Here is a 56,515-nt window from a genome sequence, read left to right on the forward strand (position 1 = left end):
AGGGGGGGGGCGCCTGCGGCGCCCGACAGCTGGAACCAGGGATTGGGATTGCGCGGCTTGAAGAAGCCGGGCTGGCCCATCGTCATCGTCATCAACGATGAGGTCTGGTTGCGAATATCGCGGTAGATGTCGCCTTCGGGCGTATAGGACCAGATCTTGCGGCCGGAAATCGTCTGCCAGAACTGTTCCAGCCGCTGCAGCCGGCGGCTCGGCTCGTTGCCTGCGATGATCGCGGCATTGATGGCGCCGATGGAGACGCCGGATAGCCAGGTCGGCTCGCAGCCGGCATCGGCCAGCGCCTGATAGACCCCTGCCTGATAGGCGCCGAGCGCGCCGCCGCCCTGAAAGACCAGCGCGATACGGTCATACTGCGCCGTGATTTCCTCGATGGTGGCGGCGGCTGCCTTGTTGCGGTTACGATCAAGCACTGACTTTCTCCAGCTGGGTTGCGCTGGCAGCGGATCGGCTGTGGTCAGCGAGGTAATCATGCACGACTTCGCCCAGGCCGAGCGTCAGATCGGCCTTGAAGTGAACCGCCGACACGATGTCGAGCACGGGCAGCTTCGCCACGTCGGCCATGACATGGGGCCGCAGATCGAGCGCGGCGGGCGCCGTCCATGCTTCCTTCAGCGTGATATCGGTGAGGTAGTAGCGGACCAGCTCGCAGATGCGCGGCGTGCCGTCGACATGGGGGATGATCTTGATCAGGAAATTGGGGGCGGCGAGCGAGGCGAGCACCTGGTCATGATCAGCCTCACGATGCTTGTAGCCCATCGTGCCGGTGGCGCACAGAACGCTGCCATAGTGCAGCGTGCCGACGATCACCTCGCCTTCATGGACGATCTTGGGATTGGCGAGCTTCTTTGGAAACCCCCACAGCTCGCGACCGCCGGCAATCGGCGCGTCATCGTCGAGATACATCGAATGGACGTAGCCGCCATGCTGGCCCTTGTAGCGCACCGGGATGACCTGACCGGTCTCGGTGTAGTCGCCGAAGCCGGTGGAGTCCGGCATGCGGATGAATTCGTACTTGACCAGCGGCTCGTCGATTTCCAGCGGCGCCGGCACGACGGCCTCGAGCGCCTCGCGTGTCGTGCGATAGGTGATGATGATGTATTCGCGGTCGAAGAAGCGATAGGGACCCGGCGGGAATGAGGGATTGGTGAGCGGCATCGCATAGGCGCGCTTCACGACATCGGCGATTTCCATGCTGGTGCCCCAAGGTTCTGTCGGACGAATTCATTCAGGAAGGACCGCGCGAATGCGCAACGGTTATGTTGCACGGCACCATGACAGTGCCGTGTCAGCCTAACGACCATGGTTTCCGAACCGGGCGAGGACAAGCAGGCGTTGTCGTCTGGCTGTAATCGCATCGACATATGGCTCTGCCATTGTCATGCTGCGACGCACAATTATATCGTCATGTTCCCTCCCACCTCGCGCGAGATTTCCCATGGGTTCCCTGTCTTCGAAGAATGCCCTCGTCACCGGCTCGACCAGCGGTATCGGCCTGGCAATCGCCCGCGCCTTTGCCGCCGAGGGCGCCAACGTCACCATCAACGGTCTTGGCGATGCTGCCGCCATCGAGCGGGAGCGCACCGGCATCGAGAAGGATTTCGGCGTCAAGTGCCGCTATTCCGATGCCAACATGATGGATGGCGCCGCGGTCACCGCCATGATCCATGACGCGGAAGAGGCGCTCGGCAGCCTCGACATACTGGTCAACAATGCGGGCATCCAGCATGTGGCGCCGATCGAGGAGTTTCCCGACGACAAATGGGAAGCCATCATCCGCATCAACCTTTTGGCCGCCTTCTACGCCATCAAGGCGGTGGTGCCCGGCATGAAGGCACGCAAATGGGGCCGCATCATCAACACGGCTTCCGCGCACGCGCTGGTCGCCTCGCCGTTCAAGTCGGCCTATGTCTCGGCCAAGCACGGCATATCAGGCCTGACCAAGACGGTGGCGCTGGAAGTCGCGCAGGACGGCATCACCGTGAACGCGATCGCGCCTGGCTATGTCTGGACGCCGCTGGTCGAAAAGCAGATCCCCGACACGATGAAGGCGCGGGGCATGACCGAGGAACAGGTCAAGCACGACGTGCTGCTGGCCGCGCAGCCGACCAAGGAATTCGTTACTGTCGAAGAGCTTGCGGCACTGGCATTGTTCCTGTGCTCGGATGCGGCCAGGCAGATCACCGGCACGACGTTACCGATGGATGGCGGCTGGACGGCACAGTAAAATTGGTCGAAACATGCCGCCTTCAGGCCAACGCCAGGGCGCCGGCGGGAAGGCAGTGCGCGGCCCATGAAAATCATCCAGCTCTCCGATCCGCATCTGATGGCGCTCGGTGGTTATCTCTACGGTTCGGATCCGCTCGCGCGGCTGGAAGCCTGCCTGGCGGATATCGGCAGGAACCATGCCGATGCCGACCTGGTGGTGATATCAGGCGACCTGAGCAATGATGGCGAGCGCGCGGCCTATGCGGCGTTGCGAGAGGCGCTGGCGCGGTTCGTGCCGCCTTGCCGGCTGATGCTCGGCAACCACGACGACAGGGCGCTTTTTCTCGAAATGTTCCCGGAAGCGCCGGCCGAGCGCGGGTTTGTCCAGAGCGTTTTCGATGGCAGCGATGGCCGCCTGATCCTGCTCGACACGCTGGACAGCGGACATGTCGAGGGCAGGCTGTGCGCGGCCCGTCTCGACTGGCTGGACGAGAAGCTGCACGAAGCGCGCGACAGGCCGGTCTTCCTCTTCATGCACCACCCGCCGTTCCGCATTCACATGCCGGTGCTCGACGAGGTCAGGCTCGCCGACGCCGATGCCTTCCATGACATTCTCCGGCGCCACGGCAATGTCGGCCACATCTTTGCCGGCCATGTCCACAGGCTGATCGCCGGCAGCTGGCGCGGCATACCGGTCAGCACGCTGCGCAGCACCAATCATCAGAGCGCCCTCGATTTTTCGGACAGCTGGCGGCTGGGCCACGAGCCGCCCGCCTATGCCGTCATCTTCATCGATGCGGATGGAGTGGTCGTCCATTTTCACGATTTTGAGACGGCCCGGCGCGAGCCGGTCAAGGGTCCTTGACGAGGCGGCTTTCGCCGCCGCCAAGATGGGTCTCCCACACATGATCGGAGATCAGCCGCCGATACTGTGGGGTCATGACCAATTTTCTGTGCGAGGCGCCGCCGACGTGGAAAAAGGCGCCGCCCAGCATCCGATGGTCCGCTTCCATCCCATCAACATCGAGATCGGCTGCCGTCTTTTGCGCATCGGAAACATCGTTCTCGCCAAGTCCGCGATACAGCAGGCTCCAGTTTCCGCCGCCGGTGTCCATTCCGCTGACAAAACGCGGTGTGAAGTCCAGGTCCAGTCCTTGCACGGCGCTGAAGCGGAAGAAGCAGAACCCAGCCCACATGAACCAGGCCTCGGGGTCCGCTTGCGCTGGGCGCTTTGAGCCGTGGACGATTTTTCCCTCCATCGTCGCGGCGATGTCCACGGGGACGGTCGGAAAGCAGTCGTGATCCAGAAATCCGAAAAGCTCCGGCCGCAAAGGCCGAACGATGTTGTGGAAGGTCCAGTTCATGGATATCCCGTGCGACCGGTTGGGATGGCTTTCCCGGTTCCGAGGCAAACCGAAATAAGCGGTTTTTCGCGCCCGGCAGATGTCCGCGATACGCACCCTTGCCGATCGATCGGATGAATTGTCGATGACCACCAGCGTCATCCCCGAGGAATACAATTGCCAGGCTCGGGTGAGCGCATCGATGACCCAGGGCGTGTTGAAGGCTATGACAAAGCAGAAGCGCCGGGAGCCGGTTTGCCGCAGCTCCTCGGCGAATTTCAGGCCTTCGGCAACGCCGCGCCCGCGAAAATCGCGCTCAATCAAGGCGTTGCGAAAAGCCTTGGCCTTTCTGACAGGCCAGTTGTGGTTCAGCAGATCAACAAGGCCCTTGGCCGGCTTCCAGCTCATTACAAACTTCGCCATTGCTCCAAATCGGATGCATGCTCCCATAAGGCGAAGCTCATCTTCCCACAACCCCGGCCTGGAGCCGCGAGAATTTTTGCGACCACCGGCTTGTCGTACACGCATGCTGTATTTCAACCTGATCTGGTCGCGGGCGCTATCAATCGCGACATCGTAGCGCTAAAACGCCATCCGGGTTCTGCACGGGGTTGATATGTTGGTTGCGATCTTCCGCGCATTGCGCGCCATTCCCTTCGTTGCCGCCAGCATTGTCTTTGCCACGGGCGCCCGGGCGCAAGCGGTCGAATTCAAGACAATCACGATCAAGGTCGGCTATGGCCCCGGCGGGGGCTATGACCAGACATCGCGGCTGATCGCCCGCCACTTCGGCCGGTTCCTTCCCGGCAATCCGGATATAGTCGTCCAGAATGTGCCCGGGGGCGGCAGCCTGAAGCTCACCAAGATGGTGTTGCGCAGCGAGCCGGCCGACGGCAGCGTCATCGCTTCCGTCAGCGAAGCCATGTCATATGCGCCGGTGCTCGATCCCCAGAACGCCAATTTTGATCCGCTTGCCCTGCAATGGATTGGCTCGCTCGTCAACGAGCCGGCCTATTGCCTGACGGCCAAGAGTTCCGGCATCGACACGATGGACAAGTTCCTGCAGTCCGATTTCCTGATTGGGGCGACCGGCAAGAGCAGCGTGACCTACATTTTCGCGGCGCTGGTCAAGAACGGCTTGAAGGCAAAGTTCAAGGTCGTCACCGGCTTTGAAGGCACAGCCGATATCGAACTGGCGATGCAGCGAGGCGAGATCGCCGGAATGTGCGGAGTCTCCAGTTACAACATCTCCGAAAACCGCGACGCGCTCAACCTCATTGGTACCTTCGGCCAGGGCATCGTTGCAGGCCAGGAGAAGTTCACTGCTAGGATCGACGACCCGAAGGTCCGGGAAGCGGCCGCGCTGATCGAGACGGCTTTGCAGTTCCATCATCCGTTGGTTGTCCCGCCGGGCACGCCCAAGGAGACGGTCGAAACGCTGCGCAAGGGATATATGGAGATGGTCAGGGATAAGGCGTTCCTGGCCGACATCGGCAAGCTTAGCGAAATGACCGTCAACGCCACCAGCGGCGAAGACATAAGCCGGCTTGTCTCGGAGCAGTTGAAGGTGGATCCGGATGTGTTCGAGACCGCCAGAAATCTGGTGAAGTAGATTCCCGGCGAGGCTCAACGGTGGATCTGATCCTCACCGCCGTCGTCGAGATGGCCCAGCCGTTTCGCATGCTGATGCTGGTGACCGGCGTTTTCGTCGGCCTCGTCGTCGGCGTTGTCCCGGGCATTGGCGGGCTGTTCGCGATGGCCCTGCTCATCCCGATGACCTACAGCATGGACGCCTATGCCGCCTTCGCGCTCCTGCTCGGTATGGGATCGGTCAATACCACCTCCGATACGATCCCGGCCATCCTGTTTGGGGTTCCAGGCTCGGTCGGAGCGGCGGCGACGGTGCTCGACGGCCATGCCATGGCCAAGAAAGGCGAAGCCGCGCGCGCCTTCGGCGCCTCCTATTCGGCGTCGATGATTGGCGGCGTGTTTGGCGCTCTGGTGCTTGCCGCGGCTATTCCCATCATGCGACCGCTTGTCCTCTATCTAAAGACGCCGGACTTCTTCGCCATCTGCGCCTTCGGGCTCTCCATCGTCGCGATGCTGGCCGGGAGCCAGCCGCTGAAGGGGCTGGCCGCGGCCATGTTCGGCATGCTCGCCTCGTTTGTCGGCATCGATAAGATCGCCGGCATCGACCGGTGGACCTTTGGTGAAATCTATCTCTGGGACGGTCTGCCGGTGGCCCTGGTGTTTCTCGGCCTGTTCGGCCTACCGGAGCTGGCTTCGCTCCTGTTGCGAGGTTCCATCCAGGGCAATGCGGAGCGACCGACTTATGCGGGCATGTGGCAAGGCATCAGGGACACGCTACGGGAGTGGCCGCTGGTGCTGCGATGCAGCAGCATCGGTTCGCTGCTGGGCGCAGTTCCCGGTGTCGGCATCGCGGTGCTGGACTGGATCGCCTATGGCCATGCGTCACGGCGGCCTGGCTCGGGACCGAAATTCGGCGAAGGCAATGTCAGGGGCGTCATCGCGCCCGAGAGCGCCAACAATGCCAAGGAAGGCGGCTCGCTCATCCCGACCATCGCCTTCGGCGTGCCGGGTTCGGCCTCGATGAGCATCCTGCTCGGCGCCTTTGTCGTCCATGGGCTCGTTCCCGGCCCCGACATGCTGGGCAAGAATGCCGCGCTCACCATGTCGATGGTGTTCAGCATCGCCGTGGCAAATATCGTAGGCGCGGTGACCTGCCTTGTGCTGACCCGGCCTCTGGCGCGCGTCGCGCAGGTTCCGGCCGCCATACTGGTGCCGCTGGTGGTCACCTTCATCGTGGTTGGTGCATACCAGACCAATATGAGCGCCTTCGATTTCGCGCTGGTCATCGGCGTCGGCGCCGTCGGCATGGCGATGAAGGAACTCAACTGGCCGCGCTCGGCCTTTTCATTGGGATTCGTGCTCGGCCCGAGCCTCGAGAACTATTTCTTTCTCGCCTATCAGATTTCCGGCTGGTCGTGGCTTGCCCAGCCGCTGGTGCTCATCCTGCTTGGACTGGCCGTGGTCGGTCTCGTCAGGCAGACGCTGTCATGGATCAGGGCCAGAAATCCCGGCGGGCCGCTGCCCCCCGCGCTGCCCGACATTGTCGCAGGTGCCACCATGACATTGCTGGCGTTCGCGGCGTTGGTGACGGCTGTGACCGGCTTTCCCTTCGAGGCCGCCATTTTCCCGGTCATCACGGCTGGATTCCTGATGGTGTTTTCGCTGGTGACCACAGTGCAGGCGTCGCTGCGATGGCGCAGGCGGGCCATGCCTGTCCTATCCGCGCCTGCCGCGATACCAGGCGAATGGTCTCCGGTTTCGGAACCCACCATGAAAGGCAATCTCGCGATCATCGGCCTTTGCCTGGCCCTCGCCTTTCTCATCCTGTTGGTCGGTCACCTGGCAGCGACCTTCATCTTCGTTGCCGGCAGCATCACGGTGCTTGGGACGAAGTCGAGGCGGTCATCCCTGGTGATCGCTGCCGCCGCGACGGCCTTCGTCTATACGGTCTTCGACATGCTGGCATCCCAGCCCTGGCCGACTCCGTGGCTCACAGGCATTAGCGGAATTTTCTAAGAACCCTTATGCGGCGCCAGCGTTTCGACCAGTTGGCGGCGTAGCAGCTTGCCGTTGCCGCTGTAAGGCAACGAGGCGACCAGCCTGATCTCGCGCGGCCGCCGGTCGGGCGCGATGTTGGTGCGCATGAAAGCCTGGAATTCCTCGACGGTTCCGCGGTCGGAGACGATGAAGGCGGCGATTTCCTGCCCCATGGTCTCATCTGGAAAGCCGGCCACGGCGACGTCCTGCACCTTGGCATGGGTGCGGATCAGTTTTTCAAGCTCCTGCGGCGCGACACTGACGCCGCCGCGAACGATCATATCGGCCTCCCGATCGACGATCGTGATAAATCCGTCGGCGTCCAGAAATCCGATATCACCGGGGATGCCCCAGTCGGAGCTCATGATCTGCGGATCGACGAACAGGCGGTTGCCGGGCATCAGGACCGCGGATGCCATGGTCGGCGTCCATGCCTTGATCAGCCCGCGCTCACCTTGCGGCAACACGCGGCCATCGGCACCGAGGATTTCGACCTGTGCGCCGGCGACCGGACGGCCGGCGCTTTCGGGCTTTGCCAGAATATCCTCACCCCATAGCGAGGATATGATGCCGGTAAGGCTCGATGAGTAGCTTATCCGGTATCCAGAGGAGAGATAGCGGTAGGCAGCGATCTTGTCTTCGCCTCTGGCCGGTCCGCCTACGCTGTAGAGAACGGAAAGTTGGGGAAGCAGGTGGGTTGCGCGTTCGCCCACCTCCTTGACCATCCGGGCAATGACTGATGGCGCCAGCGCCGTGCCGCTTGCCTGGAACGAGAGCAGCGCCTCGATGAGCTCCGAGGGGGTGAACAAAGGAGGAAAGAACCGAACGATTCCCCCGTAAAGCAGATAGCCGAAGACCTGGTGACGCATTGCCGAGTATGACAGGGCCATCGGCGTCAGGAATCGTTTGGCGGTTCCCTCCACCACGCCGCGGCGCGCCGCGATGCGCCTGGCGAGTGCCTCATGCGACTGGGTGTAGGCCTTTGGATCGCCCGTCGTGCCGGACGAAAAGATCAAAAAGGCCGGGGCGGCATCGCTCGCCGGGGGGCGGATGTCGGATCCCGGCGCCGAAGCCGATTTCCAGCCAGCCTCGAAAAGGGCGTTCGGATAGACCTCATCGCCCGGCATGGCGCGGCTTTCAAAAACCATTCTCAGATCGAAGTCGCGGGCCTGCCTGGCTCGCTGACTCCTAGGCGTTCGAAAGTCGACGACAACAGGGGTCGCGCCGATTTTCCAGCAGGCGAGGATCGAAAGGATCACGTCGATGTTGTCGAGCATGGCGAGGCCGACGCGGTCGCCCGGTCGGATGCCCGATGCGCCGAAATTGGCTGCAAGATGTCCGCTCTGCGTCAGGGCCTGGGAATAGGTGATATCAGACCGGCCGCTGACCATCGCGACCTTGTCGCCATGGGCAGCGAAGGCCTCCAGTATCTGCCAACCAAAACTCATTGACGATGCGGGTTTTCGCGTGGGGCCTCGCTTCGGGCGGAGAGGAACGTCAAGATCTCCGCGTCGATCGCGTCCATGTTGGCCTTGCGGAATTTGTTGTGCGTACCCGGCATGACGACCGTTTTCACGCTGGCCTCGTTAGACGCCCAGCCCTTGTAGTCCTTCACGGTGGTGGCTCCCCATTCGGAACTGGCGAGGATGAGGATGTCGCAGGGGTAGGACGAGGGCACAAAACCGGCTGCGGCCTGCAGCAGCGCGCTCTTGTATGCCTTCTTGCGCAGATGGCGCCCCAGGCGTGTCTGTCCGAGACCGACCGCCTTCAGCGTGTCTCGCAACAGGCGCCAGTAGACCACCTTGCGCACGATATCGCGCCGCCTCCTCTCGGTGAGGCGATCGTCGGGCATCGGCTTCAGCCAGGCCGAACCTGGCGATGGCGGATCAATGAGCACGATTGCCGGCCGCTTGCCCGTTGCCTCATGGCTCAGCCGGCCGACCTCGATCGCGAGCAGGCCACCCACGCATATGCCGCCGATGACTTCGGGGTGCCTGCCTGTTACCGAGGTGAAGGCTTCAAAATAGTTGGTGCCAATTTCGGCCATGGTGGAATAGGGCGTCTCGCCGAGTTCCGTGCCCATGCCGCGCACCGCCATGATCGCGTATTTCTCTTTCAGACGCCTGCTGAAGCGATTGGCGAACAAGGCCGAGCCGGTGATGCCGTGGATCATCGCGATCGGCTCCTGGCCGACGCTGCCGGACACCGGCACGATCAGCTCACGGGCCGGATGCTCCGGCACCAGCGATGCGATCAACCGGCCGAATTCCCGCGGTGTCTGCGCTTCGAGCAGGACGGAAGTCTGCAATCTCACGCCGAACCGCTTCTGCACGGCAAGCACTAGAGTCTCCGCCATCAGCGAATCGCCGCCGAGATCGAAGAAATTGTCGTCGAAGCCGACGGCCGGCACCTTCAATTCCGCGGCGAAGATGCCGGCAATCGCATGGGCCGGTCCATCGCCCGGCGGTGGCACAGGTCTAACCCGTTGTTGGACGTTCATCGGAAAAGCCCCTAACCGACGGATGTTCACTGCTAACGCTTTTACGCAGGGTGAGAGCCCCTAACAAGTGTCCTGTGCGCCGCGCGTCGAGCCGCCGCTGGCGTGCTTGTCTCGCCACGGCAACGCGGAAAGTCGCGATTTGCCGGCTCCGCAACGGCCTTTTGTCCAGTTGTGTAAGTGTTGCAAAAGCACGCAGATTTGGACATTAGTCTTGACAGAAATACAGATGTTCAATACCCGTCAGGCAATTGAACAAGCCTGCATTATGGGAGGAATGAGCGGTATGGCGTCCAATGTTTCGTTGACGGGCCTTGCCCGCGATCTCGAGGAACGCGGCAAATCGGGCAAGCCGATCCGGATCGGGCTGATCGGCTCGGGCGAAATGGGAACCGACATCGTCACCCGCGTCGCCCATATGTCGGGCATAGAGATCGGCGCGATCTCCGAGCTGAACCTGCCCGCCGCCAGCAAGGCGGTGGATATCGCCTTCCAGGAAACCGGCCATGCGCGCGAGGTATCGAACGCCTCGGCGATGACGGCCGCCATGGAAGCCGGCAAGGTGGCGGTGACAAACGACGCCAGCCTGGTCATCAACAACGATCTTATCGACGTCGTCATCGATGCCACCGGCGTTCCCGCCGTCGGCGCCGAAATCGGCTTGCGCGCCATGGAGCACGGCAAGCATCTGGTGATGATGAATGTCGAGGCCGACGTCACCATCGGCGCCTATCTCAAGAGCGAGGCCGACCGGCTCGGCGTCACCTATTCGCTCGGCGCCGGCGACGAGCCGTCCTCCTGCATGGAACTGATCGAGTTCGTCTCGGCGATGGGCCACCCGATCGTCGCCGCCGGCAAGGGCAAGAACAATCCGCTCAACATCGATGCCACGCCGCCCGCCTATGAGGAAGAGGCCATGCGCCGGCACATGAATGTCCGCATGCTGGTGGAGTTCGTCGACGGCTCCAAGACCATGGTCGAGATGGCGGCGATCGCCAACGCCACCGGGCTGGTGCCCGACAAGGCCGGCATGCATGGCCCGGCCGCGACGCTCGGCGAATTGAACAAAGTGCTGGTGCCGCAGAAGGATGGCGGCGTGCTGTCGAGGGTCGGCGTCGTCGACTATTCGATCGGCAAGGGTGTCGCGCCCGGTGTCTTCGTCGTCGCCGACATGTCGCATCCGCGCATTTCGGAGCGCATGGAAGATTTGAAGATGGGCAAGGGCCCGTACTTCACGTTCCATCGTCCCTATCACCTGACCTCGCTCGAAGTGCCGCTGACCTGCGCCCGCGTCGTGCTCTACGGCAAGGCCGACATGGTGCCGCTGGCCAGGCCGGTAGCTGAAGTGGCCGCCGTGGCCAAGAAGGACATGCAGCCCGGCGAGAAGCTCGATGCGATCGGCGAATATTGCTACCGCGCCTGGATCATGACTGCACCGGAAGCGCATGCCGCGAGAGCCATTCCCTGCGGCCTGCTGCAGGGCGGGTCGGTGACGGCGCCGATCAAGAAAGGTGAGCTCCTCACCTACGCCAATGCCGCCCCGGCAGCGGGCTCCAAGATCGCCGAACTGCGCGCCCGTCAGGACAAGCTCGTCTACGAAACCGTGGAGGCGTAACCATGGCCGAAGCCAGCAAAGCCATCGCGGACAGCCGCGCCAACCTGCCCTTCGTCTATCGCCAGTACAGCGCCGAGCAGCTGAAGCAGGTGCTCTACAAGATGTACCTCATCCGCCGCTTCGAGGAGGGCGCGGAGGAAAGCTACACGCGCGGCCTCATCCACGGCACCATGCATCTGTCGATCGGCCAGGAGGCGAGCGCCATGGGCATCTGCATGCCGCTTGGCGAGGACGACCAGATCACCTCGACCCATCGCGGCCACGGCCACTGCATCGCCAAGGGCGCCGAGGTGAAGCGCATGTTCGCGGAATTCTTCGGCAAGACCACCGGCTACTGCAAGGGCCGCGGCGGTTCGATGCACATTGCCGATGTCGCCAAGGGCAATCTCGGCGCCAATGGCATTGTCGGCGGCGGCATTCCGATTGCCGTCGGCGCCGCGCTGTCCGCCAAGATGATGAAGACCGGCAAGGTTGTCGTCTCCTTCTTCGGCGACGGTGCCAACAATGAAGGCGCCTTCCACGAGGCGCTCAACATGGCCGCGGTCTGGAAGCTACCGGTGATTTTCGTGTGCGAGAACAATGGCTACGGCATGTCGACATCGACTGCCCGGTCCACCGCGGTCAAGAACATCGCCGACCGCGCCGCCGCTTATTCGATGCCGGGCGTCATCGTCAACGGCAACATCTTTTCCGAGGTCGCCGAGGCTTCGTACAAGGCGGTCGAGCGGGCACGGGCGGGTGAGGGGCCGACGCTGATCGAGTCCAAGACCTATCGCCATCGCGGCCATTCCAAGAGCGACCGCAACCGCTACCGGACCAAGGAAGAAATAGAGGACTGGATGTCGAACCGCGATCCGATCACGCTGTTCGAGAACGAATTGCGGGAATTCGGATTCATCGACGACACGGGCATCGAAGCCATCCGCGAGGTGGTGGCGCGGGAGATCGCCGACGGCATCGAGTTCGCCAAGGCGAGCCCGTCGCCTGACGTCAGCGAGACCGGCAACTACGTGTATACGGAGCAGGCGTGATGGACGCGATGGTGCGTGAACTAAGCTACGCCCAGGCGATCCAGGAAGCCATGGCGATCGCCATGGACATGGACGAGCGCGTCTTCCTGATGGGCGAGGACATCGGCGTCTATGGCGGCGCCTTCCAAGTGACCGGCGACCTCGTCGATCGTTACGGCGCGGACCGGGTGCTGGACACGCCCATTTCCGAACTGGGCGGCGCGGGGGTCGCTGTCGGCGCCGCGCTGACCGGCATGCGGCCGATCTTCGAATTCCAGTTCTCCGATTTCGCCACGCTGGCGATGGAGCAGATCGTCAACCAGGCTGCCAAGATGCGCTTCATGCTGGGCGGCGAGGTTTCGGTGCCCGTCGTGATGCGCTTTCCCGCCGGCTCCGGTACCGGTGCCGCCGCGCAGCACAGCCAGAGCCTGGAAGCCTGGCTTGGCCATGTGCCGGGCCTGAAAGTTATCCAGCCGTCGACGCCCCATGATGCCAAGGGCATGCTTCTGGCTGCGGTCGCCGATCCCGATCCGGTGATGATCTTCGAGCACAAGCTGCTCTACAAGATGAAGGGCCCGGTGCCCGAAGGCTATTACACCGTGCCGATCGGCAAGGCAGATATCCGCCGCGAGGGCCGTGATCTCACCATCGTCGCCACCTCGATCATGGTGCAGAAGGCGCTCGACGCCGCCGCCGCACTGGAGGCCGAAGGCATCGACGTCGAAGTCGTGGACCTCCGGACCATTCGGCCGATGGACAAGCAGACCGTTATCGACAGCGTCAAGAAGACCTCGCGGCTGATGTGCGTCTATGAGGCGGTCAAGACGTTGGGCATCGGCGCCGAGGTCAGCGCCATGATCGCCGAAAGCGAGGCGTTCGACTATCTCGATGCGCCGATCGTGCGGCTGGGCGGTGCGGAAACGCCGATCCCCTACAATCCGGAGCTGGAAAAAGCGACGGTGCCGCAGGTTCCCGACATCGTCACCGCCGCGCGCGACCTCGTCAAAGGGGTTCGCTGATCCATGCCGACCGAAGTCATTCTTCCCAAGGTCGACATGGATATGGCGACCGGACAGATTTCGCGCTGGTTCGCCGAGGAAGGCGCCACGGTCAAGAAGGGCGACGTGCTGTTCGAGATCGAGACCGACAAGGCCGCGATGGAGATCGACGCTCCGGCCAGCGGTGTGTTGCGCGACGTGACCGGCAAGGAAGGAGTCGATATCGCGGTCGGATCGGCGGTGGCTTGGATTTATGCTGACGGCGAGGCTTATAAGGACAAGGCGCCAATCTCACCCCTTGAGGGGGAGATGTCGACGAAGTCGACAGAGGGGGTTGCCTCAGAAGGCACCGCCCTCGCGCTGAGTCCGGTCGAACCGACCCCACCCGACCGGCGTTTGGCCGACCACCCTCCCCTCGAGGGGGAGGGGAAAACCCGCGCTACACCCTTGGCGCGTCGATTGGCTCGTGAAGCAGGACTGAATCTCTCCGGCATATCAGGCACAGGCCCACATGGCCGCGTCGTAAAGGCGGATATCGATGCGGTACTCTCCTCCCCCCTCGAGGGGGAGGTGTCCGCGAAGCGGACGGAGGGGGTCGCCTCAGGAGGCACCGCTTTTGCGCCGAGCCCCGTCGAAGCGACCCCACCCGACCGGCCTTCGGCCGGCCACCCTCCCCTCAAGGGAGAAGGGGACGTGATGAAACTGTTCGAGGAAGGCTCCTACGAACTCGTTCCGCACGACAATATGCGCAAGACCATCGCGCGGCGCCTGGTCGAAGCAAAAACCACCATCCCGCATTTCTATCTGACGCTCGACTGCGAACTCGACGCGCTGCTGGCTTTACGCACTCAGCTCAATGCCGCGGCACCGGTGAAAAAGACCGACAAGGGTGAGGCGCCCGTCTACAAGCTGTCGGTCAACGACATGGTCATCAAGGCGATGGCGATGGCCTTGAAGGCGGTGCCGGATGCCAATGCCTCATGGACCGAGAGCGCCATGGTCAAGCACAGGCATGCCGATGTCGGCGTCGCCGTTTCGATCCCCGGTGGCCTGATCACGCCGATCATCCGGCATGCCGATGAAAAGACGCTGTCGGTCATCTCCAACGAGATGAAGGACCTGGCCAGCCGCGCCCGCAGCCGCAAGCTGAAGCCGGAAGAATATCAAGGCGGCACGACGGCCGTTTCCAATCTCGGCATGTTCGGCATCAAGGACTTTGCCGCCGTCATCAACCCGCCGCATGCGACGATCCTGGCGGTCGGCGCCGGCGAGGAGCGGGCGGTGGTCAGGAACGGCGAGATCAAGATCGCCACCGTGATGTCGGTGACGCTGTCGACTGACCATCGTGCGGTTGATGGCGCGCTGGGGGCCGAACTGCTGGTCGCCTTCAAGAAGCTGATCGAGAATCCGATGGGCATGCTGGTCTAGGCTCCTGCCGTAAGCCGGCGCCAATGATGCGCCGGCTTATGATGAAACGACTTGTCAGGCACCGAACCTTGACCCATGTTCTCTGGTGATCGCGACCAAGGGAGGCCAACATGCCTGCATTCGACCCGTCTGACGTCAAAACCTTGTTCGGCAGGGTCATGGGCGCGTCGCCTTCCGACATCAAGCTGGTGGCGCAGCGCCTGCACGATCATGCTTTCGAGCCACGCATGTCGGCGGAAGAGACAAGGCAGCTTGTCGTCAGCCTCGGTTATGACAGCCTCGATGCGTTCTGCAGTGATATCGGCCTGCCCGCGCATATCGCCGAGCGCTGGAGCCGTTTTGGCGTTTCGGGCGAGATGAAGCAGGTGTTCACCCTGCTGGCGGGGCAGCGCAGACGCGTGGCCGAAGCGATCGCCGAATTCGAATCCATGACCCATGTCGGCGTCGAGGATTTTTTGCGCGAGCGCGGGTTGATTTAAACCCAGGCATCTCAGCCGGCCTTGGCCAGCAGCGCTATAGCGGTGTCGCTGTCGGTGATCAGCACATTGGTGTTGACAGCCTTGAGCGCGGCGAGGATTGCCGCCACCTTGCGCTTTCCGCCGGCGGCCAGCACGACATTCGGCACATGGGCGACAACATCGAGGTCGATCGCCATGACGCGCCGGTTGACTTCGTGATCGACGAGCCTGCCGGCGGCATCGACGAAATAGCATAGCATGTTGGCGACCGCGCCTTTTGCCTTCAAGGGTGTAATCAGCGATGACGGCACGATGTCATGCCGGAAGATGGTGGCATCGGGCGATATGTCGCCGACGGTGAGCAATGCGATGTCGGCCGCCGCGGCGCGCCGGCGCACATCCTGCAGCGTCGGCTGCGCCCACAGGAGATCGCGCAGCGAGGGGTCGTCCACCATCACCGGCGCCGTGATCTGATAGCTGTCCACCTCGAACACATCGGCGACCTTGGCGGCCACGATCGACGGGTTGATCCATTGCGAATGCGGCAGGCTGCCGACAAGCGCCACCACCGAGGCGCGCTTCAAGTGCCGGCGGGCGAGGAAACCCAGGCTGGCATGCAGTGTGGCGCCACCGCCGATCGCCAGCGTCATGCCATCCTGCATCTGCTCGCCGAGATAGGCCGCCACGGCGTGGCCGATGGCCTTCTCCAGATGGTCGTGAACCGAAGGTGTCGGGATGACGACGGCGGCGTTGAGGCCCCAGCGTTTTTCCAGTTCCCGCTCAAGCGCCACCTGTTCGGCTGTCGGCGCGTTGATCATGGTAACGACGATGCCCTCGGCGGTACAGGCGGCCAGCGTACGCATGACCTTCACCCTGGAGACATCGAGCTTTTCGGCAATCTGCTCCTGCGTGAAGCCCTCGACATAATAGAGCCATGCCGTCTTGACGCTGAGGTCCGACGAGACCATCGGCAGGCGAGCCGGTACGGGCTTTTGCGTGGGCATGGATGTCGTCCCTCATGTGTCATGGCCGACGGTTGTCCTCATCCGGGCAAGGCCGCTCTTACGTCAATCGGATGCCGGGTTCGCGGCAGGCCGATTATCGCACAGCTGTGATCATTTGTAATTGACATCGTACATATGAACATATTTTGTTGGTTTCACGCGCTGTGTCATCCACCAGTCATATGCGCCGTGCAGGGAGGAAGAGACGGGGTGCTGGCCAGGGGCCAGACCGGTCATGCACAGACAAGACAGGAGGTCTCATGAAGACGCTATTCATCCAGCTGCTGGCCAGTCAGCTGGCGCTCGCGGCAACTTTGTTTGCCGGCGTGGCAAATGCCGAAACACTGACGCTCTACACATCCCAGCCCGAGGCAGACGCAGCCAAGACCGTGGATGCCTTCAAGAAGGCACAGCCCGGCATCGACGTCACCATCTATCGCTCCGGAACCAGCGACATCCTGACCAAGATGGCGGCCGAGTTCGCCGCAGGCAGCCCGCAGCCCGACGTGCTGCTGATCGCCGACGCGGTGTCGATGGAACTGCTGAAGAAGGACGACCGGCTGCTGGCCTATCCCGAGGCCAAGCTCGACGGCATCGAGGCGGATGCCTATGACGCCGACAAGACTTATTTCGGCAGCAAGCTGATCACTACCGGCATCGTCTACAACACCGCTGCCGCCGAAAAGCCGCAGCATTGGGTGGACCTCGCCAAGCCGGCCTATGCCGATGGCCTGGTCATGCCGAGCCCGCTCTATTCCGGTGCCGCCGCCTACCTGCTTTCGGGCTTCGCCGGCGACAGCAATTATGGCTGGGATTTCTTCCAGAAGCTGAAGACCAACAACACCGTCAGCGTGCGCGGCAATGGCGCGGTGCTGAAGTCGGTGGCGTCGGGCGAGAAGCCCTATGGCATTCTGGTCGATTTCATGGCGATGAACGCCAAGAAGAAGGGTTCGCCCGTCGAATTCGTGTTCCCCAGTGAAGGCGTGCCCGCGGTGACCGAGCCGGTGGCCATCATGAAGACCGCCAAGAACGTCGACGGCGCGAAAAAATTCGTCGACTTCATTCTGTCCGATGAAGGCCAGAAGCTGGCGCTGTCGATGGGTTACCTGCCGGCACGCGCCTCGGTCGGTCGTCCCGACTGGCTGCCGGAAGGCGTCAAGGTCAAGGTGATGCCGTTCGACACCAAGGCGATCGTCGCCGAGACCGACGCCGACAAGGCGAAGTTCCAGGACCTGTTCGGCGGCTGAGCCGTCGATCCCCGCGAGATGCCGTCTCGACGGCATCTCGTCAGTTCCGGTGAGCCCGGCCGCCCCGCTGACCGATCCCAGGAAACGCAATCATGCCGACACGTATCAGGGAGAGCCGGGGCCAGGAAATGGTCCTGACGGCGGTGGTGGCCGTCGTCATCGTCCTGCTTTCGCTGCTGCCCATGCTGCGCCTCGTCAAGGAGATCGTGGCACCCGGCGGTGTCTTGTCGACGGTGGCCGTGGAGGCCGGGCTGAGAAGCCCGGCAACCTGGATCGCGACATGGCATACGCTGGTCGTGGGCATCGGCGGCACTCTTCTGGCGGTGCTGTCGGGAACGCTGGTGGCGGTGCTTGTCTCGCTGACAGACATACGCGGCCGAAGCGCCCTGGTGCTCTGCTACGTCATGCCGCTGATGATCGCGCCGCAGGTGACGGCGCTGGCCTGGCTGCAACTGTTCGGCCCTGCCAGCCCATTCCTCAAGCTTTTCGGGGCGGCGCCGCCGCTCGGCACGAAGAACCCGCTCTACTCGACCTCGGGCATCATCCTGCTGCTTGGCGTCCAATACGGGCCGCTGGTCTTCCTGCTGGTGCGTGCTGGCCTGCGCAAGCTGCCGCGCGAACTGGTCGAAGCGGCGCGCGCCGGCGGTGCGAATTGGTTCACCGTACTGATCACCATCGTGCTGCCCTTGATGACGCCGTCGATCATGGCGGCGGCCGCGCTTGCTTTCGTCTCCTGCGTCGGCAATTTCGGCATTCCGGCCTTTCTCGGCATCCCCGCCAACTACCTGGTGCTGCCGACGCTCATCTATCAGAAGCTGGCCGGCGGGGGCCCGGCGGTACTCGGCGAGACCGCGTTCCTGTCGGTGCTGATCGGCATCATCGCCATGGCCGGCATCCTTGCCCAGGAGGTGATGAGCCGCCGCCGCGACTACCGCATCTCCTCGACATCGCTGCCGGCCGAACCTTATGAACTGGGCCGCTGGCGGCCGGTCGTCCAGGCCGGCATGTGGCTGCTCATCGTGCTGGTGCTGGTCCTGCCGCTGTTCGGGCTGGTGCTGACCTCGCTGGTGCCGGGCTACGGCATCGCGCTCACCGCCAAGACGGCGACGCTCGACAATTACCGTTTCGTGCTGTTCGAGCATGATGCCGCCAGCCGCGCCTTCTTCAACAGTTTCTGGCTGTCGATCGCTGCCGCTTTCTTCGCGGTCCTCGTCGCCGTGCCGATCGGCTATCTCATCGCTTGGGGCAAGCAGCGCTGGGTGCGGCTGCTCAATCTTTCAGTCGAACTGCCGTATGCCTTGCCCGGCGTGGTGCTTGCGATCGCCTCGCTGCTCTTGTTCCTGCGCCCCGTCCCGCTGACCGGCGTCCAGCTCTACAACACCGTCTGGATCATCCTCTATGCCTATCTCGCCCGCTTCCTGGTGCTGGCCTTGCGGCCGACCATCAGCGGCTATCACCAGATCGATCGGGCACTCGAAGAAGCCGCACAAGTTGCGGGCGCCGGCCTGTTCACGCGCATGCGCACCATCGTCTTTCCGCTGGTCGCGCCGGCGGCGATCGCCGGCGGCCTGCTGATCTTCATGACGGCCCTCAGCGAACTCACCGTCTCGGCGCTGCTGTGGTCGTCGGGCTCGGAGACCATCGGCGTTGTCATGTTTTCCTTCGAGCAGGGCGGCGATTCCAACTACGCGGCGGCGATGTCGGTCATCACGGTCGCGGTCACCTTCGTGCTGATGCTGGTGACCAACCTGCTTGCCCCTCATCTTCCGAGCGGAGTTCTGCCATGGCGCGATTGACCCTGGACCATGTGACCAAGAGCTTCGCCGAGTTCGATGCGGTCAAGGACGTTTCGATCGATGTCGCTGACGGCGAATTTCTGGCGGTGCTCGGCCCCTCCGGCTGTGGCAAGACGACATTGCTGCGGCTGGTCGCCGGTTTCGAAAAGGTGACCTCGGGCGAAATCCGCATCGGCAGCGATGTCGTGTCGAACAGCGGCGGCAGCGTCGCGCCGGAAAAGCGGCGCGTCGGCATCGTCTTCCAGAATTACGCGCTGTGGCCGCATATGAGCGTCGCCGAGAATATCGGCTATGCGCTGAAGGTGGCCAAGCTCGACAAGGCGGTTGCGCGCCAAAAAGTGGAAGACGCGCTTGCCCTTGTCAATCTTCAGGGTCTGGGCGAGCGCCGGCCCGCCAATCTTTCCGGCGGCCAGCGCCAGCGGGTGGCCTTGGCGCGTTGCCTGGTGGCGACACCTTCGCTGGTGCTGTTCGACGAGCCACTCGCCAATCTCGACGTCCATCTCAGGGCCTCGATGGAGGACGAGTTCGCCGCCTTCCACAAGCGCACCGGCACGACCATCGTCTACATAACCCATGACCAGGCCGAGGCGATGGCGCTGGCCGACCGCATCGCGGTGATGGACCATGGACGCTTGGCGCAGCTCGCCACCCCGCGTGAACTCTATCATAAGCCGGCAAATGAGATGGTGGCCTCCTTCATTTCGCAAGGCATTCTGCTTCCGGCGGACGTGTTGGCCAGCGAGGACAACGGCCATTGCAAGGTCCGGGTTCTCGGAACCGAGCTGGTGGTCCGTTGCCGGCCTGGCGAGCGGCCGCGCGCCGGCGCCAAGATCTGCTGCCGCCCCGCCGATATCGAGCTTTCGGCCGATGCCTCGGGCTTCGATGGTCTCGTCAAGCGGGCGATCTATCAGGGCGGCGCGGCGCGGATTGAATTCGCGCCGACCGCTGGTCCCGACCTCACCTTGCATTTCGAGCAACCCGATCCGGTTGTGCTGGAGAACGGGGCGCAAGCGCGCCTGCGCATAAAATCCGGCTGGCTGATCCCGGCGGCGGGGACAGCCTCGTGATGATACTGGACCTTGCCGGCGGCTTCGGAGAAAAGGGCCGCACCAGCCTCGCCGTCAACAGCGGCGACGATCGCATCCTGCTCGATGTCGGCATCAAGGTCGGCGCTTCCGGGGCGGAATACTATCCAGCGCTCAACGGGTCGAGCGACGACATCGATGCTGTTTTTGTTTCGCATGCCCATGAGGATCATGTCGGCGCGCTGAGCTGGCTGTTGTCGCGGGGCTATAGCGGCCCGATCTTCATGACGGCGGAGACCCGTGCCGAGGCGCCGGCCACGCTTGCCGCCTATGCCGAGCCGGAGGATTTCAGGCGATTTCCCTTGCCTGAAAACCGCATCGAACTCTTCGAACCAGGCGACACACTCACTAGCGGCAATTTCGTAGTCAGCACGGGACGTTCAGGTCACGTCGTCGGCGGGGTCTGGTTCGCCGTCGACGACGGGACAAGCCGCATCGCCTATTCGGCCGATGTGGTGCCTGACAGCAATGTGTTCGTCATGGACACGATCCCGCATTGCGATCTCCTGGTCTTCGATGCCTCCTACGGGGCGGATCCCGTGCCGGGGGCTGCCCGGGCGCAAGAAATTTCCGAATGGGTGGCGCGGCATCCGCAGGGATGCCTGTTGCCGACGCCGCTGTCTGGCCGATCGCTGGAACTGATCGCGGCCTTGCCGGGGTCGTTCGCCGTCCATGCCGGCATGCGTTCGTCGCTGGAAGCGCAGATCGGCGCGACCGCGTCCCTGTTGCCGGGCATTTCCGAGCTTTTGCTTGCCCGCCTGCGAAGCGCGGCCGACTGGAGCGATGCCGACCCGCTGCCTTCGCTGCCCCTGCTGGCCAATGACGGCATGGGCGAGGCTGGCCCGTCGTCGCACCTTTTGCCTCGCGCCGACGATGCCGGGTTTCCGGTGTTGCTCACCGGGCATCTGCCTTTGGGCTCTCCGGCCGATCTCATGCACAAGGCCGGCCGGGCGGACTGGATACGCATGCCCACCCACCCGACACTGTCGGGCAATGTCGGCATCTGGGAGAAGGCGGGACGCCCCAGGGCGCTGGGCCATTCCTGCGCGCCCGATCTTCTGGGCGAGTTGAAAAGCCATATTCCGTCCTTGCTCACGCAATGCCGTACGGGTCAACGCATCACGGTGGGGCAAGGAAGCGCATCATGAGAATCCTGATCTGCAACGATGACGGCATCGAAGCGCCGGGTCTTGCCCGTCTGGTCAATGCCGCCCTCGGGTTGAGCGACGATGTCTGGGTGGTCGCGCCGGACGGCAAGCGCACCGCCGCCGGCTCGTCGCTGACCATCGCCAGGCCGCTGACGATGCGGCGCGTCAAGCCGAACTGGTATTCGTGCTCGGGCACGCCAGCCGATTGCGTGGTGAGCGCCATGACGTGGCTATTCGCTGATGAACCGAAGCCTGACCTCGTATTGTCGGGCATCAATGACGGCCGCAACGTCGCCGAGGATATCGCCTATTCCGGCACACTGGGTATTGCCCGCGAAGCGAGTTTCTGGGGCATACCCGCGATCGGCTTTTCGCGCGTGAAAAATCCTGACTTCGGCGCTGCCGACGACGAATGGCTTGGCAAGCTGATCGCCTCGCTCTGGCAAGCGCGTGCCGATTGGGCGACAGAGGGCCATTGGCTGAGCGTCAACTTGCCGACCGCGCTGCCGGCCGAAATTCGCCAGCCGCGCATCGGCCGCGACAAGATCGGCCGCACGGCCGAGGTGGTGGAAAGCGCCGGGGATCGCACGATCATTACGGTGCCGCGTGGCCGGGCCCATGCAAGCGAACCGGGGGATGAAAACGCCGCGATCGATGCGGGTTTCGTCAGCATCAACCGGCTGAACTGGTTTGGGGAAACGCGGCTGGACGACGGATTTCTGGACGGAATCCCACGCTGGCGGCAAAGCTAGCCGATCTCCCTGCGCGGCATCCCCCAGATCACCAAGCTGTCAGCGGCTAAATGGCGTCAATCCGGTGCTTATGCTTGAAGCCGCCGCTATTTCATTCCACATCGGAAGAGATGAAGGATGAGACACGCGAATGGCGCCGGAATCTGCTGTGGGCCTTGGCCGCATCGCTGGTCCTGCATGCGCTTGTCGCATCGTTCTTCATCTACGGCCTGTCAAAAGCCTCACAAGAGCCCCAGCAGGAGCAACCGATAAGCGTCGCGCTCGTGCCTCCGCCCGACAAGCCAAAACCGCAGCCGCTCAAAGCCGAGAAGCCGCCGGAACCTAAGGCTGATAAACCCCCCGAGCATAAGGTTGAAAAGCCACCCGAACAGCCGCGCAAACAACCTGACGACACCGCTTTGAAGCGCGTTTTTCAGTATGGCGACAAAGATACCGGACCGAAGAAATCCCTGGATGGGGGGGCGGCCAAGGACAATGCGCCGTCGCCTGCAAAGGATGAGGCCTCGAAGCCTCCGGTCGTGCCCAAGTCCGCCGAGAACAAGCCTGCAGCGACGGCAAACGCGGAGCAGCGGCCGGATGCGAGCAAAGCCGATGAGAATCCGCCAACCGAGCCGACCGTCACCAAGCCCACGCCGAGCGAGGAAAAGCAGGTCACGGAAGACGCTGATAAACAGCAGGCTGCGCCAAAAGCTTCCGATCAGCAAGCAGCCGTAGAGCCAAAGCCGTCGCCAGCCGAGAGCGACGCCAAGACCGGGGCCGCGACCGAAAAGCCCAAGGCCAAAGTCGTCAAGACGATGAAGTTCAAGTCTGAAAAAGCCCTGAAGTCCCGGGCCGGAAAAGCCACCGCCTCAAATTCCACGAACGACGCAGGTGCTGGATCACCAATGTATTCCGGTCTTCCGGGGGTTCGGAAACTCTACTCGCAGGGCGCTACCGGCGACGCGTTGGCCACGAGTTCCATGAGCGGCGTACCTCGCAGTCAGCGCGTTGCGACCCTTTGCGCCAACGTGCTGGACCAGGAGCTGCAGGGTGCCGACTATTCTCCCAAATGGCTGCCGACGATTCCGCTGAAAGCCGGCAATGTTCTCGACCGCCCCGAAGCGGCCTTCAGCACGACAACCACATGGTACCAACTGAGCTTCCGATGCGAGGTGGATACCGATGCGACCAGGGTCCTGTCGTTCGGCTTCCGCGTCGGCTCCGAGATTCCACGCAGCGAATGGCCGCCAAACCATCCTCTTTAGTCTCTGCCACTTAGGCTGGCACACCAAGTCCAGCCAATTGCCGGCTAACTTCATGCCAGTCGGCGCAGACGAGATCGGCACCGGCCGCCGTCAGCCGTGCGGCATGCTCGGCATAAGTATGACCGCCGCCGGTATAGCCGATCGCCGTCATGCCGGCGGCGACCGCGCCCTGGATGCCGAAAGGCGAATCCTCGATGACGATGCAGTCGGCTGGTTTGGCGCCCATCCTGGCAGCCGCGAAAAGGAAGATGTCCGGCGCCGGCTTGCCGTTCTTGACCATCGAGGAACTGTAGATCGCATCGCCGAAGAAGCGTGCCAATCCGGTCACCGCCAGGCTGTGGTTTATACGCTCGATGGAGGACGAGGAGGCAACGCAGCGGCCGCCGGCAAGCGTTTCCAGAAACGAGCCTATTCCAGGCGTTGGCTTCAACTCTTCGGTGAAAAGCACCTTGGTCTCGGCCCAGATATCGCCGTCGGCCGACGCGGGAAACTGATGGCCGGTCAACTCCTTGATCCTGACGATGATGTCGGCCTGTTTCATGCCGACGCACTGGGCGATGATGCCGCCGTGAACGCCCGGCATGCCATGCTTATCGTAGACACGTTCATAGGCCTTGGCGGCCAGTGGCTCGCTGTCGACGAGAACGCCGTCGCAATCGAAAATGATCAGTCTTGACGGCGCCACGCGTTTCTCCCGGCCTCTGTCAGAATTCGCACATCGCTATCGACAAAAAGTCAAATGTTCAATAGCGGGCGCGCTCGGCCTCGTGGATAGGGGGTAATAGAGGCCAATTCAAAGCTGGCGCAAGACGTCGCTGGCGCGGGAGGACCCCAGCGCCCGCTGCATGGCCTGCCGCGACTGTGCGCGATCGGGCGTGATCCAGTTCGGTTCCGCCCCCAGGAAGCGGTCGAGGAAAGCCACGGCATAGGCCGGTATTTCGGTGACGTTCTCGCGATAGGACCACCAGGTGCGCAGGTCGTCGGCGCATTTGTCGATACTGGGCGCCGAGCCAAACTCCTGCTCGTAGATCGCCGAAATCACCGAGACACAGTAGTTGGTGTAGAGAAAGCCTTCCGGCCAGAAACGGATGATGTCCAGCGTGCCGGCATTCTGATCCGTTTCGATGAGCTGGGTGAGGCCGGAGATTTCCCTTGCCGGCGCCTGTTTTATCAGTTCGCGCAGCACGAGGCCGGCGGCAAAGACGATGAAATCGGCGCGGTCGATCGCGGCAAAGCGCTTCTGCGCTTCCATGACCTCGACCCAGTCGAGAAAAGCCCGGGTCAGCTTCGCCTCGTCGATTTCGAAGCGTACGCCGAATGTGTCCGAGACCACCTTGGCGCTGCCGCGGAAGGTGGCGCGGAACCAGCGCAACTGCCGCAGCCGGTGGCGCAGGTCGGGCATGAGGGCCAGTTCATCCCTGAAGGGCAGTTCCATTTCCTGTATCCCGTTTCCCCACAGGTTAGCACAGTCGTGCCCCCGCCGTAATCGCGCGGCGGCCCTGTGGATGACTGTGGTTGAGGTCAATATCATACATATTGACATTCGCGGAAACAAATGTTCTCACTTTGCTGTTGTCGTGCGCCGGTCCAAGGTGCGCCTCGACTGAGGCTTCGGGAGGAAAACCGAATGGCGATTTGGCAGTGGGGACTGCTTCTGCTGGTTATTGTGTGGGCGTTGCAGTCGCTCGGCGTCTGGCTGCAGATGCGGCACTATTCGGATGTCTTCCGGGGCGTCACCGACCAGTACAAGGACGGCTTCGTCGGAGCCGGCAATTTTCGCGGCCGATTTGCCAAGGGAACGATCGCGCTGGTCGTGGTTACGCCCGACTTGATCGTGCGCCGCATGATGGTGATGAGCGGCCGTTCCGTGTTCACCAAATTCAAGCGACATGAAGAATTCGAGGGCGTTCCCCTCGATCGACTCCGGTCCAACCCTGCGATCATGGGGGAGGGGGAACCCGGTGTGGCCGAGGCCGTGAAGCGGGCGATCGAACAGATCGACAAAGCACGGTCGGAGCCGGGGAAGAAGCCGGGTTTGGCCGGCTTGAATGTAGCAAGGGCATAGAGGAGGCCGTGCGCCGACTGGGATCAACCGGCGGGCCGGCATAAGGAGGAGAAATGTCTGTATTTTCGTTGTTGGCGCAGCATGCCGACATGGCCGTGCACAATTTGCATGTCGCGGGTGCCATGGTCTCGGATGCTGCATTGCATGGCAGGCTCGCCGTCGAGCATGCTTCCGATCATCTCGTGATCCTGGCGCAGGCGCAGACCGACAGCGGGCCGGTCACCGCCGATCAGCTGAAGGAACAGCTGAAAAACGTGCAGCAGGAAGAGCAGCTTGGCTGGCTGACTGCCATCGGCAAGTACTTCATCGGCATTTTCCAGAAGGGCGGCGAGGTTTTCGCCGGCTTTGTCACCGGCATCATCCCGACGCTTGTGGTGCTGATGACCGCCTTTTACGCCGTCACCGAACTGGTCGGCGAAGAGCGGGTCCACGGTCTGGCGCGTGGCGCTGGCCGCATCGCGCTGACCCGCTACACCGTGCTGCCGCTGCTGGCGGTGTTCTTCCTCACCAACCCGATGGCTTACACCTTCGGCTCGTTCCTGGAAGAAAAGCACAAGCCGGCCTTCTATGACGCGGCCGTGTCCTACGTGCATCCGCCGCTCGGCCTCTTTCCGCACATCAACCCTGGCGAATATTTCGTCTGGGGAGGCATGCTCGTGGCCTTGCTCGATCTCGAGAAGCGCGGCGTCATCGCCGCCGGCTACCATGTCAAGGTTGCCATCTGGTACGCCATCGTCGGCCTCGTCGTCATCCTGCTCAAGGGCATGCTGACCGAGCGCATCACCGCCATCATGGCACGCCGCCAGGGCGTCGAGCTGTAAGGGCGGGGAGGACATCATGGCCAAGACATACAAAGCCGTACGGATCACCCGCGGCAAAACAGGGTGGGGCGGTCCGCTTGTGATCGAGCCGACCGAACAGCGCAGCAAGGTTGTTTCCGTCACCGGTGGTGGTATTCATCCGGTGGCGCAGCTCATCGCCGATATGACCGGCGCTGAAGCCGTCGACGGCTTCAAGGCGCCGCCGATCGAAAGCGAAATGGCGGTTGTCGTCGTCGACTGCGGCGGCACCGCACGATGCGGCGTCTATCCGCGCAAGCGTATCCCGACCGTCAACCTGACGCCGGTCGGACAGTCCGGGCCGCTCGCCCAGTTCATCACCGAGGATATCTACGTTTCGGGCGTCAAGCCGGCCGACGTCACAATGGCGGACGGGTCCGAGGCGGTCACGACTGCAGGGGGAGCAGCATCGATGAGTTCGACCAACAACACAGCAACGCCGACGGCGCTGCCCAGCGAGGGTGGCCTGATCGGTTTCATCAGCACGATCGGCCGCGTCATGGGTCGTGTCGTCGGCATCTTCTTCAATGCCGGCCGCCGCACCATCGATCAGGTCATCCGCAACGTGCTGCCGTTCATGGCCTTCGTGACCATGCTCATCGGCCTGATCCTGTATACCGGCGTCGGTGACGTGCTGGCGCAGCCGATGGGTCCGCTGGCCAACAATATCGTCGGCCTGCTGATCATCTCGGCCATTTGCGGCCTGCCGTTCCTGTCGCCCATCCTGGGCCCAGGCGCTGTCATCGCGCAGGTTATCGGCGTCGCCATCATCGGCCCGCAGATTGCCAACGGCACGATCTCTCCGGCGATGGCGCTGCCGGCTCTGTTTGCCTACAACACCCAGGTGGGCTGCGACTTCGTTCCCGTCGGCCTCGCACTGGGTGAAGCCAAGCCGAAAACCATCGAAATCGGCGTGCCGGCGGTGCTCATCAGCCGCCAGATCATGGGTCCGGTCTCGGTGCTGATCGCCTGGGTCGTCTCCCTGATCGTGTTCTAAACAGCAGAAATAACGAGGTTCGCCATATGTCGGTTCTTCTCAAGACGCGGGTCACGGCAATAGGACCCGAAGTGGCGGACCTCGCCGAGGGCGGCGTGGTCATCCTGTTCGCGGATGGCTCCCCACCGGAGCTTGCCGAGGTCTCGGTGCTCCACAAGGCCGAGATCGGACCCAGCGACGGCGCGCCTGAAAAGGGCGCGTCGATCACCCTTGGCCCGGTTTCGGCTGTCATAACCGCCGTCGGCTCCAGCGCCTGGAGCAAGGTGCTCGAGATGGGCCACGTCGTCATCTCGTTCAACGGCGCCAGCGAGGCCGAAAGGCCGGGCGAGATCTGCGCATCGCAGGTCGATACGCAAGCCCTCGTGTCAGCGCTGAAGACAGACGCGATCATCACCATCGCCGCCTGAAAGCATTCGCGCCCAGCCAGTCTGGCTTTGGCGCCCAAAAAAGCAGAGTATTTGCCATGGAACGCTCGACCATCGTCAGAGTGCATGAAGGTTTGCACGCCCGTCCCGCCACGCGCTTCGTCAAGCTCGCCAAGGCTTTCGAATCCGACGTCGAACTGGTCAAGGACGGCAAGGCGGTCAGTGCCAAGAGTTCGGTCAAGCTGATGCTGCTGGCGGTCAAGGAAAACCAGGAAGTCACCGTGCGGGCGAACGGCGCCGACGCCATCGAGGCGATCGAGGCGCTGATCGGCTATCTCGAGAACCCCAAGGCGGGTCTCGACGACGAAGACACCCACGCTCCAGCCAATGACCAGGGCAAGGAAGCGGCACTCGCGCCAGCGCCACGGTCCGCGCCGGCTGCATCAGGCGAAGCAAGCAGTGGTTTGCGCGGTGTCGCCGCAAGCGAGGGCGTCGCCATCGGGCCGGCTTTTGCACATTTCCCGCCCGACATCGCCGGGCAGGGCCGCATGCTGCAGGCCGATGAGATCGCCGGCGAGATCGACAGGTTTCGCACCGCCGTCGCCGCCGTCCAGGCACGCATGGACCGGGCCTTGGCGCAGGACAGTCTGTCGGCCGGTGACCGGGGCATCGTCGCGGCGCTGAGGGATATCGCCGCCGACGACAGCCTGACCGGCGAGGCCGAGAAGGCAATCAGGGGCGGCAATGACGCGGTCTCGGCCACGATCACCGCCGCCTCCACCATCGCCGCCGATTTCAGCGCCGTCGACGATCATTATCTCAATGCGCGGGCGGACGATATCCATGCGGTCGGACGGCAGATCAGCCTGGTGCTGCTTGGCCAGGACGACGTCAGTCTCGAAAACATCCCGCAAGGTGCGATCCTGATCGCCGACGATATCGGCGCCTGGGATCTGGCGCGGGCGCCGCTGAAACGCATCGGCGGCGTGGTGTGCGGCCATGGCGGCGCCACCTCGCACATCGCCATCATCGCCCGCTCGCATGGCATTCCGGCGGTGCTCGGCCTTGGCGACCGGATCCACCTCTTGCGCACGGCACAAGAGGTGGCGCTCGACGGCAACAGCGGCCAGGTGATCATCGACCCCGATGCGGCGACGCGCGCCGATTTCGCCGGTCGTGTCCAAGCGGCGGCGAAGGAGCGTGCCGGCCTTGCGGCTTTCAAGACGGTGACGCCGAAGCTGGCGGACGGCAGGGTCATCGAGGTCGCGGCCAATATCGGCTCGCTGGAAGAGATCGAGGCAGCGCAAGAGGCCGGCGCCATGGGTGTCGGCCTGTTCCGCACCGAGCTCCTGTTCATGCGCCATATGCACCTTCCGTCGGAGGACATGCAGGCCGAGACCTATGCGGCGCTGGCCAAGGCCTTCGCACCCTATCCGGTCATCGTGCGCACGCTCGACATCGGCGGCGACAAGCCGATCGCCGGCATCGAGTTCCCCGACGAGGAGAACCCCTTCCTCGGGTGGCGGGGCATCCGCATGTGCCTCGACCGGCCCGATATCTTCAAGCGCCAGCTCAGGGCGCTGCTGAGGGCCGCCGTGCACGGCAACATCAAGGTGATGCTGCCGATGGTCTCCGATCTTGGCGAGGTGCGGCAGACGCGCGTTCTTGTCGACGAATGCGCCGCCGAACTCAAGGCCGAAGGCGTGCCGCATGCGACGTTCGATCTCGGCGTGATGATCGAAACCCCGGCCGCCGTGCTGATCGCCCCGGCACTGGCCAAGGAAGTGGCTTTCTTCTCGATCGGCACCAACGACCTGACCCAGTACATCATGGCGGCCGATCGGCTCAACCCGACCGTTGCGAAGCTCAACGACGTCACCAATCCGGCGGTCATGTCGGCGATCGGGCTGACGGCCAAGGCCGGCGTCGCCGCCGGCATCATGGTCGGCATGTGCGGCGAAGCGGCGGGCCGGCCGGATCTCATTCCGGCCTTCCTGGAGATGGGCCTGACCGAGCTGTCGATGAGCCCGGCCTCGATCCAGCGCGCCAAGAAGACGATCACGGCGATGGCAGCCGGGGAGTAGTTCCCGCAACCGCCGCTGGAGCTTACGGCAGATGCGCAAGCAAGGTGGCGAACACAGGTGCCAATTCATCGACCGGGCTCGCCTTGGCGCAGGCCTGGGCAATGCGCTCATGACGTATGTCGGCCGCCAGAATCGCGATTTCCAGCATGTCGGGCTCCGGCGCGCCGTCACGACCGGTGGTCGCCAGGCCGCAGGCCAGGACGACCGGCGCCAGGCAGCTTACGTCGAGCGCCTGGCCGCCGGCAGCGCTCGTTTCCGGCGCGGCTTCGCCAAAGCGGACCGGACGCTGGTTGAGCAACTCGACCAGCAGTGCCGCGCAGATGGCCGCGATGGCCTGCAGTCCGGCACCCGGCGCGGCCAGCGCAGCCAACAATTCGCCATGGCGCTTGCGCATGGCCGCGTGGACGGCGGCGAACCCGGCTTCATGGATACGGGCGTGGTCGATCTTCAGCCCGGCAAGCACTGCCTTGGTCAGATAGTACATGTCGCGCCGGAACAGGCGCTCGGCGCTCAATTGCTGGTCTTCGTCACCGGCCGGGAAATAGGTGGCGAGGCCTTTTACGGTCGTTCCATCCACTCTTATCGGGCGCTCGTGCGGGACGAAGGATTCGGCGATCGACAGCGCTTCGTCGACGGCACTCGCGGCATGGCTGAGCAGGCCTTCGATGCCTTTGCCCGGAAATGGCGGCAGATGGCTGGTTGCTTCGCGCAGCAGGCTGGCCTCGCTGGCGCCGTCATGGCGGCTCTGGCGGATGATGTCGCGGACTTCCCGCAGCCGGTCCTTGAGGTTGACGCGGACATCTTCGGAGATTTGTCGGAGCATCGCGGTTAGCCTCGAATGTGCCGTGCGGCGCCACCTGCGACGGGCACCACCGACTCTACATTGTTCCTATCGATTGGTAGATCAATAGGCGATACTAGACCAGCATGCAGAATCGGCGACGGCGCACTCGTCCGCCGCGGGGGAGGGATGATTGGCCAGGGGACGACAAATCGTGGAAAGACAGCCCGAGGAAAGGCGGGCCGACGAAAGGCGGGCAGGAGCGGAAGCGACCGAGCAGATCGTCAGCGAGAGCCGCACGGACCGCCTCAGGATCCGCGCCGCCTGGATGTATTTCGTCGAGCAGATGACGCAGAACGAGATCGCCGATGTGCTCGGCGTCGGCCGCGTCACCATCGTGCGCATGCTGGCGGAGGCGCGGTCGCGCAACGAGGTCAAGATCACCATCGAGAGCGAGCTTCTGGAGATCGTGCGGCTGGAGCGCGCGCTGGAAAAGACCTTCGGCCTCCAGCAGGCGCTGGTGGCGCCGCTGACGGCGGCCAGTGCCGATCCGATCCCGGCAATAGCCGCCAAGACCGGCATGTTCCTGTCCGACGCTATGAAATCCGGCATGCAGGTCGGTGTCGGCTGGGGCAATACGCTGTTCCACACCTTGCCGTTCATCAGCGCCAAATCGCTGACCGATTTCAAGGTGATTTCGCTGCTTGGCGGCGTCGGCGTCGCGCGCCGGGTCAACCCGGCCGAGTTCGCCTGGCGCTTCGCCCAGATCTTCCAGGGCGACGGCTATCTGATGCCGACGCCAGCCGTCGTCGACAGCGTCGAGACCAAGATCGCGCTGATCGAACGCTGCGGCCTGCAGGAGGTTTTTGAAATGGCCGACGCGCTCGACGCCGTTCTGCTGAGTGTCGGCGGGATCGCTTCGGCCACCACCTTCTCGCGCGGCGGCTTCCTCAGGGAAGCGGACCGGGAGGCGCTGCTGGCGCGCGGCGCCGTCGGGGACCTCCTGTTCCACTTCTACGACCGCAATGGCGATCTGGTCGATCATCCCGTCAACAACCATGTGATGTCGGTGGATGTCGACCGGCTGCGCAAGGCGCCAATCCGCATTCTGACCTCCGGCGGCGCGGAGAAGACCGACGCCCTGCTCGGCGCAATGAACCTGATTGCGCCCACAATCCTGATCACCGACGAGGAGAGTGCAAGGCGGATTCTGGCGGCGGTCAGCGAAAGCTGAAGGACCCCATCGTATAGTCCGGCCAGGCCTTATGCTCATCGAAGACAGCGGCGAGGTCAGGCGTGTCGGCCAATATCCCACCCATCACCAGTGCCGTCGCGATGCCGACGCCATTGCCGCCTGCAATATCGTGTTCGACGCTGTCGCCGACGCAGACCACGCTGCCGCGCTTTGGTTCGCCGGCGAGCGCGAGCGCCGCTTCGAAGATCGCCGGGCCGGGCTTGCCGATGCGGGTGACGCTGCCGCCCAGGCTCTCGTAAAGATCGGCGATCTCGCCGGCGCCGAAGCGGGGCCCGACCGCCGTCAGCATGATCTTGTCGGGATTGGTGCAGAAGCATGGCACTTTTCGCGCCGCCGCCGGGGCCAGCAAGCGGCGATAATGGTCGAGGTCGTAGCGGTCGCCCTCGCTGGCCGCGATCAGTACCAGGTTGGCGGTATCGCCGGTTCCGGTCAATACAAAAGGCAGGCCCTCGATCGCTGTGCGGTCATTATCGCGGCTGATCAACAGGCAGTTCGTGCCGGGCCGCAACGCTCCGGTCGCCGCCATTTCGTGGAAGGATCGCCACGCCACCTCGCCGGAGGAAACGAAATGATCCCAGCTTCCGGGCTCGAAGCCGAGCCTCAGCAAACGGTCTTCGTTGGGCTTGGCGCGCCTGCCGGAGTTGGAGACCAGCACCACGGTCTTTCCGGCGCGCTTCAGTGCCGCCAAGGCCACCACCGCACCGGGATAGGGGGCCGAGCCGTCATGCAGCACGCCGAACTGGTCGACCAGGAAGACCTGGTAGCGCTCCTCCAGCGGTCCGATGCCGTCGAGGCGTTCAGCCAGTTTCCCGCTCATAGCAGCCCCACCTCGTTCGCACCCTTCAACGCCAGGCGCGCCGCTCCGGCAGCGGCCTCGTCCGACAAAGCCGGCAAGAACGCAACGCCGAGCTTACGCTGCCGGATCGCGCTCCACGCCGGATTTGCCGCGCCGCCGCCGACGCTGCGCACCGAAGTCAGCGCCGGCGCGCCGAGCTCGCCAAGCCGGCGATAGCCGAGCGCTTCGATCGCGGCCATGCCTTCGAACATCGCCTTGAGATAGTCGGCATCATCCGCCGGGCGCGGGACGAGGCGCGGGGGGAGCGCCGGATCGGCGATGGGGAACCGTTCGCCAGTCGTCCCAAGCGGATAGTAGTCGAGGCCGGTCTCGGTCGCGGGGTCGATCATGGTGCTGAGCTCGATGATCCGCGCGAGCGGAAAATGCCGCGCCAGCACCTTGCCACCGGAATTCGATGCGCCGCCGGCCAGCCAGGTGTCGCCAAGACGATGGCTGTAGATGCCGAAGCGCGGCGCCGAGATCGGCCGGTCGGACAGGATCTTGATGGTCAGCGAGGAACCCAATGCGGTGACGCCGTCGCCGGCTGCCGCAGCGCCCGTCGCCAGGAATGAGGCGCAGCCGTCCGTGGTGCCGGCAACCACAACCACATCGCGCGGCAGGCCGAAAAGCGCGGCGGCGGCCGTGGTAAGCGTGCCGCTGACCTCGCCCGGCTCGACGACATCAGGCAGTAAATTCATGCGCATGCCGGTGGCCGCGATCCAATCCGGCCAGCGGCGGGCCTCGACGTCATAGCCGGTCTTGAGCGCATTGTTCTCGTCGCTGACGTCGAAGCGTCCGGACAGGTTGCCGGCGATCCAGTCGGCCTGGTGCAGCACGGCCGCCGCGCCAGGCAGACGCTGGAATCGGAGCGCCTTGGCGAGGCCTGAAGTCGGCCCGTGGGCGGCGCTCGTTTCCGGCGCCTCGCGGGCGACAATGGCCAGGATGTCTCCGTCATCGACCTTGTCGTTGTACATCAGCGGCTCGGCCAGGGGCCGCCCATCAGTGTCGACCGGCAGCAGCGTGCCCGATGTGCCGTCGACGGCGATGGCGCGGACCGTGGCACGGTCTATGCTTGAAAGCAGCCCGGCCAGCGCCGCCTGGACCGCTTGCCACCATGTCCGGGGATCGCGAGGGTTCGGGCCGAACCTGTCGAGAGGCACGGCGGATTGGGCGGCAATGGAAAAATCCTGGCGCATGGCGACCGCTCGGGCGCCGGAGGTGCCGATGTCGATGCCGACGACAAGTGGCGTCATGTCGTCCGTTCCTTGTCAGGCCGTGCCGGCGGCGTTGAGCTTCTGGCGATACTGCTCGGCGTCCCAGTTGACCAGTTCGTCATTCTCGGCGGCCGTGAGATAGTTCAGCCGCGCCTTGCCATCCACGCGCGCGGTCACGTCGGCCAGGCAACGCTGCATGGCGTCGGCACCGGCGCTGGCGTCGCCGCGCATCAGCACGCCGGCGCCGGGAAACAGGATGGCCGCGGGCGCCGCGCCGAGGCGCGCGACGACGCCGGCCACGTCCTCGCCCGGCCTCGCCACGACCGAGCCCTGGCCAAGGAATATGACATGGTCCGGATAGAGGCTGCCGGCCTCGGCCATGTCCAGGCTTTCCGCATCGATCGCGACAGCATGCGCTTCGATATCCGCCGGCAACCGGTAGTCGCCGGCTAGCGTCGTCAGGGCGGCGATGTCGGGTGCGGCGGTGGCGCGCGCTGGCCGCGCCAGCAGCGACCGGACGCGGTGCAGCAAGGCCTGCGCGTCGGGGACGGTTTCCGCGGCGACCACCAGTCCGTGATTGCCAAGGATCAGTACGTCGACGCCGGGTCGCAATCTCTCGGCAATGCCACGGGCGAGCGGCAGGCCCGGCCGGAAATAGGGCACCCAGGCCCATTCGATGCCGCCCAGCCGCCTGGCGACCTCGGCCTCGCCATCGGCTTGCACGGCCAGCGAAATCGTGTCGACGCAGTGGACGTGCAGAACCACGCGTTGTGGCATCAAGGCATGCACCGTGGTCTCGATCGACGGACGCAGGCCACGCGGATTGAGGTCTTCGATGGCGAAAGCCTGTGGCTTGTCGGCGGCCGGGTCGCGCCGGTCGACGGCCTCCAGCAGCGGCGCCATCGCCACCGGCACCATGATGTCGTCGCTGAGCGCGTCCTTCAGCCAGGTGCCCGAAGCCTTGATCCACAGCGTGTCGCCGGCCTTCAGCGAGGTGTTTCCGCCCGCCGCCTGCGTCATATGCGGGTTCAGCCCGATGCTGGCCGAAAGCGCCCGCAAGGCAGCCAGTTCCTGTGCATCAGCTTGGGTTGCCATGGCCCTTTTCTCCAACGCTTGCACAAAATCCCATCGTCGGGACCGGTGTTGGCGTTGGTATCGCAGATGTGAGTGATCTGCGTCAATAGTGATCTACTATCGTCAAAAGCGGCTTGCAATCCAACTAATGTTGAGTAAGTTGCACCAATTGCCATAGAAATGGCGTCAGGGAGGAAAGGTTGAGCGACCTCGGCCGCCAGCGTCAGATCGTCGAATTGCTGCGGGATCGCCCGTTTGCCTCCGTGCGCGAGTTGCAGGAGCGGCTCGGCGTTTCGGCGGCGACGGTCAGGCGCGATATCGACCGGATCGACGAGGCCGGTGAGGCCCGCAAGGTCTATGGCGGCATTTCGGCGCTCGATGGCGCCTCGCATGCGGGCGTCGCCTATGCCCGGCCCTATGACGAGAACCGCGACCTTGCCGTCGAGGCCAAACGGCAGATCGCGGCGGTCGCCGCGACCATGGTGCGCGATGGCGACGCGGTCATCGTCCATGGCGGCTCGACCTGCTTCCATCTAGGCGTCAAGCTCGCCGACCGCAACATCCGGCTCTACACCAATTCGATGCCGCTCGCGGCCTATCTCAGCGACCATGGCCATTGCAGCCTGACGGTTGCCGGCGGCGACCTGCACCGTGAACCCGGCATCATCCATTCGCCGACCCAGGCGACGTCCTTCTATGCCTCGAAATTCTTTCTCGGCACACAGGGGCTCAACCAGGAAGGGCTGCTGGAATCGCATCCGCTGCTGGTGCGGTCCATCGTCGAGCTCAGCCTGTGCGCCGACCAGATCGTGGTGCTGGCCGACAGCCGCAAGCTGTCGATCCACGCGCGCAACGTCGCGCTGCCGCTGTCGCGCATCGGCACGCTGGTGACCGATGACGGGCTCTCCGATGCCGATGCGCGCATGCTGGAGGACGCCGGCGTCATGGTGCGGATCGCTTCAACCTCGGGAGCCCTCGCGTGAACGTGGCGGTGCTCGACTTCGGCAAGACCAATTCGAAGCTGTTCGTCTTCGGCAAGGACGGACGCATTCTCGATGAGCGCCGGACGCAACCGAAATGGGCGCGCCAAGGCGGCTTCAGCGTGCTCGACGAGGCCGCCCTCCATAACTGGGCGTTCGGTGCCGTCGCCGACGCGGTCGAAAACCATGGTGTCGAAGGGGTGATGGTGTCGGGCCATGGCTGTACCTTCGCTCTTGTCGACGACAAGGCGCTGACCCATCCGATCCTCGACTACGAACAGGAGCCACCGGCCGAAATTGCCGCGCGGATCGACCGCCGCATCCCGGATTTCGGCGAGACGTTCTCTCCCCGCCTGCCGCTCGGCTTCAACTATGGCCGTCACATGCTATGGCTGCAGGAAGTCGATCCCGACGCGTTCGCGGCGGCGAAATGGATCCTTGGCTATCCCCAATACTGGAGCTGGCGCCTTGGCGGCCGGCCGGTCTGCGAGGTCTCCTATCTCGGCTGCCATTCGCATTTGTGGGCCCCGCGCAAACGTGATTTCTCCTCGCTGGTCGACGCCGAGGGCTGGCGTGGCCAGATGCCGGCTTTCGAACGTGCCGGCGCCGTCATCGGCGAGCAGCGCTTCGGTGGTGCCGGGCGCCCGGTCGCCATCCACAACGGCGTTCACGACTCCAATGCGGCGCTGCATGCCTATCGTCGCCAGGAGCTCGGCCCGCTGACTGTCGTGTCGACCGGCACCTGGGTCGTCGTGCTCAACCCCGACTGTCCGCTCGAAGCGCTCGACCGTGAGCGCGACATGCTGGTCAATGTCGATGTCGACGGTGCTCCAGTGCCGACCATCCGCTTCATGGGCGGGCGCGAATTCGCCGTCATAAGCTGCGACTGGCAAGGCGCGATCCCGCATCGCTCGATCCAACAGGCGATCGATGCAGACCTCATGGCGCTGCCGAGCTTCGCGGCGGGCGGGCCGATGCCGGATCGCCCCGGCCGGTTGGCCGGGCGCATGCCCGATGCTGGTGAACGCGCTGCCGTGGCGCTGCTCTATGTGGCGCTGATGATCGATCTCTGCCTCGACCTCATCCATTCCGACAATACCGTCATCGTCGATGGCGGGCTGAACACTGGCGGCTTGCTCGCCGGGTTGCTGGCGCAGCTGCGTCCCGGCCAGGGTTTCCTGCAAGGTGCTTCGCTCGAAGGCAGCGCCACGGGTGCCGCCGCGCTCGCCTTCGAGAGCGTGGGGCGCGACTTCGCCGCCGAGCTGCCGGAGCCGGTGCAGGCGACACGATTCGGCGGGCTTGCCGGCTATCGCGACGCCTGGCGCGATCTCATTGCCGGGCATGGTGCCGCCGCCAAGGCGGCGGGTGGTGCACGATGAGCGCGGCGGTGCGGACGCAGGCTACGCGCCAGCCGGTGCTGGAGATGCGCCACATCTCGAAGACCTTCGGCGCGATCCGTGCCCTGCAGGACGTCTCGCTCAGCGTCCACGCCGGCGAGCTGCATGCGCTGATGGGCGAGAACGGCGCCGGCAAGTCGACGCTGATGAAGGTGCTGTCCGGCGCCTATCGGCCGGATCCCGGCGGCGAGATCCTGATCGATGGCGCGCCCGCCGCGACGGGCGATCCGATCAAGGCGCGTGCTGCCGGCATCGCGGTGATCTATCAGGAACTGTCGTTGGCGCCCAATCTGACCGTGGCGCAGAACATCTTCCTCGGCAACGAGCCGCGCCGTTTCGGCATCGTCGACCGCGACCAGTGCAACCGGCGCGCGACCGAGATCGTCGGCCGGCTCGGCGTCTCTTTCTCGGCGCGCGCTTTGGTCTCCGGCCTGTCGCTCGGCGAGCGCCAGCTGGTCGAGATCGCCCGGGCGCTGTCGACCAATGCGCGCATCATCGTCATGGACGAGCCGACCACATCGCTCACCTCGCGCGAGACCGACCGCCTGTTCGAGGTGATCGCGACGCTGAAGGCGCAAGGCATCGCCATCATCTACATCAGCCACCGCATGGAGGAAGTCTACCAACTTGCCGACCGCGTCAGCGTGCTGCGCGACAGCGGCTATGTCGGTACGCTCGAGCGCGCCGACCTCAACGCCTCGCGCCTGGTGTCGATGATGGTCGGCCGCGATCTCTCCGCCTTCTACAAGAAGGATCATCGCCCTCCAGACGGAAAACGCGCCATCGCGCTCTCGGTGCGCGGCATGTCCGACGCGCACCTGCTGAAGAACTGTTCGTTCGATCTCCATCAGGGCGAGGTGCTGGCATTGGCGGGCCTCGTCGGCTCGGGCCGCACGGAGCTTGCCCGGCTGATCTTCGGCGCCGACAAACGCAGCGCTGGCACGATGGAGCTCGACGGCAAGCCCATAACCATCGGCTCGCCGCGCGAGGCGCTCGATGCCGGCATCGCCTACCTCACCGAGGACCGCAAGGAACTCGGCCTGTTCCTCGATATGTCCATTTCGGACAACATCAGCATGGGCGTACTTGTCAGGGACGCGCGGGCCGGCGGCCTTCGCGATTTCACGGCCGCCGACAGGCGTGCGGCAAAGGCCATTGCCGACCTGTCGATCCGCACCAACTCGGCGCAGGCCAATGCCGGCTCGCTGTCGGGCGGCAACCAGCAGAAAGTGCTGCTCGCGCGCCTTCTGGAGACCGAGCCGAAGGTCGTCATCCTCGACGAGCCGACCCGCGGCGTCGATGTCGGGGCCAAATCGGAAATCTATCGGCTGATCGACAATCTCGCCAACCGGGGCATCGCCATCCTGATGATATCAAGCGAATTGCCCGAGGTGATCGGCGTCGCCGACCGCGTGCTGGTGATGCGCGACGGCGCCATATCAGGCGAGGTGACGGCATCCGAAGGCGAGCCGCTTCGTCAGGAAGCGATCATGGAACTTGCGACGGGAGCGTCTCAGCGATGACAGACAGGACGACCGCGACGAAGAGTGTGGATCAGGCGGCGGTCAGGAGCCGGCGGCTGCGCACCACATTTGCCGCCCTTGGCATGCTGCCCGTGCTGGTGCTGCTGGCGGCCGGCTTCCAGTTCATCAACCCGCGTTTCCTCACCGGCACCAACCTGCTCATCGTCACGCAGCAATCGTCGATCAACATCGTGCTTGCCGCCGGCATGACATTCGTCATTCTGACCGGCGGCATCGACCTGTCGGTCGGCTCTATCCTCGCAGCGGCCGCGATGGTGGCGGTGCTGGTGTCGCTGGTGCCGGACTGGGGCCTGCTCGGCGTGCCGGCGGCCATTCTGGCGGGGCTCGGCTTCGGGCTCATCAACGGGCTGCTCATCGCCTATATCAGGCTGCCGCCGTTCATCGTCACGCTGGGTTCGCTGACAGCCGTGCGCGGCATTGCCCGCCTGCTCGGGCAGGACACGACGGTGTTCAACTCCGACCTGCCGTTCGACTTCATCGGCAACGGTTCGGTGCTCGGCATTCCCTGGCTCGTCGTCATTGCCCTGTCGGTGGTGGTGCTGTCCTGGCTGGTGCTGAAGCGGACGGTGCTCGGCACCTGGATTTATGCCGTCGGCGGCAACGCCGAGGCAGCTCGACTGACCGGCATCAAGGTGCCGCTGGTGCTGCTCTTCGTCTATGGCGTTTCCGGCCTGCTGGCCGGCCTTGGCGGCGCCATGTCGGCGGCAAGGCTCTACGCCGCCAACGGCCTGCAGCTCGGGCAAAGCTACGAACTCGACGCCATCGCCGCCGTCATTCTCGGCGGCACCAGTTTCGTCGGCGGCGTCGGCTCGATCTGGGGCACGCTGATCGGCGGCCTGATCATCGCGGTGCTCTCCAACGGCCTCATCTTGGCCGGTGTCTCTGACATCTGGCAGTACATCATCAAGGGATTGGTCATCATCGTGGCGGTCGCCCTCGACCGCTACCGGCTCCAGGCAGGGGCAAGAACGTGAGTGACCTAGTCGCCGGCATCAACGACCGGCTTGTGTAACGCACCGTGAGAGGCGCGGGGCATCAGGAGGAAGTAAGCGTAATGAAGACCATCGCCAAACTGCTCTGCGGCGCCGCCCTTGCGGCCGTCGCCATCGCGCCGGCATCGGCCAAGGACCTCAACAAGGTCGGCATCTCGGTCGGCCTGCTCGGCAACCCCTTCTTTGTCGCCACTATCAAGGGCATCGAGGACGCGGCCAGGAAGATCAATCCGAAGGTCGAGGTGACGTCGGTATCGGCCGACTACGACCTCAACAAGCAGGTCTCGCAGGTCGATTCCTTCATCGCCGCCGGCGTTGACGTGATCATGCTGAACGCGGTCGATGCCAAGGCGATCGCTCCGGCGGTGAAGAAGGCGCAGGCAGCCGGCATCATCGTCGCGGCCTTCGACGTTTCGGCGCCCGGTGCCGACGTCACGGTGATGACCAACAACGTCAAGGCCGGCGAGGAAGCCTGCCAATACCTGGTCGACCACACCGGCGGCAAGGGCGACTACGTCATTCTCAACGGGCCGGCGTCGTCGTCGATCCTGGAACGGGTGAAAGGCTGCAAGAACGTGCTTGCCCAGCATCCCGACATCAAGATCCTGTCTGACGACCAGAACGCCGAAGGCTCCCGCGACGGGGGCTTGAAAGTGTTCCAGTCGCTGCTCACCCGTTTCGACAAGATCGACGCGGTGTTCGCAATCAACGATCCGACGGCGATCGGCGCGGAGCTCGCCGCCAAGCAGCTCAACCGTTCGGAGTTCATCTTCACCGCGGTCGACGGCGCGCCGGATATCGAGAAGGAACTTTCTTCCGGCAAATCGATGATCAAGGCCTCGGCCTCGCAGGATCCCTATGTGATGGCCGGCCAGTCGCTCACCATGGCGGCCGACCTGCTCGCCGGCAAGAAGCCGGCCGAGGCCACCGTACTGCTCGACCCGAAGCTGATCACGGCCGAGAACCTGAAGGACTACAAGGGCTGGACCGCGGCCCGCTAAGCCTCCCAAGGCCGGTGCGGCCGGCGCGATCCGGCCGCACCATTCTCCTCGCCGCTTAACTCTTTGTTTTACGCAATTCCGGACGGAAAACCGCCACACGCTTTTCGTGGAATTGCTTTAACCGGAGACGATCATGTCGCGCATCGGAATCCATTCTTTCGTCTGGTCGGCAAGCTCGGCGCAGAACGAGCTCGAACGCACGCTGGCCAATACCAGGGAGGCCGGTTTCGACCTGATCGAATTCTCCTATCTCGACCCCGCCAATGTCGATATTGACGGGCTTGCCAAACGCATCGCCGACCTCGGCCTCGGCGTGGCGATCAGCATCGGCCTGCCGGCCGATGGCGATATTTCGAGCGCCGACAAGGCGGTCGCCGCGCGCGGCGTCGGGATCCTCAACGACACCGTCGCGCTGACGCGCGACCTTGGCGGCAGCAAGGTCGCCGGCATTCTTTCGACCAGCCATGGCCTGCAGATCGAGGCACCGACACGCGATCAATGGAACCGTAGCGCGGCAACGCTGGCAAAGGTCGCCGAGACGGCGAAGGCAGCCGGCGTCACGCTCAACCTCGAAATCGTCAACCGCTTCGAAAGCAACCTGCTCAACACCGCCGCGCAAGGGTTGGCTTTCATCGAGGACACGGGGTCGGACAACATCTTCCTGCATCTCGACACGTTCCACATGAACATCGAGGAAGCCGATGTCGGGCTCGCCATCCGCCACGCCGCCGCCAAGATCGGCTATGTCCATATCGGCGAGAGCCATCGCGGCTTCCTCGGCACCGGCAACATCGATTTCGCGGGGATTTTCGATGCGCTGACCGCAATCGGCTATGCCGACGATCTCAGCTTCGAATCCTTCTCCTCGGAGATTGTCGACGAGAACCTGTCGAAGAAGACGGCGATCTGGCGCAATCTGTGGACCGACAACATGGCGCTCGCCAAGCACGCGCGTGCCTTCATCGGCCTTGGGCTGGAAACGGCGCAACGCAAGGCAGAGCTGGTCTCGGCACGGCACAAGCCATAACCACTCCAGCTCGCGCCGGTCAGCCCGAATGTGCGGCCGTGCCTGTTTCGCATGGCACGGCATTGCCCCCGTCATGTGCATCGGCTATCCGACCCGCAGTACACATGAAGCAAACGGAGCCCGGCATGACGAACAAGACCATCCTGAAATTCGGCGCGGTCGAGCACGCGGAAGCTGGCGATCTGCCTGGCTGGATCGCGGTCGAGGGCCAACCGACCATGCAGACCGCCGTCCAGCACACGACTTCGGATGGCAAGGTGATATCGGGAACCTGGCGTGCGTCGCCCGGCACCTATCATGCGACCTACACCGATTATGAGTTCGTGCACATGATCGCCGGCCGCATCATCATCACGCCCGACGGCGGCACGCCGGTCGAGGTCGGCCCCGGCGACGCCTTCGTGGTGGAAGCCGATTTCAAGGGCACCTGGAAGATCATCGAGCCGGTGACCAAGCATTTTGTCGTGCGGGTCGGCTGAGCCGGCCCGATCACAGCCGAAGCAAGCCCGCCATGATTCGCCATGGCGGGTAAGTACGGATTGCTTTGCGCCTATTGCGGCAAGCTATCCGCCCACGACTTCACTCAACCAGCTCCGCCACCTGACCGGTTTGTTCCCGCGCGCCTTTCCGCTTCGGAGCTCTGCCGCTTTGGGTTGTGGAACATTCAGCTGCAGCCGGCGTTTTACGTCACACTGTCTTTCAGAGATGCACCGCAGTCGCGCGCGACTGCCTTTGGAGGCATTACCATGGCCCGCAACCCGCAAAGCACGGCAAGCATTGGCGGCCACCCGATCCATCCCATGCTGATCCCTTTCCCGATCGCTTTCTTCGTCGCCACCTTCGTTTGCGACCTGATCTTCTGGCGAACAGGCAATCCGGGATGGGTGAGCGCCAGTCTCTGGCTGCTTGGGGCTGGCCTGATAATGGCCGCCTTGGCAGCTCTTGCCGGGCTGACCGATGTCCTTGGCGATGTTCAAATCCGCAATTTGCGTGACGCGTGGCTCCACGCCGGCGGCAATGTGCTCGTCGTCCTGATCGAACTCTACAACTGGTACTCTCGCTATGCCCATGGCGAGACGGCGGTGGTACCCACCGGCCTGGTCCTCTCGCTGATCGTGGTTCTCATTCTTCTGTTCACGGGCTGGAAGGGCTGGGAAATGGTCTACCGTCATCGCGTGGGCGTCGCCGATGGTCCAGGCGAAGTGAGCCGACACTGAGCGCGGACGAATAGGGCCCTCTGGGCTATGCGCCATGCCCAGCCTGCCGAGCCGTCCCAGGAAGGGGCTATCGGCGACGGGTCGCCATTGCCGGACCGTGCCCGAGACCTATATCCCTAGCGAATTTGTGATCGGCCAACCCCGGAATTGTCCGCCGCACCAGCTGTCTTCCCGGTACGGTCGCGCCTCCGCGGCCAGAGGATACCCGCATGACAAGGTTCAATTCCACCAGGCTGTTGGCCACAACGACTTTGGTGCTGCTCCATCAGGGGCTGGCAATGGCGCAGATGCCGGCGCAGCAGCCGGATGCCAAGTCATTCAAACTTGGCACACTCGACATCGTCGCCCTGCACGACGCCCAGTTCGTCAAGCCCAACGACGGCAAGACCTTCGGCCTCGATCACAGCCCCGCGGAAGTCGGCGAACTGCTCAAGGCGGCGGGAGCGCCGACCGATACCATCACGCTGAGCGTCGACGCCCTACTGGTCAAATCGAAGACCAGTGTCGTGTTGATCGACACGGGTGTCGGCGGCGCGCTGCAGGACAGCCTGGCCAAGGCCGGCATCAAACCCGCTGACGTCAGCGAGATATTGATCACCCATTCTCATCCCGACCACATTGGAGGGCTGGTCAAGGACGACAAACTGGCTTTTCCCAACGCCACGATAAGGATGTCTGACGTGGAGTGGGATTTTGCCAAGTCCAACAAGGATGCGGCCGATATCATCAAGGTCATTGCCGACCATGTGAAACCGTTCAAGGCCGGCGCCGAGGTCGCGCCTGGCATCACCTCGGTGGCGCTCAAGGGACACACACCCGGCCATGTCGGCTATCAGATAAAGTCCGGAAAAGAACGGCTGTTCGATATCGGCGACACGGTGCACAGCTCAATCATCTCGCTCGCCAAGCCGGACTGGGCCGTGGCGTTCGACGGCGACAAGCCGGAAGGTGAGCAGAACAGGGCCAAGACCTTGGCCACGCTGGCCAAGGACCACGAGATGATCTTCGCACCGCACTTTCCGTTCCCCGGTATTGGGCAGATCGAGAAAGACGGCGACCGCTTCAAATGGACGCCGAGCGACAAGCCCGAGTAGGATTGATTCCAGCCATAGAACTGTCAGCTGCTTGAAGCTGAGCGCGAATGCGGTTGGCCTCAGACCGATGCTGCAAGCTCATTCGCGAAGTTGCGATAGGAGTGCAGCGGGCGGCCCAGAATCCCTGTCAAACGCTCGACGTCGCCAGCGCCAGGAAGCATGCCGTCGGCGACATAGCGCTCGGCCATCAGGCGCATTTCATAGGCCATACACTTGGGCATGATGTTCGCCAGATTCTGCTCGAACCCGGTAGGATCATCGCCGCCATAGGCAATCGGGCGGCCCAGGACATCCGACCAAATCGCCGCTACATCCGAGCCAGTCAGCGTATCGGGGCCGACCAGATTGATGATTTCGATCGGCAGCTTGTCCGGGGCCTGGTCACGACGGACCAGCTCGACGGCTGCGACCTCGGCAATGTCGCGGGCGTCGACCATGGCGATGCCCTTGGCTCCGATCGGCATCGGATAGACGCCATGGTTGAAGATGACATCCTTGATCATGAGTTCATTGTCGATGAAGTAGGCCGGGCGCAGGATAGTGGCGCTGAAGCCCATCTGTTCGATCATCCGCTCCGCGCCGGACTTCACGGCGAAATGCGGCACGTTGACGAAACGATCGCTGTGGATCACCGACAGGTAGACAACCCGCTCGACGCCCGACTCGCGGGCAATGTTCAGGGTGATGAGCGCCTGGGTGAATTCGTCCCCCGACACCGCGTTGAGCAGGAACAGTGTGTTGACGCCGGCAAACGCTTTGCGCAGCGAGTCGATATCGAGCAGTTCGCCTTGCACGACCTCTACAATGGCCGGAAAGTCAGCCTTCGAGATGTCGCGAACGAGGACGCGCACATCGGCGCCGCGCTTGACGAGCTGCTGGACGACTTGGCGGCCGACACGGCCAGTGGCGCCGGTAACGAGGATAGTCATGATTGTTTCTCCGAGTTGGGTTGCTTGACGACCCCAATATGAGTGGTTCACACATGGGCCAATAGGTGTGATATTTGAACGCAGCGTATCACTGGTGGAACACATGGATCTGGTTGCTCTCGCTGATTTCGTCATCGTGGCGCGCCACGGCGGCTTCGGGCGTGCCGCCCGCGCTGCCGCTCGCCCTAAGGCGACGCTGTCGCGTCGGGTCGCGGAGCTTGAGGCCAGCCTTGGTCTGCGCCTGTTCGAACGCGGCGCACGCATGCTCAAGCTGACGGAGGAAGGACGCGCGCTGTACGAACGTGCGGGCCGGCTGCTTACCGAACTCGACGAGACAGCCGCAGCGATCTCCTCGGGAGGTGAAAGGCCGCGAGGCAGGTTGCGGATCAGCGCGCCACTGGTTTTTTCGCAGACCGCGATGGGAAAGATCGCCGCCGGGTTCGCGCTGAAGTATCCGGAAGTCAGGCTCGATGTGTCGACGGAAGACCGCTCCGTCGACATGATCGAGGAGGGATTTGATCTGGTGATCAGGGTCAATCCCGATCCGGATGACAGCCTCGTCGGACGAGTCTTCCTGCGCGATCGGCTGGTGGTCGTGGCAAGCCCTGACCTCGCGCGGCCGCCCGGGCACCACCCCGCTCCCGCGGTCGTGCGCACGGCCGGCGATCGACCGATCTGGGCCGTGAAGACGCCCACTGGCCGGGCAACTATCGCGATCCAGCCAGTTCTGACCCTGTCATCGCTGATCATGGTCCGGGGTGCGGTGCGAGCGGGGGTCGGTGCGGGCCGCCTCCCCGTGTCGCTTGTCAGCCACGACATAGCCGACGGCTCGCTGATCCATTGGGGTGATGTCGAGGGAGGCGACATCACCTTGTGGGCGCTCTACCCGTCCAGGCGGCTGCTAAGCGCTAGGGTGTCCGCGTTCCTCGACTACCTCAAGCAGGCATTCCCGATGGGGACGCCCGATGAATTGGCCGCCTATGTCGGCAAGTGACGTGTAGAAAGCGGGTCGCCAACCGGGCAGCTTACTGCACGTAGCCATCGTAAAATTGAAAGCATGGTGATCCCGACAGGAATCGAACCTGTGACCTACAGATTAGGAATTTGTCAGACGCCGTTTCCTGTTGTTTCCAAATGCACGTCGTTTTACGATTGCGATGGTTCTAATCCGTTAAACTTGTTGATGTTTTCGTGCTTCGAAGCTATCGTGGCGTAGATAAACCAGCAGATCGAGCCAGATCGAACATCGCGCAATCGCCGTACTAATGCCGTACTAATTGTCATGACAGACCTTCGACTCCCCCTTACTGACCGCGCCATTGCAAGCCTCCAGCCGGCATCTTCGGGTCAATATTTTGCTCGAGACACCGATCTGCCGGGCTTCATGGTGCTTGTGGGCAAACGGCAAAAGACATTCGTTGTCCAGGGTGAGCGAAGGAAGGCGGGCAAGCGTCTTTCCGTCCGAATGAAAGTTGCCGAAGTTGGAGAACTGACGACGCGCGCGGCGCGGGCGAAGGCCAAGGACATTCTCGGCAAGATTGCCAACGGCATTGACCCTCGCGCGTCGACGCGCAAGCCGGACGGCGAAGCTGCAGCGGTTGATTTGCCATCGATTGCGAATCCCACGCTGCGCATTGCCTGGGAACGCTACCGTGACGGGCATATGAAGAACAAAGGGCGAAGCGATGGAACGATCAACAACTATCGTGACCACGTCGAGCGGCTGTTGGCCGATTGGCTTGACGAGCCGCTTTTCAAGCTGGGCAACGATCCTTCCCTAGTGACCGGCCGGCACGAAAAGCTCACCAAGGAGAACGGCGCCTATATCGCAAATGGCTGCATGCGAACGCTGCGCGCCCTCTACAACCACGCTCGCAAGGCTGCCCGCACGCTGCCTGCGGACAACCCCGTCTCAGCCATAGACTGGAATGCCGAACATCGCCGCAACACCGCACTCGGGCTTTCAGATCTCGAGGTATGGTTCACCCAACTCGCGGCCTTGAAGAACCCTGTTCGGCGGGAGTTGCATCTGTTCATGCTGCTCTCGGGTCATCGCCCTGAAGCGATCAGGAAGGCGCGGGTCGAGCATGTCGATTTTCGTGCGCGTGTGCTGCACATACCCAAGCCAAAGGGCGGCGAGGTCAAGGCATTCGACATACCGCTTTCGCGAGCCATGATCCGCTGCCTGGTTCGAGTGATGCGTATTGGCAGGGCTCTCTACGCCGAGCAGTCGCGTGAATGGTTGTTCCCAGCTGACAGTGAAAGCGGTCACATTATAGAACACAAAGAGAAGCGCGCTGATCTGTCGAAATGGGGGAATGACCTGCGTCAGACGTTCCGCACAATCGCCCAGGCCGCCGGCGTTGCGGAGCTCGATGTACACCTCCTGATGAACCACTCGATTCCGGGCGTCAACGCGGGCTACATCTCACGTAACAAGCTGCTGAGCGATCACTTGCGCCAGCAGCAGGAGGCCATCTCACGTCGAATGCTCGAAGCCGGTCATTCGCGACAAAGAGAAATGAAGCGTCAACCCTCTATTTGGCCCGCACTTCCAAGCAGGCGCCTGCTCTCTGATCTAATGAGCGGCAAGGATTAGTAGTTTCTACGAAGGTTCGAGTCCTGTCGGGTTGCGACAACAATTCGCGAGGTGTTCGAGGTTCGAGCCCATAGAGCGCTAGCGCCTTTCACACAACCATCGTACGACCAGTTTCGGCTTCGCCGTTGCGGCTGAGCGAAACGAGCCGCCCTAGTTACGTTATGCAGTATCACCCGCCCGTCCGTTGATCGTGCTTTAGAATGGCCGCAAGGTCCTCGACAGAGGACCGTTTTTGCGCGCAGAGAGCAACGGCGACGAACGGTGCCCATGAATTGCAATTTTCCGCCACAGGAAAAGGGTGACCGGTCTTCAATTTCAGGTCGAAGGAACGGATCGAGAAGAGCAAACGATGAAGGTTCGTTCGAGGCGGTGACGGCGGCAGAAGGCAGGTCCTAAATGTGGCGGGTCTCGTTGCCTGAGCACCGAGCGACTAAACCTAGCTTGCGGGGCGAAATGGCTTCGCGAGCGAAGCAGGAAAGTGAAGCGCCAGCATCTGGCGGTTTCGCGAAATCAGGACCAGCACCACGATCGTTGCCAGATAGGGCAGCGCCGACAACAGTTCGGACGGCACATTGAGGCCAAGCGCCTGCCCCTGCAGCTGCAGGATCGTCATGCCGCCGAACAGCCAGGCACCAATCAGGATGCGCAGCGGCCGCCATGTGGCGAAGACCACCAGCGCCAGTGCGATCCAGCCCTTGCCGGCGGTCATGTTCTCAACCCAAAGCGGCGTGTAGGCGACCGACAGGTAGGCGCCCGCCAGCCCCGCCATCAGGCCGCCAAACAGTACAGCCATATAGCGGATCCTGATCACCCGATAACCGATCGCATGTGACGTCTGTGGCGACTCGCCGATCGTGCGCAGAACCAGCCCGGCTTTGGTCCTGTAGAGAAACCAGCTGATGGCGACGAACATCAGCAGGCCGAGGTAGACCATCGGATCGAAGCGGAACAGCAAGGGCCCGAGCAGAGGCAGGTCGGACAGGAAAGGGATGTCGATGCCGTGCAGCGCCTCGATCGGATCGCTGCCGAAACCGCGCCCGAGGAAGGCCGAGACCCCTGAACCGAAGATCGCCAGCGCCAGGCCGGCGGCATATTGATTGGTCAGGAAGGTCAGCGCCAGAACGCCGAACAGCAGGGATGCGGCAGCACCCGCTAGCGCGCCGGCCATGATCGCGACGGGCATGGAAAAACCTGCCGTGACCGCCCAGAATGCAAGAGCCGCCCCCATCAGCATCATCCCTTCGATGCCAAGATTGAGAACCCCGGATTTCTCCACCACGAGTTCGCCGAGTGCCGCGAAGATTAGGGGCGTCGCGGCAATGACGGTGCCCGTGAAGATGGCAATGAACAGATCCATCAGGCTTTCTCCCGGACCAGGCGAATGCGATAGAAAATGAAGAAGTCGGCGGCGAGCAGGAAGAACAGCAGGATGCCCTGGAAAATCCGCGTCAGCGTCGAGGGCAGGCCCAACGTCATCTGCACGCCTTCGCCGCCGAGAAACAGCAGCGACATCAACAGGCCGCCGAGCACGATGCCGAAGGCGTTCAGCCGTCCGATAAAGGCGACGATGATGGCCGCGAAACCATAGCCCGGCGATATTTGCGGCGAGAGCTGGCCAAGTGGTCCGGCGGCTTCCGCCATGCCCGCGATCCCGGCTGCCGCGCCGCCGGCCAGCAGGCCGAACCACACCGCGGACGACTCGCGAAACCCCGCATAACGCGCGGCGAGCGGAGCCGCGCCGCTCACCGACATCTTGTAGCCAAGAAAGCTGCGGTCGGTGAACAACCACATCGCGATGACGGCGACGACGGTGATGAAGATCGAGGAATTGAGCCGGTAGGCCGGATCAAAGGATTGAAGCAGTGCCGCGGCCGGCAGGAGGGCCGTCTGTGGATAGTTGAACCCGGCCGGATCGCGCCACGGTCCATGCACGAGATAAGACAGGAACAAGGTGGCGATGTAGGTCATCATCAGGGTGACGAGGATTTCGTTTGTGTTCATGCGGGCACGCAGGAACGCAGGGATGGCGGCCCATGCCATGCCGGCGCCCATGCCGGCCAGGAACATCAGAGGCAATAGCAGCACGCTCTCCGGGTCTGGCCAGAATAGGCCGACGCCGCTGGCGGCAATCGCACCCATCGTAAACTGCCCCTCGGCGCCGATGTTCCAGACATTGGCGCGGAAGCCCACCGCCAGCCCGCAAGCGATCAGGATCAGAGGCGAGGCCTTCAGCAGCCACTCCGACAACCCATTCACCGAGCTGAGTGGCTCGACGAAGAACGCATGAAGCGTGGCCACTGGATCATGCCCGAGAGAAGCGAAGAAAATCGAGCCGACGATGACCGTCAGCGCGGTCGCCAAAACCGGCGCGGCCACCCGCATCGGCGCGGAAGGCTCCGGTCTTTGTTCAATCTTGAAATGCAACGCCGCCACCTCTGTTCGCCGATACGCCTTCGCTCACGCCTTGACCGGTCATCAGAAGCCCGATTTCCTCGCGGTCGGCGGTCGTGCGGACAAGTGGCGGGGACACCTTTCCCTGGCAGATGACCAGCAGCCGATCGCAGATCTCGAACAGCTCGTCGAGCTCCTCGGAGATGACAAATACGGCCGCCCCGGCACGGCTGAGATCGATGACAGTCTGGCGGATGAAGGCGGATGCGCCGACATCGACGCCCCAGGTGGGCTGTGACACCAGGAACAGTTTTGGCTTGAGCGCGATCTCGCGTCCGACGATGAATTTCTGCAGATTGCCGCCCGAGAGGCTTTGCGCGGTCGATTGCGCTCCGTTGGCCTTGACCTTGAATCTGTCGATGATGCCGGCGGCGAAAGCCTTTGCCTCGCGACGGTCGATCAGCCCCTTGCGCACCGTGCCGAAGCGGTGCGCCGTCAGCACGGCATTCTCCCATAGCGTGTGCGACGGCACGGCACCGCGCCCGAGCCGTTCTTCCGGTACGAAGGCAACGCCGAGTTTACGGCGTTCCTGGGGGCGCAGACGGGCGGCGTCGGTTCCGCAAATCCTGATCGCATCAGCGCGCTCATGGGTGCGTTCGCCGCTGAGCAGCGCGATCAGCTCGGCCTGGCCGTTTCCGGAAACGCCGGCGAGGCCGACGATCTCCCCACCATGCACATTGAAGGAAACGTCCTTCAGGTCGACGCCGAAATGATCCCGGGCCTTGACCGAGAGGCCCTTGACCTCAAGCACCGGTCTGTCGCTTGGAACCGGCGGGCTGACGTGCATTTCAGGCAGCCTGGAGCCGACCATCATGCGGGCGAGCTCCAGCGACGTCGTCTCCCTGGGGCGGGCGGTGCCGGTGACCTTGCCATTGCGCAACACCGTTGCGGTATCGCAGAGCTCCTGCACCTCGTCGAGCTTGTGGCTGATATAGACGATGCTGCAGCCTTCGGCGGCTAATTGTCTGAGCGTCTCGAACAGCTTGACCACAGCCTGCGGTGTCAACACGGAAGTTGGTTCGTCGAGGATCAAGAGTTTCGGCGCCTGCAGCAGGCAGCGCACGATCTCGACGCGCTGGCGCTCGCCGACCGACAGGTCGTGCACCTGGCGATGCGGATCGATGGGCATGCCGTAGCGGAGCGAGAGGTCGCGGATCTTTTCGGCAAGCGAGGGAAGATGAAATCCGCTGCTTGCCGACAGCGCAATGTTCTCGACCACGGAGACGGATTCAAACAATGCGAAGTGCTGGTAGACCATCTCGATGCCGAGCGCGCGCGATACCGCCGGGTTGTGGGCGACGATCGCATTGCCATCGCTGTATATCTCCCCGGAATCGGCCTGCGCCGCACCATAGATGATCTTCATCAGCGTGGATTTACCGGCGCCGTTTTCACCCAGGACAGCGTGGATCTCGCCGGGCTGGATCGACAGCGAAACGTCGTCATTGGCGACGACGCCCGGATAGCGTTTGCAAATGTTGCACAGTCTTAGACGCGGGTGCATGGCGGGTCCTGCCGTGGCGCGAAGCGAGGTTGGACGAGGCGCAAGCCGGCTGGTGCCGAAGCATCTCGCCTTCGGCGCCAGCGGCTCCTTGACGGACGATCAGCTCAGCTTGCCGATCATCCCCTTCACGAACCAGTTCATACCGCGGATGTCATCATCGGCCAGAACAGAACCGGCGGCGACCTTGACTTTGCCGTCCTGGTCCTTCAACTCGCCGGCATAGGGGTGAACCTTGCCGCTGCCGATGTCGGCCTCAAGCTGTTTCAGCTTGGCCCGGGAATCGGCGGGAATGCCTTCATTGTAGGGCGCCATCTTGACCACTCCGCCCGCCAGCCCGTCCCAACGTACTTCCGGCTTCCAGGTGCCGGCAGCGACGGCCTTGGCGGCGCCGACATAGTCGCTGGTCCAGTCGAGGACGAATGACGTCAGCTGCTTGCCCGAACCGAACTTCGCCATGTCACTGGCGTAGCCGATCGACCAGGCGCCGCCTTCGCCTGCGACCTGGACGCCAGTCGCCGTGTCCGTCATCGAGCAGATGACGTCGCAGCCCTGTGAGATCAGTGTCTTGGCCGCTTCCTTTTCCTTGCCAGGATCGAACCAGGAATTGAGGAAGATCGCGTTGCAGGTGGCGTGGGGGTTGACGCTTTGCGCACCGAGCAGCAGCGCATTGGCCGGGCCAACGATGTCGGGGATCGGGAAGCCGCCGATGAAGCCGATCTTGCCTGCTTTCGACATGTAGCCGCCTGCCGCACCGGCAACGAAAGTGCCTTCGTAGTATTTGGCCTCGAAGGTTCCGAGATTGGCGAGATGGACAATGCCGGAGCAATGTTCGAAGGCCACCTTGGAGAACCGCGGCGCCACTTTCTGCATCGGCGTTCCGTGCGAGAAGCTGGTGCCGAAGATCAGCTTGTTGCCGGCGCTGGCCAATTCGCGAAAAATGCGCTCGGCGTCCTGCGGCATGAAGATGTTGTCGATGACGGTAAGCTCGACCTTGTCGCCGAACTCGGCCTTGATGGCCGCGACGCCGAGGCTGTGCTGCTTGGTCCAGCCGATTTCAGCGACCGGGGAGACATAGACGGCGCCGATTTTCAGCACCTCCTGCGCTTGCGCTATGGTGCTTCTCAATGCCCCGGCGCCAAGTGCCGCGCCGAACGCACTGCCGTATTTCAGGAAATCCCGTCTTGTTACGTCGTTCATGATGGTAACCCTCTGTTGGTTTTTTTTATTGATGCCCGGCTTGCTGGGACCGGGTCTGTTCTTGGAAGATGGACGTGTGGATGCGTCGCCGCGTCGCCATTCCCCGGTGTTTTCGCCGGTCTTCTGAGCGGAACTGCCGTCGTTGCCCCATCGGCCTTGCCGTCGAGATAGGGTGCGAGAGCCTCGGCCGGCGTCAGCTCAGGAAACACCTCGCGGTCCATGATATAGCCGCGCACCACTGTCCGATGGTGGGTGTCGATGAGGTCCATTGCCTGTTTGAGGCGCCCTTTCTCCAGAAGGTCGATCACCCGCGAGTGGTCGTCGAGCAGGTTGCAGTAGTCGAAATCGGCGGTAATAAGCGACCGCAGCAGCGTCGTGCGACGCACAAGCTGCGCATGGATTTCCTGCATCACCTTGTTGCGACTGAGGCGCACGAAGACGGTATGGAATTCCTGACCGAGCACGTCGGCCAGTGCATCGTTGCCAGCCGCGACAGCCTGGCGCTGGCGTTCGACATGATGGCGCAGTTCGGCCCAGCCGGCGGGACCGAGACGGTCGCTCAGCTGCGCGGCGACGCCCTGTTCAACCAGGGTCAGGGCGTCGTAGATCTCGAGCGCTTCCTGCATGCTCGGCCGGGCGACGAAGGCGCCGCGGTTGCGCTCGATCTGGGCCAGGCCGTCATCGGCCAGGCGGATCAGCGCCTGTCGCACGACGATGCGGCTGACGTCGAATATCTCGGCGAGTTCGCGTTCGCCAAGTTTGCAGCCCGGCACGAGCCGATGATCAATGATGGCGCGCGTCAGCGTTTCCGCGATCGTTTGGGAGCGGCCGCTCACGACAGGGCTCTGCGCTGTTTGCAAGGCATGATTGTGATATCGTCCATATCGAACACATGCCCCTGGAGGTGCAACATATCTCGCATTCAGAATTCCATATATCGGAATGCAATCACTGCAATCTGTCAACAAAAAATCGTAATTTGCCACACAAAAACTTATTGATTGATATCCAATCTTGTGTTTCCTTCACTTGGAAACGCTGAGCTAGGTTCATGATGAAGGGCTAGCCGAGTGAGAGGGGATGCCAATGGCAACCCGTTGCAATGACCGCGAGCTTCTGAACGACTGGCATATCGTTGCCGACCGCGCGGCACTGGTTGGCGAGACACCGTTCCTGACCCGTTTGCTTGGGGTCAACCTTGCCATCACCAGCAACGATCTCCGCAAAATAGAGGTTGTACGAACGGATACCGGAGCGACGCTCAAGAGCGCTGAGCGATACGGCTTCGTATGGGCGTGCCTCGATACGCCCTGGCGCGACATCGTCTATATTCCGGAGGCCAACGAGGCGGATCGTCATCTGGTCAGTGGCGGCTCCATAGCGGTCAAGGTGTCTGGCCTGCGCGCCGTCGAGAATTTTCTGGACATGGGGCATTTCCCCTTCATCCACACTGGCTGGCTTGGCGAGGAGCCGCATACCGAGGTGGCGCCCTACAAGGTGGAAATCACCGACAAGGGCGAGGTTCTGGCGACAGAATGCAAATTCTATCAGCCTGTGGCGTCCCCGACTGCCAAGCACGGGTTTGTCGTCGACTACATCTACAAGGTCATGCGGCCCTATACGGTGGCGCTCTACAAGAGCAACCCGATCCAGAAGGAGCGGCTCGACGTGATCACCTTGTTCGTGCAGCCGGTCGACGAGGAGAACTGCGTCGCCCATCCTTACCTCTGCTATCTCAAGGAGGGCATGGAGGCGGCGACCGTGCGCAGCTTCATGCAGCTGATCTTCGGTCAGGACAAGCCGATCCTGGAGAACCAGGTGCCGAAGCGCCTGCCGCTCGATCCGCGCGCAGAAACGCCGATCCGGGCCGATGCCGTCTCGGTCTACTACCGGCGTTGGCTGCGCGACAGGGCTGTCACCTACGGCGCCATACCGGCGCAATCCTGATTTCAGCAGCGGCGATCTCGGCTCATGAAGGAATAGAACCATGGCAAAATGCTCGGATACGGTAATCCTGAATCTCTGGCACCCGATCAGCGCGATTGCCGAGACCTCTGCGTCCACCGTCGAGGAGACGGTGTTGCTTGAGGAGCGTGTCAGTTTTACCATCAGTGAGAAGGGCGAACCCGTCGTGTGGCGGTCGCGGCCGGGCTTGCGGCCAGGAGACCGGGCGCAGGTCATCGACATCGGTGAAAGGTTGCCGGCAAAGAGCGCTTATGGCTATGTCTGGACTTCGCTCGGGTCGCCGCCCGAGGACCTGTTTGCGATCCCGGAATACGCGGAAGCGGACCGACGCAAGCTCAACGCCGCCACTTTCGGTGTGAATGTTTCTGCGCCGCGCGCCATCGAGAACTTTCTCGACATGGGCCATTTCCCATACGTCCATACCGACATTCTCGGCGTCGAACCGCACACCGAGGTCAAGGAATATGATGTCGAGATTTCCGTCGACCGCGACGAGATCCTGGCGACGCGCTGCCGCTTCTTCCAGCCGATGGCTTCGACCACCTCGGACGGCGGTGCGGATGTGGACTATGTCTACCGCGTGCCGCATCCCTATTGCTCGGTGCTGTACAAATCGAGCCCGCTCGATGAAACGCGGCGCGATGTCATCGCTGTCTTTCTGCAGCCGGTCGACCAGGAGCACGTGCGGGCCCACATGCTGCTGTGTGTGCTCGACGAGGACAATGAAGACAAGGTGATCAAGCGATTTCAGCAGACGATCTTCGGCCAGGACAAGCCGATCCTCGAGAACCAAGTGCCCAAGCGTCTCCCGCTCGATCCTCGTGCGGAAACACCGATACGGGCCGACAAGTCCGCCATCGCCTACCGGCGCTGGCTCAGCCAGAAGGGCGTCACCTACGGCGTCATTCCGGTAGCGGCCTGACAAGATATTTTTGGAGACGACGAATGTTGGAAGAAGCCAGGAACAAGTGGCATCCGATCGCCGCTGCCTATGATTTGCCGTACCGTCACGTCTTCCATGGCCAGTTGCTCGGCCGGGAGTTTGCCGTCTGGCGCGCCGATGACGGCTACGTCAACATCTGGGAAAATCGTTGCCTGCATCGCGGCGTCAGGCTGTCGATCGGCATCAATGATGGTCGCGAACTGAAGTGCCAGTATCATGGCTGGCGCTATTCCAACCGCACCGCCGGCTGCACCTATATTCCGGCACATCCGGCCGACGCGCCGGCCCGTACCATCACCAACCGCACCTTTCCGGCCGTGGAACGCTACGGCCTCGTCTGGTCGTCCGAAGAGCCGAGAGGCGAGGTTCCGGATTTCTCCGGGCTGCCAGAAGGCAAGTTGCTCGTCTTGCGTGGAATCCCCGTCAATGCGCCGGCCGAAAAGCTCATGGAGCGACTGAAGGTCCATCGTTTCCAGCCCAGCGCCGCGATCAACGGTGACGGCGCCGAGATCCAGGTTGAAGCCGTGCAGGATTTTGCCGTGGCGCTGCGCTCAGTGGACGGCAGCGCGCGGACACAGGGTGTCTTCTTCGTCCAGCCCGTCGATTCCAACCGTTCGGTCATCCGTGGCGTGCTGGATCAGGATACTAATGGGGCCGCGCGGATCGCCATCCTGCGCCATCACAATCAGCT

The 56,515-nt window shown here is 63.2% G+C and carries 53 protein-coding genes (1 of these 53 cut by a window edge); 35 read left to right on the forward strand and 18 right to left on the reverse strand.

Translation table 11 applies throughout. The features are described 5' to 3' along the window. Both LB554_RS24560 and LB554_RS24565 read right to left on the reverse strand, forming a co-directional pair. Window positions 1–428 (reverse strand): patatin-like phospholipase family protein (locus LB554_RS24560; protein WP_224587346.1); only part of this gene is annotated, 428 nt, incomplete at its 3' end. Next, window positions 421–1,209, reverse strand: coding sequence for an acetoacetate decarboxylase (locus LB554_RS24565; RefSeq protein ID WP_140616765.1), 789 nt, complete (start codon window positions 1,207–1,209; stop codon window positions 421–423). The genes LB554_RS24560 and LB554_RS24565, both read right to left, overlap by 8 nt. 244 nt (window positions 1,210–1,453) lie before the next feature. On the opposite strand from LB554_RS24565, the gene LB554_RS24570 reads away from it, so the two are divergent. Next, the gene (locus LB554_RS24570) at window positions 1,454–2,242 is read left to right on the forward strand and encodes a 3-hydroxybutyrate dehydrogenase (protein ID WP_224587348.1); all 789 of its coding nucleotides are present in this window, start codon (window positions 1,454–1,456) and stop codon (window positions 2,240–2,242) included. 66 nt (window positions 2,243–2,308) lie between these two features. Then, a complete protein-coding gene (locus LB554_RS24575) occupies window positions 2,309–3,088 on the forward strand; it encodes a phosphodiesterase (protein ID WP_224587350.1) in 780 nt (259 codons plus the stop codon). On the opposite strand, the gene LB554_RS24580 is transcribed toward LB554_RS24575, so the two are convergent. Further along, window positions 3,075–4,094, reverse strand: coding sequence for a hypothetical protein (locus LB554_RS24580; protein ID WP_224587352.1), 1,020 nt, complete (start codon window positions 4,092–4,094; stop codon window positions 3,075–3,077). The genes LB554_RS24575 and LB554_RS24580 overlap by 14 nt on opposite strands. A gap of 88 nt (window positions 4,095–4,182) precedes the next feature. Between LB554_RS24580 and LB554_RS24585 the strand changes: the two genes are divergently transcribed. Next, the gene (locus LB554_RS24585; RefSeq protein WP_140712771.1) at window positions 4,183–5,178 is read left to right on the forward strand and encodes a Bug family tripartite tricarboxylate transporter substrate binding protein; all 996 of its coding nucleotides are present in this window, start codon (window positions 4,183–4,185) and stop codon (window positions 5,176–5,178) included. Between the two features lie 20 nt (window positions 5,179–5,198). Then, window positions 5,199–7,172 carry a tripartite tricarboxylate transporter permease gene (locus LB554_RS24590; RefSeq protein WP_224587354.1) on the forward strand — a complete coding sequence of 658 codons (1,974 nt, stop codon included), beginning with the start codon at window positions 5,199–5,201 and terminating at the stop codon, window positions 7,170–7,172. On the opposite strand, the gene LB554_RS24595 is transcribed toward LB554_RS24590, so the two are convergent. Together LB554_RS24595 and LB554_RS24600 are read right to left on the reverse strand one after the other, a co-directional pair. Continuing rightward, window positions 7,169–8,641: a class I adenylate-forming enzyme family protein gene (locus LB554_RS24595; protein ID WP_140822422.1), complete on the reverse strand. Its 1,473-nt coding sequence runs from the start codon at window positions 8,639–8,641 to the stop codon at window positions 7,169–7,171. The genes LB554_RS24590 and LB554_RS24595 overlap by 4 nt on opposite strands. Further along, window positions 8,638–9,693, reverse strand: coding sequence for a phosphopantetheine-binding protein (locus LB554_RS24600; RefSeq protein ID WP_140616771.1), 1,056 nt, complete (start codon window positions 9,691–9,693; stop codon window positions 8,638–8,640). Before LB554_RS24600 ends, LB554_RS24595 begins: the two co-directional genes overlap by 4 nt. Window positions 9,694–9,976: 283 nt before the next feature. On the opposite strand from LB554_RS24600, the gene LB554_RS24605 reads away from it, so the two are divergent. The 5 genes from LB554_RS24605 (at window position 9,977) to LB554_RS24625 (ending at window position 15,220) form a co-directional block, all read left to right on the forward strand. Further along, on the forward strand, window positions 9,977–11,305 hold the full coding sequence (locus tag LB554_RS24605; protein ID WP_224587357.1) for an NAD(P)H-dependent oxidoreductase: 1,329 nt from the start codon (window positions 9,977–9,979) through the stop codon (window positions 11,303–11,305). A gap of 2 nt (window positions 11,306–11,307) precedes the next feature. Beyond that, window positions 11,308–12,336, forward strand: a complete 1,029-nt coding sequence (locus LB554_RS24610) for a thiamine pyrophosphate-dependent dehydrogenase E1 component subunit alpha (RefSeq protein ID WP_224587359.1) — start codon at window positions 11,308–11,310, stop codon at window positions 12,334–12,336. After that, window positions 12,336–13,334 carry an alpha-ketoacid dehydrogenase subunit beta gene (locus tag LB554_RS24615; protein ID WP_224526470.1) on the forward strand — a complete coding sequence of 333 codons (999 nt, stop codon included), beginning with the start codon at window positions 12,336–12,338 and terminating at the stop codon, window positions 13,332–13,334. The genes LB554_RS24610 and LB554_RS24615 overlap by 1 nt, the downstream gene beginning before the upstream one ends. 3 nt (window positions 13,335–13,337) lie before the next feature. Beyond that, window positions 13,338–14,741 carry a pyruvate dehydrogenase complex dihydrolipoamide acetyltransferase gene (locus tag LB554_RS24620; RefSeq protein WP_224587361.1) on the forward strand — a complete coding sequence of 468 codons (1,404 nt, stop codon included), beginning with the start codon at window positions 13,338–13,340 and terminating at the stop codon, window positions 14,739–14,741. A 110-nt stretch (window positions 14,742–14,851) separates the two neighbouring features. Beyond that, window positions 14,852–15,220, forward strand: coding sequence for a hypothetical protein (locus LB554_RS24625; RefSeq protein ID WP_015315457.1), 369 nt, complete (start codon window positions 14,852–14,854; stop codon window positions 15,218–15,220). A gap of 11 nt (window positions 15,221–15,231) precedes the next feature. Here the strand turns inward: LB554_RS24625 and LB554_RS24630 are convergent, their stop codons facing one another. Next, a complete protein-coding gene (locus LB554_RS24630) occupies window positions 15,232–16,203 on the reverse strand; it encodes a sugar-binding transcriptional regulator (RefSeq protein ID WP_224587363.1) in 972 nt (323 codons plus the stop codon). A gap of 260 nt (window positions 16,204–16,463) precedes the next feature. Between LB554_RS24630 and LB554_RS24635 the strand changes: the two genes are divergently transcribed. From LB554_RS24635 to LB554_RS24660, 6 genes are all read left to right on the forward strand, one after another. After that, window positions 16,464–17,450 (forward strand): ABC transporter substrate-binding protein, encoded by a 987-nt coding sequence (locus LB554_RS24635; RefSeq protein ID WP_224587365.1) that lies wholly within the window; start codon window positions 16,464–16,466, stop codon window positions 17,448–17,450. A gap of 92 nt (window positions 17,451–17,542) precedes the next feature. Then, window positions 17,543–19,246, forward strand: a complete 1,704-nt coding sequence (locus tag LB554_RS24640) for an ABC transporter permease (RefSeq protein WP_224587367.1) — start codon at window positions 17,543–17,545, stop codon at window positions 19,244–19,246. Continuing rightward, entirely contained in the window at window positions 19,234–20,313 is a 1,080-nt protein-coding gene (locus LB554_RS24645) for an ABC transporter ATP-binding protein (RefSeq protein ID WP_140874912.1), read from the forward strand. The genes LB554_RS24640 and LB554_RS24645 overlap by 13 nt, the downstream gene beginning before the upstream one ends. Further along, window positions 20,313–21,479, forward strand: coding sequence for an MBL fold metallo-hydrolase (locus LB554_RS24650; protein WP_140616897.1), 1,167 nt, complete (start codon window positions 20,313–20,315; stop codon window positions 21,477–21,479). Before LB554_RS24645 ends, LB554_RS24650 begins: the two co-directional genes overlap by 1 nt. Beyond that, window positions 21,476–22,231: a 5'/3'-nucleotidase SurE gene (locus tag LB554_RS24655; protein ID WP_224587369.1), complete on the forward strand. Its 756-nt coding sequence runs from the start codon at window positions 21,476–21,478 to the stop codon at window positions 22,229–22,231. The genes LB554_RS24650 and LB554_RS24655 overlap by 4 nt, the downstream gene beginning before the upstream one ends. Before the next feature lie 110 nt (window positions 22,232–22,341). Then, entirely contained in the window at window positions 22,342–23,475 is a 1,134-nt protein-coding gene (locus LB554_RS24660; protein ID WP_140616898.1) for a DUF930 domain-containing protein, read from the forward strand. Window positions 23,476–23,485: 10 nt separating this feature from the next. Here LB554_RS24660 and LB554_RS24665 read toward each other — a convergent pair whose 3' ends face one another. Both LB554_RS24665 and LB554_RS24670 read right to left on the reverse strand, forming a co-directional pair. After that, complete coding sequence (locus LB554_RS24665; RefSeq protein ID WP_224587371.1) at window positions 23,486–24,160, reverse strand: HAD family hydrolase; 675 nt, start codon at window positions 24,158–24,160, stop codon at window positions 23,486–23,488. Window positions 24,161–24,268: 108 nt separating this feature from the next. Then, window positions 24,269–24,910, reverse strand: coding sequence for a hypothetical protein (locus LB554_RS24670; protein ID WP_140712793.1), 642 nt, complete (start codon window positions 24,908–24,910; stop codon window positions 24,269–24,271). A 192-nt stretch (window positions 24,911–25,102) separates the two neighbouring features. Between LB554_RS24670 and LB554_RS24675 the strand changes: the two genes are divergently transcribed. Genes LB554_RS24675 through ptsP form a run of 5 tightly spaced genes read left to right on the forward strand, consistent with a single transcriptional unit; the run spans window position 25,103 to window position 29,825 of the window. Beyond that, window positions 25,103–25,540 carry a transcriptional regulator GutM gene (locus tag LB554_RS24675; RefSeq protein WP_015315467.1) on the forward strand — a complete coding sequence of 146 codons (438 nt, stop codon included), beginning with the start codon at window positions 25,103–25,105 and terminating at the stop codon, window positions 25,538–25,540. Between the two features lie 53 nt (window positions 25,541–25,593). Further along, window positions 25,594–26,361: a PTS glucitol/sorbitol transporter subunit IIC gene (locus tag LB554_RS24680; protein WP_224587373.1), complete on the forward strand. Its 768-nt coding sequence runs from the start codon at window positions 25,594–25,596 to the stop codon at window positions 26,359–26,361. A gap of 16 nt (window positions 26,362–26,377) precedes the next feature. Beyond that, window positions 26,378–27,376, forward strand: a complete 999-nt coding sequence (locus LB554_RS24685) for a PTS glucitol/sorbitol transporter subunit IIB (protein WP_224526448.1) — start codon at window positions 26,378–26,380, stop codon at window positions 27,374–27,376. A gap of 26 nt (window positions 27,377–27,402) precedes the next feature. Next, the gene (locus LB554_RS24690; RefSeq protein WP_224587375.1) at window positions 27,403–27,783 is read left to right on the forward strand and encodes a PTS glucitol/sorbitol transporter subunit IIA; all 381 of its coding nucleotides are present in this window, start codon (window positions 27,403–27,405) and stop codon (window positions 27,781–27,783) included. A gap of 56 nt (window positions 27,784–27,839) precedes the next feature. After that, window positions 27,840–29,825: a phosphoenolpyruvate--protein phosphotransferase gene (gene ptsP / locus LB554_RS24695; RefSeq protein ID WP_224587377.1), complete on the forward strand. Its 1,986-nt coding sequence runs from the start codon at window positions 27,840–27,842 to the stop codon at window positions 29,823–29,825. Window positions 29,826–29,847: 22 nt separating this feature from the next. Here the strand turns inward: ptsP and LB554_RS24700 are convergent, their stop codons facing one another. Beyond that, window positions 29,848–30,648 (reverse strand): hypothetical protein, encoded by an 801-nt coding sequence (locus LB554_RS24700; RefSeq protein ID WP_015315472.1) that lies wholly within the window; start codon window positions 30,646–30,648, stop codon window positions 29,848–29,850. A gap of 172 nt (window positions 30,649–30,820) precedes the next feature. Between LB554_RS24700 and LB554_RS24705 the strand changes: the two genes are divergently transcribed. Next, window positions 30,821–31,840: a sugar-binding transcriptional regulator gene (locus LB554_RS24705; protein ID WP_224587379.1), complete on the forward strand. Its 1,020-nt coding sequence runs from the start codon at window positions 30,821–30,823 to the stop codon at window positions 31,838–31,840. On the opposite strand, the gene LB554_RS24710 is transcribed toward LB554_RS24705, so the two are convergent. From LB554_RS24710 to LB554_RS24720, 3 genes are read right to left on the reverse strand one after another with little or no spacing between them, the layout of a single operon-like run. Continuing rightward, on the reverse strand, window positions 31,827–32,678 hold the full coding sequence (locus LB554_RS24710) for a TIGR01459 family HAD-type hydrolase (protein WP_224587381.1): 852 nt from the start codon (window positions 32,676–32,678) through the stop codon (window positions 31,827–31,829). The genes LB554_RS24705 and LB554_RS24710 overlap by 14 nt on opposite strands. Continuing rightward, window positions 32,675–33,949 (reverse strand): FGGY-family carbohydrate kinase, encoded by a 1,275-nt coding sequence (locus LB554_RS24715; protein ID WP_224587383.1) that lies wholly within the window; start codon window positions 33,947–33,949, stop codon window positions 32,675–32,677. Before LB554_RS24715 ends, LB554_RS24710 begins: the two co-directional genes overlap by 4 nt. Window positions 33,950–33,964: 15 nt before the next feature. Continuing rightward, on the reverse strand, window positions 33,965–35,005 hold the full coding sequence (locus LB554_RS24720) for a class II aldolase/adducin family protein (protein ID WP_224587385.1): 1,041 nt from the start codon (window positions 35,003–35,005) through the stop codon (window positions 33,965–33,967). Between the two features lie 179 nt (window positions 35,006–35,184). On the opposite strand from LB554_RS24720, the gene LB554_RS24725 reads away from it, so the two are divergent. The 9 genes from LB554_RS24725 to LB554_RS24765 all read left to right on the forward strand — a co-directional run bounded on the left by LB554_RS24725 (window position 35,185) and on the right by LB554_RS24765 (window position 44,236). Further along, a complete protein-coding gene (locus LB554_RS24725; RefSeq protein WP_015315477.1) occupies window positions 35,185–35,967 on the forward strand; it encodes a DeoR/GlpR family DNA-binding transcription regulator in 783 nt (260 codons plus the stop codon). Then, the gene (locus LB554_RS24730) at window positions 35,964–37,343 is read left to right on the forward strand and encodes an FGGY-family carbohydrate kinase (RefSeq protein WP_224587386.1); all 1,380 of its coding nucleotides are present in this window, start codon (window positions 35,964–35,966) and stop codon (window positions 37,341–37,343) included. The genes LB554_RS24725 and LB554_RS24730 overlap by 4 nt, the downstream gene beginning before the upstream one ends. Further along, window positions 37,340–38,884, forward strand: a complete 1,545-nt coding sequence (locus tag LB554_RS24735; RefSeq protein WP_224587388.1) for a sugar ABC transporter ATP-binding protein — start codon at window positions 37,340–37,342, stop codon at window positions 38,882–38,884. The genes LB554_RS24730 and LB554_RS24735 overlap by 4 nt, the downstream gene beginning before the upstream one ends. Then, window positions 38,881–39,879 carry an ABC transporter permease subunit gene (locus tag LB554_RS24740; RefSeq protein WP_140720180.1) on the forward strand — a complete coding sequence of 333 codons (999 nt, stop codon included), beginning with the start codon at window positions 38,881–38,883 and terminating at the stop codon, window positions 39,877–39,879. Before LB554_RS24735 ends, LB554_RS24740 begins: the two co-directional genes overlap by 4 nt. An 80-nt stretch (window positions 39,880–39,959) precedes the next feature. Continuing rightward, complete coding sequence (locus tag LB554_RS24745) at window positions 39,960–40,898, forward strand: ABC transporter substrate-binding protein (RefSeq protein ID WP_015315481.1); 939 nt, start codon at window positions 39,960–39,962, stop codon at window positions 40,896–40,898. Between the two features lie 133 nt (window positions 40,899–41,031). Beyond that, window positions 41,032–41,925, forward strand: coding sequence for a sugar phosphate isomerase/epimerase family protein (locus LB554_RS24750; protein ID WP_224587390.1), 894 nt, complete (start codon window positions 41,032–41,034; stop codon window positions 41,923–41,925). Between the two features lie 125 nt (window positions 41,926–42,050). Next, window positions 42,051–42,404, forward strand: a complete 354-nt coding sequence (locus tag LB554_RS24755) for a cupin domain-containing protein (protein WP_015315483.1) — start codon at window positions 42,051–42,053, stop codon at window positions 42,402–42,404. A 267-nt stretch (window positions 42,405–42,671) separates the two neighbouring features. Further along, entirely contained in the window at window positions 42,672–43,142 is a 471-nt protein-coding gene (locus tag LB554_RS24760) for a DUF2231 domain-containing protein (RefSeq protein ID WP_015315484.1), read from the forward strand. Window positions 43,143–43,351: 209 nt separating this feature from the next. After that, window positions 43,352–44,236, forward strand: a complete 885-nt coding sequence (locus LB554_RS24765) for an MBL fold metallo-hydrolase (RefSeq protein WP_224587393.1) — start codon at window positions 43,352–43,354, stop codon at window positions 44,234–44,236. Window positions 44,237–44,295: 59 nt separating this feature from the next. On the opposite strand, the gene LB554_RS24770 is transcribed toward LB554_RS24765, so the two are convergent. Further along, window positions 44,296–45,165 (reverse strand): SDR family oxidoreductase, encoded by an 870-nt coding sequence (locus LB554_RS24770; protein WP_224587464.1) that lies wholly within the window; start codon window positions 45,163–45,165, stop codon window positions 44,296–44,298. 103 nt (window positions 45,166–45,268) lie between these two features. Here LB554_RS24770 and LB554_RS24775 point away from each other — a divergent pair, with 103 nt between their 5' ends. Then, window positions 45,269–46,159, forward strand: a complete 891-nt coding sequence (locus LB554_RS24775; RefSeq protein WP_140616791.1) for a LysR family transcriptional regulator — start codon at window positions 45,269–45,271, stop codon at window positions 46,157–46,159. Between the two features lie 288 nt (window positions 46,160–46,447). After that, window positions 46,448–47,764, forward strand: coding sequence for a tyrosine-type recombinase/integrase (locus tag LB554_RS24780; RefSeq protein ID WP_224587395.1), 1,317 nt, complete (start codon window positions 46,448–46,450; stop codon window positions 47,762–47,764). A 436-nt stretch (window positions 47,765–48,200) separates the two neighbouring features. Here the strand turns inward: LB554_RS24780 and LB554_RS24785 are convergent, their stop codons facing one another. From LB554_RS24785 to LB554_RS24805, 5 genes are all read right to left on the reverse strand, one after another. Then, window positions 48,201–49,121 carry an ABC transporter permease gene (locus tag LB554_RS24785; protein ID WP_224587396.1) on the reverse strand — a complete coding sequence of 307 codons (921 nt, stop codon included), beginning with the start codon at window positions 49,119–49,121 and terminating at the stop codon, window positions 48,201–48,203. After that, on the reverse strand, window positions 49,121–50,188 hold the full coding sequence (locus LB554_RS24790; RefSeq protein WP_224587398.1) for an ABC transporter permease: 1,068 nt from the start codon (window positions 50,186–50,188) through the stop codon (window positions 49,121–49,123). The genes LB554_RS24785 and LB554_RS24790 overlap by 1 nt, the downstream gene beginning before the upstream one ends. Further along, on the reverse strand, window positions 50,172–51,719 hold the full coding sequence (locus LB554_RS24795) for an ABC transporter ATP-binding protein (protein ID WP_224587399.1): 1,548 nt from the start codon (window positions 51,717–51,719) through the stop codon (window positions 50,172–50,174). Before LB554_RS24795 ends, LB554_RS24790 begins: the two co-directional genes overlap by 17 nt. A 99-nt stretch (window positions 51,720–51,818) precedes the next feature. Continuing rightward, complete coding sequence (locus LB554_RS24800; RefSeq protein WP_224587401.1) at window positions 51,819–52,916, reverse strand: BMP family ABC transporter substrate-binding protein; 1,098 nt, start codon at window positions 52,914–52,916, stop codon at window positions 51,819–51,821. Beyond that, window positions 52,913–53,752 carry a GntR family transcriptional regulator gene (locus tag LB554_RS24805; RefSeq protein WP_224587466.1) on the reverse strand — a complete coding sequence of 280 codons (840 nt, stop codon included), beginning with the start codon at window positions 53,750–53,752 and terminating at the stop codon, window positions 52,913–52,915. The genes LB554_RS24800 and LB554_RS24805 overlap by 4 nt, the downstream gene beginning before the upstream one ends. 250 nt (window positions 53,753–54,002) lie before the next feature. Between LB554_RS24805 and LB554_RS24810 the strand changes: the two genes are divergently transcribed. The 3 genes in view from LB554_RS24810 to LB554_RS24820 are tightly spaced (at most 40 nt apart) and all read left to right on the forward strand, a layout consistent with a single transcriptional unit that may run on beyond the window. Further along, a complete protein-coding gene (locus LB554_RS24810; RefSeq protein ID WP_224587404.1) occupies window positions 54,003–54,863 on the forward strand; it encodes an aromatic ring-hydroxylating oxygenase subunit alpha in 861 nt (286 codons plus the stop codon). 40 nt (window positions 54,864–54,903) lie between these two features. After that, window positions 54,904–55,803, forward strand: coding sequence for an aromatic ring-hydroxylating oxygenase subunit alpha (locus LB554_RS24815; RefSeq protein WP_224587406.1), 900 nt, complete (start codon window positions 54,904–54,906; stop codon window positions 55,801–55,803). 23 nt (window positions 55,804–55,826) lie between these two features. Continuing rightward, a protein-coding gene (locus LB554_RS24820) for a Rieske 2Fe-2S domain-containing protein (RefSeq protein ID WP_224587408.1) crosses the window boundary here: on the forward strand, window positions 55,827–56,515 show its beginning. The gene runs 1,075 nt beyond the window's last position; 689 of the gene's 1,764 nt are visible here — the first part of the coding sequence; it begins with the start codon at window positions 55,827–55,829; the stop codon falls past the right edge of the window.

It is taken from the genome of Mesorhizobium sp. CO1-1-11, assembly GCF_020164995.1.
In the GTDB taxonomy this organism is placed as follows: Bacteria; Pseudomonadota; Alphaproteobacteria; order Rhizobiales; family Rhizobiaceae; genus Mesorhizobium; species Mesorhizobium australicum.

What these genes read in the sequence shown, in the direction of transcription:
- LB554_RS24565 (WP_140616765.1), bottom strand. Translation starts at nt 1,209, where the DNA reads ATGGAAATCGCCGATGTCGTGAAGCGCGCCTATGCGATGCCGCTCACC.
- LB554_RS24570 (WP_224587348.1), top strand. Translation starts at nt 1,454, where the DNA reads ATGGGTTCCCTGTCTTCGAAGAATGCCCTCGTCACCGGCTCGACCAGC.
- LB554_RS24575 (WP_224587350.1), top strand. Translation starts at nt 2,309, where the DNA reads ATGAAAATCATCCAGCTCTCCGATCCGCATCTGATGGCGCTCGGTGGT.
- LB554_RS24580 (WP_224587352.1), bottom strand. Translation starts at nt 4,094, where the DNA reads ATGCGTGTACGACAAGCCGGTGGTCGCAAAAATTCTCGCGGCTCCAGG.
- LB554_RS24585 (WP_140712771.1), top strand. Translation starts at nt 4,183, where the DNA reads ATGTTGGTTGCGATCTTCCGCGCATTGCGCGCCATTCCCTTCGTTGCC.
- LB554_RS24595 (WP_140822422.1), bottom strand. Translation starts at nt 8,641, where the DNA reads ATGAGTTTTGGTTGGCAGATACTGGAGGCCTTCGCTGCCCATGGCGAC.
- LB554_RS24600 (WP_140616771.1), bottom strand. Translation starts at nt 9,693, where the DNA reads ATGAACGTCCAACAACGGGTTAGACCTGTGCCACCGCCGGGCGATGGA.
- LB554_RS24605 (WP_224587357.1), top strand. Translation starts at nt 9,977, where the DNA reads ATGGCGTCCAATGTTTCGTTGACGGGCCTTGCCCGCGATCTCGAGGAA.
- LB554_RS24610 (WP_224587359.1), top strand. Translation starts at nt 11,308, where the DNA reads ATGGCCGAAGCCAGCAAAGCCATCGCGGACAGCCGCGCCAACCTGCCC.
- LB554_RS24615 (WP_224526470.1), top strand. Translation starts at nt 12,336, where the DNA reads ATGGACGCGATGGTGCGTGAACTAAGCTACGCCCAGGCGATCCAGGAA.
- LB554_RS24620 (WP_224587361.1), top strand. Translation starts at nt 13,338, where the DNA reads ATGCCGACCGAAGTCATTCTTCCCAAGGTCGACATGGATATGGCGACC.
- LB554_RS24625 (WP_015315457.1), top strand. Translation starts at nt 14,852, where the DNA reads ATGCCTGCATTCGACCCGTCTGACGTCAAAACCTTGTTCGGCAGGGTC.
- LB554_RS24630 (WP_224587363.1), bottom strand. Translation starts at nt 16,203, where the DNA reads ATGCCCACGCAAAAGCCCGTACCGGCTCGCCTGCCGATGGTCTCGTCG.
- LB554_RS24635 (WP_224587365.1), top strand. Translation starts at nt 16,464, where the DNA reads ATGAAGACGCTATTCATCCAGCTGCTGGCCAGTCAGCTGGCGCTCGCG.
- LB554_RS24640 (WP_224587367.1), top strand. Translation starts at nt 17,543, where the DNA reads ATGCCGACACGTATCAGGGAGAGCCGGGGCCAGGAAATGGTCCTGACG.
- LB554_RS24645 (WP_140874912.1), top strand. Translation starts at nt 19,234, where the DNA reads ATGGCGCGATTGACCCTGGACCATGTGACCAAGAGCTTCGCCGAGTTC.
- LB554_RS24650 (WP_140616897.1), top strand. Translation starts at nt 20,313, where the DNA reads ATGATACTGGACCTTGCCGGCGGCTTCGGAGAAAAGGGCCGCACCAGC.
- LB554_RS24655 (WP_224587369.1), top strand. Translation starts at nt 21,476, where the DNA reads ATGAGAATCCTGATCTGCAACGATGACGGCATCGAAGCGCCGGGTCTT.
- LB554_RS24660 (WP_140616898.1), top strand. Translation starts at nt 22,342, where the DNA reads ATGAAGGATGAGACACGCGAATGGCGCCGGAATCTGCTGTGGGCCTTG.
- LB554_RS24670 (WP_140712793.1), bottom strand. Translation starts at nt 24,910, where the DNA reads ATGGAACTGCCCTTCAGGGATGAACTGGCCCTCATGCCCGACCTGCGC.
- LB554_RS24675 (WP_015315467.1), top strand. Translation starts at nt 25,103, where the DNA reads ATGGCGATTTGGCAGTGGGGACTGCTTCTGCTGGTTATTGTGTGGGCG.
- LB554_RS24680 (WP_224587373.1), top strand. Translation starts at nt 25,594, where the DNA reads ATGTCTGTATTTTCGTTGTTGGCGCAGCATGCCGACATGGCCGTGCAC.
- LB554_RS24685 (WP_224526448.1), top strand. Translation starts at nt 26,378, where the DNA reads ATGGCCAAGACATACAAAGCCGTACGGATCACCCGCGGCAAAACAGGG.
- LB554_RS24690 (WP_224587375.1), top strand. Translation starts at nt 27,403, where the DNA reads ATGTCGGTTCTTCTCAAGACGCGGGTCACGGCAATAGGACCCGAAGTG.
- ptsP (WP_224587377.1), top strand. Translation starts at nt 27,840, where the DNA reads ATGGAACGCTCGACCATCGTCAGAGTGCATGAAGGTTTGCACGCCCGT.
- LB554_RS24700 (WP_015315472.1), bottom strand. Translation starts at nt 30,648, where the DNA reads ATGCTCCGACAAATCTCCGAAGATGTCCGCGTCAACCTCAAGGACCGG.
- LB554_RS24710 (WP_224587381.1), bottom strand. Translation starts at nt 32,678, where the DNA reads ATGAGCGGGAAACTGGCTGAACGCCTCGACGGCATCGGACCGCTGGAG.
- LB554_RS24715 (WP_224587383.1), bottom strand. Translation starts at nt 33,949, where the DNA reads ATGACGCCACTTGTCGTCGGCATCGACATCGGCACCTCCGGCGCCCGA.
- LB554_RS24720 (WP_224587385.1), bottom strand. Translation starts at nt 35,005, where the DNA reads ATGGCAACCCAAGCTGATGCACAGGAACTGGCTGCCTTGCGGGCGCTT.
- LB554_RS24735 (WP_224587388.1), top strand. Translation starts at nt 37,340, where the DNA reads ATGAGCGCGGCGGTGCGGACGCAGGCTACGCGCCAGCCGGTGCTGGAG.
- LB554_RS24740 (WP_140720180.1), top strand. Translation starts at nt 38,881, where the DNA reads ATGACAGACAGGACGACCGCGACGAAGAGTGTGGATCAGGCGGCGGTC.
- LB554_RS24745 (WP_015315481.1), top strand. Translation starts at nt 39,960, where the DNA reads ATGAAGACCATCGCCAAACTGCTCTGCGGCGCCGCCCTTGCGGCCGTC.
- LB554_RS24750 (WP_224587390.1), top strand. Translation starts at nt 41,032, where the DNA reads ATGTCGCGCATCGGAATCCATTCTTTCGTCTGGTCGGCAAGCTCGGCG.
- LB554_RS24755 (WP_015315483.1), top strand. Translation starts at nt 42,051, where the DNA reads ATGACGAACAAGACCATCCTGAAATTCGGCGCGGTCGAGCACGCGGAA.
- LB554_RS24760 (WP_015315484.1), top strand. Translation starts at nt 42,672, where the DNA reads ATGGCCCGCAACCCGCAAAGCACGGCAAGCATTGGCGGCCACCCGATC.
- LB554_RS24765 (WP_224587393.1), top strand. Translation starts at nt 43,352, where the DNA reads ATGACAAGGTTCAATTCCACCAGGCTGTTGGCCACAACGACTTTGGTG.
- LB554_RS24770 (WP_224587464.1), bottom strand. Translation starts at nt 45,165, where the DNA reads ATGACTATCCTCGTTACCGGCGCCACTGGCCGTGTCGGCCGCCAAGTC.
- LB554_RS24775 (WP_140616791.1), top strand. Translation starts at nt 45,269, where the DNA reads ATGGATCTGGTTGCTCTCGCTGATTTCGTCATCGTGGCGCGCCACGGC.
- LB554_RS24780 (WP_224587395.1), top strand. Translation starts at nt 46,448, where the DNA reads ATGACAGACCTTCGACTCCCCCTTACTGACCGCGCCATTGCAAGCCTC.
- LB554_RS24785 (WP_224587396.1), bottom strand. Translation starts at nt 49,121, where the DNA reads ATGGATCTGTTCATTGCCATCTTCACGGGCACCGTCATTGCCGCGACG.
- LB554_RS24795 (WP_224587399.1), bottom strand. Translation starts at nt 51,719, where the DNA reads ATGCACCCGCGTCTAAGACTGTGCAACATTTGCAAACGCTATCCGGGC.
- LB554_RS24800 (WP_224587401.1), bottom strand. Translation starts at nt 52,916, where the DNA reads ATGAACGACGTAACAAGACGGGATTTCCTGAAATACGGCAGTGCGTTC.
- LB554_RS24810 (WP_224587404.1), top strand. Translation starts at nt 54,003, where the DNA reads ATGGCAACCCGTTGCAATGACCGCGAGCTTCTGAACGACTGGCATATC.
- LB554_RS24815 (WP_224587406.1), top strand. Translation starts at nt 54,904, where the DNA reads ATGGCAAAATGCTCGGATACGGTAATCCTGAATCTCTGGCACCCGATC.